The following is a 56,521-nucleotide window of genomic DNA, read 5'->3' on the forward strand; positions in this document are numbered from 1 at the left end:
TCAGCGCCGAGGTCCAGCGCTTCCTGGCCACCGTGCGCGCCGCCTGAGCGGCGCCAGAGGCCGCCACGAACGGACGGACCACGGACAGACGGACAGGGAAGGGCCCGGCGCGTTCCGGGCCCTTCGTCGTTTCGGGCTCAGCGGCTGCCGGTGCCGGACTTCGTGCCGGTGCTGCCCGAGGCGGTGCCGGATTCATGGGATCCCGCGCCCGAATGGCCGGTCGAGCCCGTGGTCGCGCCCTTCTCATGGCCGGGCGCGTAACCCGAGGCGCCGGGGGCACCGTACTGAGATCCGTTCTGCTGCATCTCCTGTCCGGGTGCGTTGTTGGCGGATCCCGGGCCACTGCCGGCGGCGAAGGCGACCGTGCTGAGGGCGAACGTGCTGGCGAGGGCGAGTGTGACGGCTTTCATGAAGAACTCCTTGCACCACTGCATTGGGGGCCGAACAACGTCGGCTCGGCGCGCGGCGTTCCCAAAAACTTCCGTGCGTCCCTGCATCGATCTTCCCTATGATGCCGGGATGAAAATCGGGCGTCGATCTTGCGGATGCGGCTTGAACAGCACGGCAATACCTGAGGCCGTGCCGTTCTTCGCGAGCCGGAGACGTTACGCCAGCGCCGCTTCCGCCTGCCGATAGGCCATCCCGTGGGCGACGTAGCCCTCGACCACCCGGGCCATCATGGTGCGTTTCTCCGCATCCAGGACCCCGAGGATGCGGGCCGGGCGTCCGCCCCAGAGATGGCCGCCCTCCAGGAGCTGGCCCGGATCGGTGGTGGCGCCGGCGGCCAGCAGCACGTCGTCGGCGATCACGGTGCCGGGGGCGACGACGCAGCCGATGCCGATGAGGCTGCGTGCACCGATGCGGCAGTCGGCGAGGCGGACATTGTGCCCGACCGTGGTGTCGCGCCCCAAGACGACGCCCTCGCCCCGGGTCCGGATGACGGTGTTGTCCTGAATGTTGGTGTTGGCCCCGACCACGATGGGACCGACCTCGGCGTGGAGGTCGCAGGAGAACAGCACCGTGGAGCCGGCCCCGAGGGCGATCCGGCCGCGCAGGCGCGCGGTGCGGGCGACGTAGACGCTGGGATCGGGGTCCGGCTCGTCGGCGGGCGGGAGCGCCGGCAGGTCGCCGGAGGCCTCGCGCAGGCGCTCCGCCTGCTCGGCGATCTGCGGCAGGCTGATCGCCCGCACCGCCTTGGCGGGGCTGCCCGCATAGGCGAAGCCGGCGGCGAGGTGCGCCCGCGGGAAGACGGTGGCCCCCGCCTCGATCAGGACACCGTTTTCCACGCTCGCCCCATCGAGTACGATGACGTCGTCCTCGATCACCACGTCCGAGCCGACGGTGCAGGCATGCACCACGGCGTTGCGGCCCACCGTCACCCGGTCGCCGATCAGGGTCGGATAGGTGTTGGTCGCAATGTGCACGGTGGAGCGGTGGCCGAGCCAGAAGCGCTCGCCGATGACGATCCGGTCCCCGTCGGCGCGGATCACGCTGTAGTCGCCGAGCCAGGCCTGGGCGCCGAGGGTGGCGTCGCCGATCACCGTGCTCGCGCGACCGCACCAGACCGGACGGGCCGAGAACACCGGCAGGGCGCCCTCATGGGGCAGGATCAGCTCTGGGGTCACGGCGAAAATGTCCTTCGCATCCCGGTGGCATCGCCGGGCGTTCGGGGGCATAGAGCGCCCGTGCCCGTGAGGTCAGGTTCGCCGGGCCTCGTCAAGGGTGTACCGCCCGAAGGCGGTCCGCCCAAGCCCCTCGCCCAAGCCCCTCACCCAAACCACCGGCCCAAGCCCCTTGCCCAAGTCCCGGTTCCGGACCTCTGCTGTCGAGCGCCTGTTTTCGCCTCCTGTCGTCAGTCGCCTTGTTCCCAACCGCCGTTCCGAGGTCAGCCCGGGGAAGCCCATGCCCGATGTCAGCATCCAGAGCGCACCCTTCGACGCGAGCGCCGAGATCGCCCGGCTCAGCCGCGATCTCGGCGGCAGCGTCGGCGCCATCGTCACCTTCACGGGCCTGTGCCGCGACGAGCGCGGCCGCCTCACCGGGCTCGAACTCGAGCATTACCCCGGCATGGCCGAGGCGGAGATCGGCCGGGTGGTCGAGACCGCGCGCGCGCGCTGGCCGCTCCAGGGCGTATGCGTCATCCACCGCCACGGACTCGTGGCCCCGGGGGAGGGCATCGTCCTCGTGGTCACCGCGTCCAGCCACCGGATCGCAGCCTTCGAGGCCGCGAGCTTCCTGATGGATTACCTCAAGACGCGGGCCCCGTTCTGGAAGCGCGAGCACCTCGCCGACGGCACCACGGGCGGGTGGGTCGAGGCGACGGAGGCCGACGACCGCGCCGCTGCGCGCTGGGACCAGGAAGCCGGCGCCCCGCGCTAGCCTTGCGCCGATGCCGACCGGTCGCGGCACCAGGCGGCGGAACCCAAGGTGAGCTGGCGACATCCTCCCGCAGGATGGGCCGGGCGCAGCGCGGACGGGCCTGCCCGGTGACCCGCCCGAAATCCGCGTGCCCGACCCGGCATGCCAGGAGCCCAAACCGTTCATGGCCATTCCCTTCCTCAGCGAGGAGCCCGCCGGTCCGCGCCCGCGCAGCTGGTCCCTGACCGTCTCCGGCATCGCCGTCGTGTCCTTCATCGCCGTCCTGGCACTCGCCTGGATGGCGGCCTCGACGCTGCTCCTCGTCTTCGCCGGCATTCTGCTCGGCGTCTTCCTCGACGGCCTGACGCGCCTTCTCGGCCAGGTGCTGCCCGCAGGCCGGGGCCTGCGCCTCAGCCTCGTCAGTCTCGTGCTCGCCGGCCTGACCCTCGCCCTGATCGCCTTCGGGGGGGCCACGATCGTGCAGCAGGGGCGGGACCTCGGCCAGACCGTGGCGTCCCAGGCCGGCACCGTGCGCGACCGGCTGAAGGATTACGGTATCGACGTGCCCGAGATCGTCCCGGGCAAGGGCGATGCAAACAAGAGCGGTGAAAACAAGGGCGGCGGGCCCAAGGACGGCGAGAACACGAGCGGAGAGAGCAAGGACGGCGCCCCCGGTGGGGACGCGAAATCCGGCGGCGGGGGCGATTCGAGTCCTCGGCGCGACGACGGTTCCCTGTCCTCGGGCCAGAAGCCCGGCGGCCTCACGGGTCTCGCTTCGGGGGCAATGAAGAGCCCCGGCTCGCTGCTGTCGGATGCCGGCAGCGTGCTCGGGCCGGCGGCCACCGTGGTGATCGGCCTGTTCAGCGCGCTCGGCAACGCCCTCGTCATCATCTTCCTGGGCCTCTCGGTGGCGGCAGATCCGGGCGCCTACCGGGACGGGCTCGTCCGCTTCGTGCCGCCGGCGCATCGCGATCGCGCCACCGCCCTCCTCGACGGCATGGGGGAGACCCTGCGCCACTGGCTCTTCGGCCAGCTCATCACCATGGCGGTGATCTTCGTCTGCACCTGGGCCGGCCTCGCCTTCCTGGGCATCGGCGGCGCCCTCATCCTGGGCCTCCAGGCCGGGCTGCTCGCCTTCATCCCGACCATCGGCCCGCTGATCGCCGGCGTCGTGATCCTGCTGGCCTCCCTGGCCTCGGGCACCACGGCGCTCCTGGGGGCCCTCGGCGTCTACCTCGCGGTGCAGACCCTGGAGAGCTATGGGCTGACGCCCTTCATCCAGAAGCAGGCCCTCGACATCCCTCCGGCCACGATCTTCGCCGGGCAGCTCGTGCTCGGCGTGATCTTCGGCCTCTGGGGCATCGCCCTGGCCCTGCCGCTGATGGCGGTGGCGAAGGTGCTGCTGGCGCAGCTCTATATCGAGGACACCCTGCACGAGGAGACGGAGGACTGAGACGCCCTTCCGGTCGTGGGGCGGGTTCGGAGCGTCCGGCGGCGGCTCGCGCCGCCGCCGGGCCTCACTCGTCCATCAGGGGATGCAGGTCGCGGACCATGCTCTTCAGGCGCTCGTCGAGGACGTGGGTGTAGATCTGCGTCGTCGAGATGTCGGCGTGGCCGAGGAGTTCCTGGACGATGCGCAGGTCCGCGCCGTTCTGCAGGAGGTGGCTCGCGAAGGCGTGGCGCAGCACGTGCGGACTGACCCGGTCCGCCCGCAGGCCGGCCGCCGCCGCCACCATCTTCAGATCGCGGGCGAACGACTGCCGGGTCAGGTGACCGCTCTCGCTGTCGGCGGGAAACAGCCAGGGGCCCTCGGCGCGCAGGTGGGCGAGGTGGTCGCGCATGGCGCTCCGGGCGATCTCCGTCAGCGGCACCAGCCGCTCGCGCCCGCCCTTGCCCTTGACCACGAGGTAGCGCTCCTTCGTGGAGGCCGCCGCCCGGGGCAGGGCGATGAGTTCCGAGACGCGCAGGCCCGTGGCGTAGAGAAGCTCGATCAGGCAGAGCAGGCGCGTGCCCCGCGCGCGCGCCGCGGTGCCGTCTCCGGTCGCGCCCTCACCGGTCGCACCTTGAGCGGTCGCACCCTGGGCTGTCGTCCCCGGGCCAGTCGCACCTTGGCGCGCCACGGCCAGCAGCCGGTCGACCTCCGCCACCGAAAGCACCTTGGGCAGGGCCCGGACTCGGCGCGGACCGCCGATCGGGGCGCTGGGGTCGTCCTCGGCCAGGCCCTCGGCGTAGAGGAAGCGGTGGAAGCCCCGGATGCAGGACAGACGCCGTGCCGCCGAAGCTGCCGAGAGGCCGCGCGTCTCGAGGTCGGCGAGGTAGGCCCGCAGGGGCGCCGCTTCGAGCGCGACGGGGTCGTGCCCGCCCCGTGCCAGGGCGGCGAGGTAGTCTGCGAGGTCGCGCCGGTAGGCCGCGAGGGTGTTGGCGGCCGCGCCCCGCTCGGCGGCGAGCATGTCGAGGTAGTCGCGGATCAGGAGGTCGCCCGCGGACATTTCGACCGCGGGCATCCCTGTGGCGGGGGTCTCGGGTCCGGGGATTTCGGCCGGAGGAATTTTGACCGCAGCGGTCTTGGCCGCCCGGTTCGGATGAGGGGTCGGTGCCCGCGTCACCGGTTCGGCGGCTGGAGCTTCGAGGCGGGGATGGTCACGCTCATCTCGCGCGGCGTCGGCACCACGAAGGTCGCCAGCGCGAACATCCCCGCGAAGGCGAGCCCGGCCAGGATGGCGAGGGTGGCGAGGAAACGGAACAGGGTCGGCACTCGGACGAACCTCGATCGTGCGGCGCTGGGGACGTGAGCGCGCCTCGGGGGCCAGATGGCTTCAGGAGCCGGATGTGGCTGACGACAAGCTTGGGGTTGCATCACGGGCCGACGCCGATGGCAATGACTTCGCGGCCACAGGCGGCGCGGCATTCCGGTGCGCGCGCCGTCCCGGGTGCTTCGCCCCCACCGGAAAACGCGCTAAGACCCGCCCAACGATGTGTAGATGAACGTGATGACCGAAGTCCCTCCTCAGGGCGGCGTCCCGCCCCCGGGTGAACCGCCGGACGCCGCCGCCGGCGGCGAGCCGATCGAACTGCGTCTCCGCCGGGCCCTCGGGCACCGGTCGATCGTGCTCGTCGGCCTCATGGGAGCTGGCAAGAGTACCGTCGGCCGGCGCCTGGCCACGCGCCTCGGCCTGATGTTCAAGGATGCCGACAACGAGATCGAGACGGCGGCCAAGCTCACGATCCCGGACATCTTCGCGATCTACGGCGAGCCGAGCTTCCGCGATGGCGAGGAGCGGGTCATCGCCCGCCTGATGCGCGAGGGCCCCCTGGTGCTGGCCACCGGCGGCGGCGCGTTCATGCGCGAGACGACCCGCGCCCGCATCGCCGAGGGCGGCGTCTCGATCTGGCTGAAGGCCGAGCTCGACGTGCTGATGCGCCGGGTCCGCAAGCGCGGCGGGCGCCCGCTCCTCCAGACCGAAGACCCCGAGGAGACCCTGCGCCAGCTCATGGCCCAGCGCCATCCGGTCTACGCCACCGCCGACGTGGAGGTGATCTCCCGCGACGTCGCCCACGACCGGGTCGTGCAGGACGTCATGGAAGCGCTCGACGCCTACCTGAACCGACCTTCGCAGACCGGGATCGCAGCCCAGTGACCGACCGCCTCACCGTGGCCGTTCCCCTCGATCAGGGGCGGGCCTACGACATCCAGATCGGCCGCGGCCTCCTCGACGAGGCCGGCCGGCACGTGGCTGCCCTCGGGGCGAAGGCGGCGGTGATCGTCTCCGACACCAACGTGGCCGCCCTCTACGGCGCGCGTCTGCAGGACGGCCTCGCGGCGGCAGGCCTGCGCTCGGGCCTCGTCACCGTAGCCCCTGGCGAGGCCTCGAAATCCTACGCCACCTACGCGGCGGTCTGCGACGGGCTCCTCGCCCACAAGGTCGAGCGCAACGACCTCGTGGTGGCCCTCGGCGGTGGCGTCGTCGGCGACCTGGCGGGCTTCGCGGCCGCCACCCTGCGCCGCGGCGTGCGCTTCGTGCAGGCGCCCACCAGCCTCCTCGCCCAGGTCGATTCCTCGGTCGGCGGCAAGACCGGGATCAACTCGCCCCACGGCAAGAACCTCATCGGCGCCTTCCACCAGCCCCGCTTGGTGCTCGCCGACACCGCCACCCTCGACACCCTGTCGGAGCGGGAGATGCGGGCGGGCTACGCGGAGGTGGCGAAGTACGGCCTCATCAACGATGCCGCCTTCTTCGACTGGTGCGAAGCGCACTGGGCCGGGATTTTCGCGGGCGGGCCGGAGCGCGACGAGGCCGTGGCGATCTGCTGCCGCTCCAAGGCCGGCGTGGTGGTGCGCGACGAGCGCGAGGACGGTGAGCGCGCCCTGCTCAACCTCGGCCATACCTTCGCGCATGCCCTGGAGCGCCTGACCGGCTACGAGTCCGCCCGCCTCGTCCACGGCGAGGCGGTGGCGATCGGCCTCGCACTGGCCTTCCGCTTCTCCGCCCGCCTCGGCCTGTGCCCGGGCCAGGACGCGGGCCGGGTCGCCAACCACCTGGCTCTGGCCGGCCTGCCGACCCGGCTCCAGGCGGTGCCCGGCGGCTGCGGCGACGCCGATGCCCTCGTGGCGGCGATGGCGCAGGACAAGAAGGTGCGCGACGGCGCGCTGACCTTCATCCTGGCCCGCGGCATCGGCCAGAGCTTCATCGCGCCCGGCATCGACGGCGCCGAGGTCCGCGCCTTTCTGAATGCCGAACTGAGTGCCGCTTGAGCGATCCCGGGACCGAGGGCCTGCATCGCCGCATCGCTGCGCTGGAGGCCGAGGTCGCCCGCCTGCGCGGCACGCCCGCGGGACAGCGCGAGGCGGAACTGCGCCTCATCACCGACGCGCTCCCGGTGCTCGTCGCCTATCTCGACCGCGGCTACATCGTCCGGTTCAACAATCGCGACTACGAGACCAGGTTCGGGCGCGGCGTCGAGACCCTGGTCGGTCGCCATGCCCGCGCGGTGCTCGGCGCCGAGATGTTCGCTCAGTCCCGTCCCGACATGGACCGGGCCCTGGCCGGCGAGACCATCGCGTTCGACGGCGTGCTTCCGGACGGGCAGGGCCGGCATCGGGCCTGCGCCATCCAGTACATCCCGCGGCGGAACGCGGCCGGCGCGGTGGAGGGCTTCTTCGTCCTCGCCATCGACGTCGAGGAGCGCCGCGCCGCCGAGGCCAGGCGGATCGCGGTGGCCGAACTCGGCGACCGGCTGCGCGACCTCGACGACACCGCCGCCATCGCGTACGCGGCCGCGGAAATCCTCGGCACCACCCTCGGGGTTAGCCGCGCCGGCTACGGCACCATCGATGCCAAGGCCGAGACCATCCTGATCGAGCGTGACTGGAACGCCCCCGGCATCCGGAGCCTCGCCGGAACCCTGCACTTTCGCGATTACGGCTCCTACATCGAGGATCTGAAGCGCGGCGAGACCGTGATCTGCAGCGATGCCGACGCCGATCCGCGCACCGCCTCCGGCGCCGAGGCCCTGAAGGCGATCAGCGCGCACTCCTTCGTCAACATGCCGCTGACCGAGCACGGCGGCTTCGTCGCGCTGCTCTATCTCAACCATGCCACCGCCCGGTCCTGGTCGCCCGAAGAGCTCGCCTTCATGCGCAACGTCGCCGAGCGCGTGCGCGCGGCCACCGAGCGCAGCCGCGCGACCTCCGCGCGACGGGTGAGCGACGCGCAGTTCCACGCCTTCGCGCAGGCGGTCCCGATCCACGTCTGGGCGGCCTCCGCCACCGGCGCCCTCGACTGGTCCAACGCCGCCTGTGCCAGCTATTGCGGCCCCGCCCGCGACGGCGTCCGCGGCGCGGCCTGGGCCGGCCTCGTCCACCCCGCGGACCGCGCGGCGGTGGAAGCCTGGGAATCCTGCCTCGAAGACGGTCGTCCCTACGCGGGCGAGTTCCGGATCCGCCGCGACGACGGAGCCTATCGCTGGTTCCTGGTGCGGGCCGAGCCGATCCGGGCGGCCGACGGCACCATCCTGCGCTGGGTCGGCACCAACACCGACATCGACGACCAGAAGGCCACGAGTGCCGAACTGGCACGCCTGAACACCAGCCTGGAGCGTCAGGTCGAGCGCCGCACCCGCGAGCGCGACCGCATCTGGGAGACCACCACCGACCTGATGGGAACGGCCGGGCTCGACGGCTACCTGAAGACCATCAATCCGGCCTGGGGCCGCACCCTCGGCTGGGACGACGACGCCCTGCTCGGCCAGCCCTTCGCGGCGCTGATCGATCCCGCCGACCATGCCGAGACGGCCGAGGTGGTCCGCCGTCTCGCGCGGGGCGAGACGGTGACCGGCTTCGTCGACCGCGTCTTCACCAAGGCGGGTGAGCGGCGCACGGTGATGTGGACGGCAGCGCCCGACGGCGAGACCTTCACCATCATCGGGCGGGACATCACGGACCAGCGTCGGACCGAGGAGGCCCTGCGCCAGGCGCAGAAGATGGAGGCGGTGGGCCAGCTCACCGGCGGGCTGGCCCACGACTTCAACAACCTGCTCACGGGGATCTCCGGCAGCCTCGAACTGCTCCAGGCCCGCATGGCGCAGGGACGGATCACGGACCTCGACCGCTACATCAACGCGGCGCAGGGCGCGGCCAAGCGCGCCGCCGCGCTGACGCACCGCCTCCTCGCCTTCTCGCGTCGACAGACCCTCGACCCCAGGCCCACCAGCGTGAACGCCCTCATCGCCGGCATGGAGGAGCTGGTGCGCCGCACGGTCGGGCCGGCGGTGACGATCGAGGTGATCGGCGCGGTCGGGCTCTGGACCGCCCTGGTCGATCCGAACCAGCTCGAGAACGCGCTCCTCAACCTCTGCATCAACGCCCGCGATGCCATGCCGGAGGGCGGTCGCATCACCATCGAGACGGCCAACAAGTGGCTCGACGTCCGCGCGGCCCGCGAGCGCGACCTGGAGCCGGGGCAGTTCCTCTCCCTGTGCGTCACCGATACCGGGACCGGCATGACGCCGGAGGTGATCGCCCGGGCCTTCGACCCGTTCTTCACCACGAAGCCCCTGGGCGAGGGCACGGGCCTCGGCCTCTCGATGATCTACGGCTTCGCCCGTCAGTCGGGGGGCCAGGTGCGGATCTATTCGGAGGTCGGCCAGGGCACGACGGTGTGCCTCTACCTGCCCCGCCACTACGGAGAGGCCGAGGCCCGCGACGGCGAGGCCGACCTCGCCCACGCGCCCCGGGCCGAGCAGGGCCAGACCGTGCTCATCGTCGACGACGAGCCCACGGTGCGGATGCTGGTGACCGAGGTGCTGGAGGACCTCGGCTACACCGCCATCGAGGCGGCGGACGGGGCGGCCGGTCTCAAGGTGCTCGAATCCGACGTGCGGCTCGATCTCCTGGTGACGGATGTCGGCCTGCCCGGCGGCATGAACGGCCGCCAGATGGCGGATGCGGGCCGGGTCGTGCGGCCCGGTCTGAAGGTGCTGTTCATCACCGGCTACGCCGAGAATGCCGTGCTCGGCAACGGATACCTTGAGCCCGGCATGCAGGTGCTGACCAAGCCCTTCGTGATGGAGGCGCTCGCCGGACGCATCAAGGAACTCATCGCCGGGACCGGAGGGGCGTGAATGGCCCGGCCCGCGACGTGGTAATCAACGGCTCGACCTGACGACATCCTCCGGCATCGGCACGCATGGAACCCCATACCGATCTCTGGCTGGCCGCGAGCATCGTGGCGATCTCGCTCCTGCTCTCGGCCTTCTTCGCGGGTGCCGAGACCGCCTTCACGGCGGCGTCCCGGGCCCGCATGCTGGCCCTGGAGAATGCCGGCGACGCGCGCGCGCGCCTCGTCAACGCCATCCTGGCGAGCCGCGAGCGCTTCATCGGCGCCATGCTCATCGGCTACAACATCGTGGCGATCGGCGCCTCGGCCTTCACCACCAGCGTGCTCACCACCCTCTTCGGCAAGAGTGGCGTCCTCTACGCCACCGGGGTGATGTCGGTCCTGGTCATCATCTTCGCCGAGGTGCTGCCCAAGACCCTCGCGATCAACAAGCCGGACAGCGCCGCCCTGGTCATGGCCCGGCCGGTGGCCTTCGCGGTGGCCCTGCTCGGGCCGGCGGCGCTCGCCATCGAGGCCCTGGTGCGTGGGATGCTCCGGCCCTTCGGCGTCCGGATCGGCGAGCGCCAGACCATTCTGTCGGCCACCGACGAGATCCGCGGCCAGGTCGCCCTCCTGCATCGCGAGGGCGGCGTGGCCAAGGCCGAGCGTGATATGCTCGGCGGTCTCCTCGACCTGTCCGACCTCACCGTCTCGGAAGTGATGGTTCACCGCACCAAGATGCGCACCATCGACGCCGACCTGCCCTCGGAGGAGATCGTGCGCGCGGTGCTAGCCTCGCCCTACACGCGCATGCCCCTCTGGCGCGGCACGACGGAGAACATCGTCGGCGTGCTCCACGCCAAGGATCTCCTGCGGGCGCTGGACGCCGCCGGCGGCGACGCCTCCGGACTCAGGGTCGAGGCCCTGGCGCTGGAGACCTGGTTCGTGCCGGACACCACCTCCCTGCGCGACCAGCTGAAGGCCTTCCTCACCAAGAAGACCCACTTCGCCCTGGTGGTCGACGAGTACGGCGAGGTGATGGGCCTCGTGACCTTGGAAGACATCCTCGAGGAGATCGTGGGCGACATCGCCGACGAGCACGATGTTACCGTGTCCGGGGTTCGGCCCCAGGGCGACGGCTCGGTGCATGCCGACGGGAGCGTGCCGATCCGCGACCTCAACCGGGCGATGGACTGGGACCTGCCGGACGACGAGGCCACCACCATCGCGGGGCTCGTCATCCACGAGGCCCGGGCGATTCCCGATACCGGGACCGCCTTCAACTTCCACGGCTTCCGCTTTCAGGTCCTGCGCAAGGCTCGCAACCGGATCACCGCCCTTCGGATCACCCCCCTTGGTCCCGGTCCGCGCAAGGCGGAGCCGTGACAACCCATCGTCCGTAGAGATTTCGACGGGCCGCGGGTGTCCAGATCTGCGTAACCCTGATCGTTTAGGATGGATTCGGACGCTGGAACGCTGTCCCGTAGAGGCGAGCGGCTTCCGACGATCGAACGCGTGAAAGGGGGGGCGGAACCGATCGATGCTGCTCGATGCCCCGACCCTCCTGCTCGTGACCGTGATCCTGACCTTCATGGTCGGAAGCCTGTTCCTGCTGTCCTGGAGCCAGGCCCGCCACGTCCACGCCCTGGCGATCTGGGGCGTCGCCCACATCACCGGTGCGATGGCCTCGGCCCTGCTGTCCCTGCGCGGGATCATCCCGGACTGGGTCTCGATCGGGGTCGCCAACGGCGTGATGATCGGCGCCTACGGCCTGATCTGGACCGGGACCCGGGCGTTCGAAGGGCGGCGCGCATGCCTCGCGCCGATCACGGTGTCGATCGCGCTCTGAGGAGCGAGCTGCCTGGTCCCGGCGTTCTTCGGCTCAGTTCCCGCCCGGGTGATGCTGGCCTCGAGCCTCGCCGGAGGCTTCTGCCTGCTGGCCGCTCGCGAGATCTGGCGAGCCCGCGCCGAACCCCTGGTGTCGCGCTATCCCGGGGTTGCCCTGTTGCTGCTCTACACCTCGGCCTACTGGATCCGCGTGCCTCTCGCGATCGTCGCGCCGCCGCAGGCCATCCCGAATCCGCTGCAGACGCCCTGGCTGACCATCCTGTGCCTTGCCGGCATGCTCTTCACCCTGGCGATCGCCTTCGTGTTCATGTCGCTGACGAAGGAGCGCGCCGAGCACCTGCAACGGCTCGCCGCCGACACCGACGCGCTGACCGGCATCCTCAGCCGGCGCGCCTTCGTGGCCCAAGCCGAGGCTGCTCTGGTGGAGGGTGGTGCCGTCACCCTGCTCCTGTTCGACCTCGACCATTTCAAGCTGATCAACGACCGGTACGGCCACGCGGTGGGCGATGGCGTCCTCGTCGGATTCTGCCACACCGTATCGGCGCTGCTGCCGGGTTCCGCGATCTTCGGTCGGATGGGCGGCGAGGAATTCGGCTGCCTCCTGCGCGGACTTGCCCCGGAGGAAGCCCTGGCCCAGGCCAAGTTCCTGCGCCGCGCCGTGGCTCGGATCGCCGTACCGGAACTGCCGCACCTCGCGATCGGCGTCAGCATCGGTCTGGCGGTGCCGGAGCAGGGCTCTGATGCCGCGGCGCCGGCACGCCGACTCGATGCCCTGCTCAGCCGCGCGAATGCCGCACTCTATCGGGCCAAGCGCAACGGGCGTGGACGGACCGAGCCCGCCTCGTACCCGCTGCGCCGGGTCGCCTGAGGCAGGTTACGGCGCCTTCTGAGCCGGGGCGGGCGCCACGGCCGGAGCGGCCGCCGTGCGCTCGATCTTGGCCCCCTCGCGCAATTTCAGGATCAGGTCCTGCTGCGCCTTCCGAGTCAGGTACTGGTCCACCTGCTCCTTCATCTCATCGAAGGTCGGAACCGGCTTGGTACGCTTCTCCTCGAGCTTGATCACGTGCCAGCCGAACTGGGTCTTGACCGGGTCGGAGACCTGCCCCGCATTCATCTTGAAAGCGGCCTCGGCAAAGGGAGCAACCATGCGCTCCTTGGTGAACCAGCCGAGGTCGCCGCCCTCGGTCTTCGAGCCGGGATCCTTCGACACCTCGGCCGCGACGCGAGCAAAATCCTCGCCGCCCTTGATCCGCGCGGCGATCTTCTTGGCCTCGTCCTCGCTCTCCACGAGGATGTGGCGGGCATGCACCTCCTCCTCGGGCTTCATCGCCTTGACGGTCTGGTCGTAGAGGGCCTTGGCGGCTTCCGGCGTCGCCGCCTTCTTGGCCTCGCGCTCCAGGTACTCGTCGAGGAGGAGCTTGTCCTTGAAGTAGGCGAGCTTGCGTTGGAAGTCCGGCGAATCACTGACCTTAGCGGCTTCCGCTGCCTGAGCCCCGACCTTGAGGTCGATCATGTAGTCGACGAGGAGCGACTTCTTCTGGGCGTCGTCGACACCGGGCAAGGAAAGGGCGGGATCCTCGGCCGCGATGGCGAGGTCTCCCGCGGTGATCGGGGCCCCGTTCACCTTCGCCACCACGGTCTCGGGAGCGACCGGTGCCGCAGCCGGCGCCGGAGCAGCCGGCGCCTGTGCCTGTGCCTGTGCCTGTGCCTGGGCCGAGGCCAGCGGCAGGCCGAGTGCCAGGGCAACAGCGCCCGTGCGCAGGAGGCTGGAGCGCGAAAGGGACTTGATCATCGTCATGGAGGCGTCCTTGGGAGCGCCGCCCACGTCCCGGCGCAGGTCCGGTCGGAGGTCGTCGCAGGGGCAGTCGAGAGAGGTGCGGCCGGGGGCCGCGGATTTTCCGCGTCATCAGGTGGCGCGTGCACTCCCCGATGGCAAGCACGGCCGCAGCATCGCGCGGTCGAATCCCGGCGCGCGTTCGTCGCGCACGTGAGGCGCCTTCCCGCTGTCCCTCTCCGTCGCTCCGATCGCTGCGTCGGGCGATCACGATGCGGGGAGATCCCCCGAGCGGCCGGGACGGGCGTGCCCGCATCCTCCGCATGAGGAGGGGGACTCGCGCAGGCGAGACTTGCGCAGACGAATCACGCCCCGGATCGAAACGCGGCTCCTCCGCGTTGGCCGGACCAAAGCCGGTTCAGCGCCCCTCCGGGCGTGCCACCGCTCGGCGTTCTCCGTTCGCCCCACGCTGACCTGGCCTCACCGATACCCCGGTGTGGACGCGGGCTGGCTCTTTCGGATGCGCCGGCCCGTGTTTACCTCTATAAGCCCGGCCAACATTCGCCTTCAGACTTTTCGATCGACCGTAGGTTCACGATGCTCGGTGCCCTCGCCAAGAAGATTTTCGGCTCGTCCAACGACCGGCGCGTGAAGGGCTATCGTCCCCGTGTGGCCGAGATCAATGCCCTGGAGCCGCAGGTCGCCGCGCTCTCGGACGACGATCTGCGGGCCCGGACCACGATGCTGAAGGCCGAGCTCGCCGCCGGCAAGACCCTCGACGACATCCTCGTGCCCGCCTTCGCCACCGTGCGCGAGGCTGCCAAGCGCGTGCTCGGCCAGCGACACTTCGACGTGCAGCTGATCGGCGGCATGGTGCTGCACGAGAGCGGCATCGCCGAGATGCGCACCGGCGAGGGCAAGACCCTGGTGGCGACCCTGCCGGTGTATCTCAACGCCCTCTCGGGTCTCGGCGTCCACGTCGTCACCGTGAACGACTACCTCGCCGCCCGCGACGCGGAGTGGATGGGGCGGGTCTATCGCTTCCTCGGTCTCACCGTCGGCACCATCGTGCACGGCCTGGACGACGAGCAGCGCAAGACAGCCTACGCCGCCGACATCACCTACGGCACCAACAACGAGTTCGGGTTCGACTACCTGCGCGACAACATGAAGTACGAGCTCAGCCAGCTCTCGCAGCGCGGGCACAACTTCGCGATCGTCGACGAGGTTGACTCGATCCTGATCGACGAGGCCCGGACCCCGCTCATCATCTCCGGGCCGGTCGACGACCGCTCCGAGCTCTACGTCTCGGTGGACGCTCTGATGCCCCATCTGGAACGCGAGCATTACGACCTCGACGAGAAGCAGCGCACGGTCTCGCTGACCGAGAGCGGCAACGAGTTCGTCGAGGACCTCCTGCGCGGCGCGGACCTGCTGAAGGAAGGCGACCTCTACGACGCGCACAACGTCTCCCTGGTTCACCACGTGAACCTGGCGCTGCGCGCCCACACCCTGTTCACCCTGGACAAGGACTACATCGTCAAGAACGACGAGGTGGTGATCATCGACGAGTTCACCGGCCGCATGATGCAGGGCCGGCGCTACTCGGAGGGCCTGCACCAGGCCCTGGAGGCCAAGGAGCGGGTGACGATCCAGCCCGAGAACCAGACCCTGGCCTCGATTACCTTCCAGAACTACTTCCGGCTCTATTCCAAGCTCGCCGGCATGACCGGCACCGCCTCCACCGAAGCGGACGAGTTCGCGGAGATCTACAAGCTCGAAGTCGTCGACATCCCGACCAACAAGGAGGTCGAGCGCGTCGACGAGGACGACGAGGTCTACCGGACGGTGGGCGAGAAGTACGACGGCATCATCGCCGAGATCGAGAAGGCGCATGCGCGCCACCAGCCGATCCTGGTCGGCACCGGCTCGATCGAGAAGTCGCAGCACCTGGCCGAGATGCTGGTCAAGGCGGGCTTCCGCCAGCTCGACTACTCGGATCCCAACGCCCTGACCGACGTCTACGCCGCCGCGCGCGAGGGCCGGGTGACGAAGCGCTTCGCCGTGCTGAACGCCCGCTTCCACGAGCAGGAGGCCTACATCGTCGCCGAGGCCGGCGTGCCTGGCGCCATCACCATCGCGACCAACATGGCCGGCCGCGGCACCGACATCAAGCTCGGCGGCAACGTCGAGATGCGCGTGGAGAAGGAGCTCGCGAACCTGCCCGAGGGGCCGGAGCGCGACGCGAAGATCGAGGCCATCAAAGCCGAGATCGCCGAGAACCGCGACAAGGTCCTGGCCTCGGGCGAGCCGGCTGACCCGGCCGCGGGCCGCAAGGTCGCCCTGCCGGGCGGTCTCTACATCATCGGTACCGAGCGCCACGAATCCCGCCGCATCGACAATCAGCTGCGTGGCCGCTCCGGTCGCCAGGGCGATCCGGGCCGCTCGAAGTTTTACCTGTCGCTCCAGGACGACCTGATGCGGATCTTCGGGTCCGACCGCATGGACGGCATGCTGACCCGTCTCGGCCTGGAGCAGGGCGAGGCGATCATCCATCCCTGGATCAACAAGGCGATCGAGAAGGCGCAGCAGAAGGTCGAGGCGCGCAACTTCGACATGCGCAAGAACGTGCTCAAGTACGACAACGTCATGAACGACCAGCGCAAGGTGGTGTTCGAGCAGCGCCGCGACTTCATGGGCCAGGAAAGCGTGCGCGAGACCGTGGACGAGATGCGCCACGGCGTCGTCGACGACCTCGTGGCGGTGCACGTGCCCGAGAACGCCTATGCCGAGCAGTGGGACATCGAGGGCCTGCGCGAGCGGGTCCAGACCGTGCTCAACCTCGACGTTCCGGTGGAGGATTGGGCGAAGGAGGAGGGCATCGCCGACGAGGAGATGCGCGACCGCCTGCGCCAGGCCGCCGACGAGGCCTATGTCCAACGCACGGAGAAGAACACGCCCGAGGTGATGACCTATGTCGAGAAGCAGGTGCTCCTGCAGACCCTCGACCACCTCTGGCGCGAGCACCTCGTCACCCTCGACCACCTGCGCCAGGTGGTGGGCTGGCGCGGTGTCGCTCAGCGCGATCCCCTCAACGAGTACAAGTCCGAAGCGTTCGAACTCTTCAACAGCTTGGTCGCCGCCCTGCGCGAGCAGGTGACGCAGCAGCTCTCGCGCATCGAGATCATGTACGAGGAGCCGCCCGCGGAGGGAGCCGACAACCTGTTCGCTCAGCCCGGCCTGCCGCCGATGTTCGCCCAGCACCTCGATCCGGTCACGGGCGAGAACGAGATGGCTGGCCTCGGGTCCGGCAGCGACGGCGGCGCGGGTCCCGCCTACGGCTATGCCGCGCGCGAGATGGCCACGGACACCGCCGTCCTGGAGCGCAACCCGGACGATTCCGCCACCTGGGGCCGCGTCGGGCGCAACGAGCCGTGCCCCTGCGGCTCGGGCAAGAAGTACAAGCACTGCCACGGGACGCTGACGGCCTGAGCGTGCCGGCGATCGCCTACGGCATCGAGCCGGATCTCGACGCGGCGGAGTTCCGCCGCGTCCTGATCGAGTCGGGACTCGCCGTGCGCCGCCCCATCGACGACCCGTCGCGCTTGGCCCGGATGCTGGCGCAGGCCGATCTCGTCGTCACCGCCCGGCGCGATGGCGACCTCGTTGGAATCGCCCGTACGCTCACGGATTTCGCGTTCTGCGCCTATCTCTCTGATCTCGCGGTGAGCCGCTCGGCGCAGGGGCTCAGGATCGGCCGGGGCCTCATCGCCGCCACCCGCGCGGCGGTCGGCCCGCAGGTCTCGCTCCTTCTGACGGCCGCCCCCGGGGCCGTCACCTTCTACGATCAGATTGGGATGCCGCGGGTGGCGGATGCCTTCCGCTACGACCGCGAGGCCTGAACCCGCCGCCTCGAAATCGCCGCCCCTGCCCAGAAACGAACCCATTTGGTGGTCAAGCCATATGGATACGCTTGAGGGAGTGGAGCGAGACGGCATGCAGGAAATCCGATCGGCGACGACGCTGCCTCTACTTGGTCTTCTCCTGGTGGCTCCCAGTCTCGGTGGTTGCAATACCTATGCGGGTGCACCCACAGTGACAGGTTCCACGCTTGCAGCCAAGCCGGTGTCTGTCACCGATGAGGAGCGCGACTGTCTCGGTCGGGCGATGTACTTTGAATCAAATCGCAGCGACGCCGAAGGCCTGCTCGCCGTCGGCACGGTGGTGATGAACCGGCTGGAGGCCGCCGCCTTCCCGAACGGCGGGATCTGCGCCGTGGTCGGTCAGCCCCGGCAATTCGCCCCCGGCGTTTTGACGAAGACGATGGACGAGAAGAGCCTGCAGAAGGTCGCCGAGGTGACCGATGCCGTCCTCGACGGCCAGCGCCACCCCAAGGTCGGGCGGGCGATGTACTTCCACACGGCCGGCCTGCGCTTCCCCTACAACAACATGCACTACGTGGCGGTGGCCGGGGGCAACGCCTTCTACGAGAAGCGCAAGCCCGGAGCCGTCGAGCAGGCCACGCCGCCCGTGCCCGCCACTGTGCTCGCCTTCGCATCCGCTGAGGCCCCTGCGGCGCCGACGATGCCCGTGGTCGCGGCTCCGGTGACTGCGGCCGCCGCCGCCATCCCCGCCCCGGTCGAGACCGCGCCTGCTCGCACGACGATTCCGGCCGCCTCGGCGCCGGAGCATCATGCGGCCCCGATCCGTACGGCGCGGGCCACCGCCGCCGAGAAGCCCGCGGCTGCCGCCAAGGCACCGAAGGCCGCCCGCAGCCGTGTCGCGCTGACGCCGGCCGCCCTGGCGCCGGAGCCCCTGATCCCACCGCCCGTCCTCAACTTGCCGAGGCCCTGAGCCGACACCAGGAACGCCGCGGCGAACCGCCGACCGGATCCTGACACGCTTCGCGTTCCGGCGGCCCGCCTGCCGTTTTCGGTCGCGGGGACCAGCGGGGCCGCCACCCTATCTGGAATCGGACCTTCTCCTCACCCGCGGATCACGATGAACGTCTTTCGGCCGGTCGCCCACCTCGCAACGGCGTGCATGCGCGCGATCGTCCGTGCTCTCACCCAGGGCTTCGATGCGCTGACTGGGCCGGTGGGACGCCTGAACGATCGCCTCGAGGCTCACTTCCTCGATCGGACATCCCTGCTCAGGGCCCACTACGCCCGTCCCGGGCATCGGTGCGCCGCGCCGCTGCCCGGCCTCGGCGGGCCCATCGATCTGGTGCTGCGTGGCGGGATCCCCGAGACTGCCGCGAGCCGACCCACGGGGGCGATGGCGCCGCGGCCGTCGGCCGAGGTCTGAGCCTGCGGCTGCCCTCTAGCCCCGTCTGATCCGCCTGCCGCGGTGCGTGCTTCGCCCGGAAGCCGGGAAGCTTGCCTGCCACGGCCTTTCGGACCGGCAGGCCGCCTAGACGCGGTCCTCTATACCGTCACCTGGGTCCCGACCTCCACCACGCGGCCGGTGGGGATCTGGAAGAAGTCCGTGGCGTCGTTGGCGTTCTTGGCTAGGGTGATGAAGATCCGATCCTGCCACAGGGGCATGCCCGAATGGGCGGCCGGGCGGATCGAGCGCCGCGACAGGAAGAACGACGTCGCCATGATGTCGAACTTGAAGCCCTGCTTGCGCAGCAATGTCAGGGTCCGGGGAATGTTCGGCGTTTCCATGTAGCCGAACTTCATCACGACCTTGTGGAAGTGGGGGCCGATCGGCTCAATGTGGATGCGGTCGGCTTCCGCGGCCCGAGGCGTGTCTACGGTCTCCACGGTAAGCACCACGTTCTTCTCGTGCAGCACCTTGTTGTGCTTGAGATTGTGCAGCAGGGCGGCGGGAGCGATGTAAGGGTCGCTCGTGAGGAACACAGCCGTGCCGCGGACGTGATGTGGCGGGCTCTTCTCCAGCATGCTGACGAGCTCGGTCAGGGGGACGTCGGTCTTGCGGGTCTTGTTGATCAGGATGCCGACACCGCGCACCCAGGTCCACATCATGACGATCAGGGCGCCTGCGAAGAGCAGGGGCACGTAGCCGCCCTCGAACACCTTCAGCATGTTCGACAGCAGGAACAGGAACTCGACCGCCGCGAAGGGCAGGATCGTGAGCCCGGCGGCCCAGGGCGACCACTTCCAGGTCTTCCACAGGACCAGGAATGCGAGGCTGGCGGTGATCAGCATCGTGCCCGTCACGGCGATGCCGTAGGCCGAGGCCAGGGCCGCCGAGGAGCGGAACAGCACAGCCAGGATCACGACCCCGACCAGCAGCAGGGCGTTGATCTGCGGCAGGTAGATCTGGCCCGAATGCGATTCGGAGGTGTGGCGAATCTCGAGGCGCGGCAGCAGACCGAGCTGGATCGCCTGGCGCGACAGGGAGAAGGCGCCGGTGATCACCGCTTGGCTCGCCGTGACCGTTGCGGCAGTGGCGAGCAGCACCATCGGCAGCAGGCCCCATTCGGGCACGAGCTGGAAGAACGGGTCGATGGTGTCGGGCTTCGACAGCACCAGCGCCGCCTGGCCGAAGTAGTTCAGCACGAGGCAGGGCCCAACGAGGCCGAGCCAGGCGATCTGGATCGGGCGGCGGCCGAAATGCCCGAGATCGGCGAACAGGGCCTCGGCGCCCGTCACCGCGAGGAACACCGCGCCGAGGGCTACCAGGGCGCCCGTGCCGTGCCCGAGGAGATAGTGGACGGCGTAGTACGGGTTGAGGGCCCAGAACACGTCGGTGTTGGCGATGATATGGGGCAGGGCGGCCAGCGCCATCGCGCCGAACCATACCGCCATGATCGGCCCAAAGAAGGCTGCGACCTTGCTCGTGCCCCGGACCTGGATGAGGAACAGCGGCACGATGATCGCGATGGTGATGGGCAGCACGTAGGCGTCGAAGGCGGGCGTGACGAGCTTCAGGCCCTCCACCGCCGAGAGCACCGAGATCGCCGGCGTGATGATGGCGTCGCCGTAGAACAGCGAGGCGCCGAGCAGGCCGAACATGAAGACCACGCGCGAGCCGCCCAGGGCGGTTCGGGCAAGCGCCATCAGCGAGAGGATGCCGCCCTCGCCGTTGTTGTCCATTCGCATCAGGATGACGACGTACTTGATGGTGACGATGAGGACGAGCGCCCACAGGATCAGCGAGGCGACGCCCAGGACCTCCTCGCGCAGCAGGATGCCGTCCGCGCGCGCGGAGACCAGGGCCTCGCGGAAGGCGTAGAGCGGGCTCGTCCCGATGTCGCCGTAGACGACGCCGATGGAGCCGAGGACCAGGGTCCAGAGGCTCGCCGGCGCATGCGCACGCGCGGTCTCGGCGGCCCCATCGGCCACGGGAGGCGGGCTGCCGGCTCCCTCGGATTTGGCAGCGGGCGCGCTCGAAGGGGCGGTCTGCGTCATTCGGCTCGATCGAGGCTCGTTGCGAGCCCAACGTCTCGCGGCGCGGTTTCAGACCGCGCGCGGGAACGCCGGGGCCGGTCCCGACGGTGTCGGGCGGCGGGGGACGGTTGCGTTCACGCTATCATGCGGCGCAGCACGCGAGAACGGTAACCTCATCGAAGGTCGCCGTTCCGTTGCGGCGGCTCACGCCGTCGTGAGCCGGTCGCTACTCGGCGGCCGTGCGGGCACCGGAGCCGAAGCGGCGCTCGATGTAGTCGGTGACCACGGTCTCGAAATCCTTGGCGAGGGTCGGCCCGCGCAGGGTCATGGCCTTCTTGCCATCGATGAAGACCGGCGCGGTCGGGGTCTCGCCGGTTCCCGGTAGCGAGATGCCGATGTCGGCATGCTTCGATTCGCCGGGGCCGTTCACGATACAGCCCATGACAGCCACGTTGAGGCCCTCGACGCCCGGATAGGACTTCTTCCATTCCGGCATCGAGGTGACGATCCAACTCTGGATGTCGCGGGCGAGCTCCTGGAACGTGGTCGAGGTGGTACGGCCGCAGCCCGGGCAGGCGGCGACGAGGGGCACGAAAGTGCGGAAGCCCATGGTCTGCAGGAGTTCCTGCGCGGCCTTCACCTCTACGGTGCGATCGCCGCCCGGCTCGGGGGTCAGGGAGTAGCGGATCGTGTCGCCGATGCCTTCCTGGAGCAGCACGCCGATGGCGGCGGAAGCGGCCACGAGGCCCTTCGAGCCCATGCCCGCCTCGGTGAGGCCGAGATGGATGGCGAAGTCCGAGCGCCGCGCCACCTCGCGGTAGACCGCGATGAGGTCCTGCACCGCCGAGACCTTGGCCGAGAGGATGATCTTGTCCTTGGACAAGCCGAGCTCGACGGCGCGCTCGGCCGAGGTGAGGGCCGATTGCACCATGGCCTCGCGCATCACCGCGCGGGCATCGATCGGACGAGGCGAGCGGGCGTTCTCGTCCATCAGGTGAGTGAGGAGGGCCTCGTCGAGGGAGCCCCAGTTCGCCCCGATGCGCACGGTCTTGTTGTAGCGGATCGCCTGCTCGATGATGGTCGAGAACTGCGTGTCCTTCTTCTCCTTGAAGCCGACGTTGCCCGGGTTGATCCGGTACTTGGCCAGGGCCTCGGCGCAGGCCGGATGGTCGGACAGGAGCTTGTGGCCGATGTAGTGGAAGTCCCCCACCAGCGGCACGTGCACGCCGATGCGGTCCAGGCGCTCGCGGATCTTCGGCACGGCGGCGGCCGCCTCGTCCCGGTCGACGGTGATGCGCACGAGCTCCGAGCCGGCGCGGGCGAGCTGGGCCACCTGGGCCACGGTGCCGTCGATGTCGGCGGTGTCGGTGTTGGTCATCGACTGGACGACGATCGGTGCGCCGCCTCCCACCGTGACCGCGCCCTCGCCGGATCCGATGGTGACGCCGACCGTGCGGTGCCGTGGGCTCGGGCCTGCGATCTCGGGGCCGGTGCCGCTGATCGGATTGACGGGGGTCGCGTCCATGATGTCCATCGTTGACTGTGCGCTCCGAGGAACGTCCGCCGGCGCGCGGGAGCCGCCGACCGGACGGGTCCGGACCGGGGGCGGCGTTCCGATGCCGCAAACTCTACGCCCTCGATCGTTTAGCTGAGATGACGGCGGGCGGGCGTCAAGTCTGCTGCGTCATCGGGCATTCCGACGGCACAGCAAACACGCTGATCGTATTCGGCTTCTCCCATGTCCCATCCGGGCGGCGATGTCGAGTTTCGGGACCGATCCGGGTGGCAGGGCTGCGTCGCGGACAGGGAACCGCTGCATCTTCCCGCCTGTTTGTGGCCTTGCGGCATCATATATTGCGCTGCAGCATAAATTTTGGGAGATCCGCATGCTTGATCCGCATCAGGAGCCGACGGTCGATTCGCTCATCGACGTTCCGGTCGAACGGGACCTGCGGATGCAGCCCGCCGCCAAGACCCGCGTGATGGCCGGTCCGCGTGCGGAGAAGACCGTGGCCCTCGCTCTTCAGGGCGGCGGCGCACACGGCGCCTTCACCTGGGGCGTGCTCGATGCGCTGATCGAGGACGGACGCCTCGGTTTCGAGGCGATCACCGGGGCAAGTGCCGGTGCGATGAACGCCGTCGTGATGGTCGACGGCTGGCTCGAGGACGGGCCCGAGGGCGCTCGCCGGGCCCTGGAGCGATTCTGGCGCGAGGTCAGCCTCGATGGCGATTTCTGGCCGGCCCAGCGCCGCGCCTTCAGCGGCCTGTTCGAGTTCTGGTCGAACAATCCGATCGCGGAGTTCTGGAGCCGGGCCCTGAAGACCAGCCCCTACACGTCGAACCCGCTGAACTACAATCCGCTCCGCAAGGTGCTGGCTGCCCAGGTGGATTTCGAACGCCTGCGCGCCGCCGAGACGGCGGCGGTCTTCGTCTCGGCCACCAATGTCTGGACGGGCAAGCTCGCGGTGTTCGAGCGCGAGGCGCTGAACGTCGATCACCTCATGGCCTCCGCCTGCCTGCCGACCGTGTTCCAGGCAGTGGAGATCGACGGCGTGCCCTACTGGGATGGCGGCTATCTCGGCAACCCGCCGCTCTATCCCCTCTATCGGGGGGCCGAGACCCGCGACATCGTCCTGGTGCAGATCAACCCGGTGGAGCGCCGCGAGACCCCGCGCACCCCGCAGGAGATCCAGGATCGGCTCAACGAAATTACCTTCAACGCCAACCTGATGCGTGAGCTGCGCGCGATCGACTTCGTCGACCACCTCATTGCCGAGGGCGTGCTCGGCCGAGGCGAGTACCAGTCGCAGTACGTGCACCGCATCGACGGCACGGGGGCCCTCGACGAGTATCAGGCCTCGTCGCGCCTCGATGCCCGCTGGCGGGTGTTCGAGCGTCTGCGGGATAAGGGTCGTGGCGCGGCGCAGGCTTGGATCGCCGAGAATTACGAACAGATCGGCCGAACCTGCACCCTCGATCTGGAGGCGACCTACCGCTGATGCGCTTGCGCACACCGCGGCTGGATTAAGAGCAGCGGTTCGTGCGTTGATGCTCTTATGACGACCGAACCGAACCGGCCCGGCCCCACCGCCATCGTCGACCTGCTCGTGCCCCTCCGGCGCTACGCGCGGGCCCTGACGCGCGATACGCTGCGGGCCGATGACCTCGTACACGATGCTCTGGTGCGGGCCCTGGAATCGGGTCAGGCGGCGCGGCCGAACACCAACCTGCGCACCTGGATGATGACGGTGCTGCACAACGTCTTCATCGACGAGCAGCGCCGGAAGCGGGTCGAGGCCCGCCACGCCGACACGCTCGTGCAGATGAGCGAGGAGATGGCGCCCCCGGCCCAGGAGGCCCAGGTACGCCTCGCGCAGATCCGGCGCGCTTTCCTCACGCTGCCGGAAGAGCAGCGCGCCGCCCTCCACCTCGTCACCCTGGAAGGCATGGCCTATGCGGATGCGGCGGCCGTCCTCGGCATTCCCATCGGCACGCTGATGTCGCGCCTCGGTCGGGGCCGCGCCGCCCTGCGCGCCTTCGAGGAAGGCGAGCGCCAGGGGAGCGGTGTGGCCGAGCGGCGCCAGCGCCTCGCGGCAGAGCGGCCACGCTTGCGCTTGGTCGCCCAGGGCGACGATGACGCCTCGCTTCGAACAGGCCGCGCCGTCGGCGACACCTGAGACGTTTTTGAAGACCAGGACGGAGCGCCATCCCCAGGCCGATCCATCCTCAGCGCGGCCGGGACTCCTTGTCCGGGGACGCGCCCCCTGTATCCGACCGGAGCCGACGCCATGGACCAGACCGCGATGATCGATCCGATCACAGAGAATGACCTCACCGCCTTCGTGGATGGGCAGCTCGACGGGATGCGCCGCCTCGACGTGGAGGCCCACTTGGCGCGCAACCCCGAGACCGCCGCGCAGATCATGGCCGAGCTGCATGACCGCGACGCGCTCCGGCAGGCCTTCGCCATCCATCCCGGCTCCGGACCCGAGCATAACCGGGCCGCCGCACGGCGCCTCGACCGGACCTTGGCCTGGCGCCGGTTCGGCGACCGCCTGCGCCGTGCCGCGGTGATCGCGCTCCTCGTCGGCACCGGCTGGCTGGCCCATTCCGACGGGCCCTTCCTCGGCGTGCCCGACACGTTCGCTTCCCCCGTCGATCCGGCCCTGGTGGCCGATGCCCGCCATGCCCGCGAGGCGGCGCAGGTTCGCGCCCGCATCGCGGCGCAACGGGGCGATCAGGCTCAGGCCTATGACCGCGCCGGCATCGTCGCCGCCACCGGCATCGCGCTGCCGGACCTTCCGGCGGACTGGACGGTGCGCGACGTGCAGATCGTGCCGGCCCGCAACGGCACGGGCATCGAGGTGATGATCGACGCCGGCACGCTCGGCGAGCTCTCCCTGTTCGCCACACGCAGCCTCGACGGTCACGTCGCTCCGAGCGAAGTGACGCGTCCCGGCGACGGCGAGACGGCCTACTGGACCGCCGGCCACTCGGCCTACGCCCTCAGCGGAGGCCGCGACCATGCCGGCCTCGAATCTGCGGCGCGCAGTCTCGCCGGCCGGTCCGCGACGAAGCTCTGAGCGATCGTCGCGCTGGTCCGGCGCCGGCATCGTCCGGCGCCTCGACCTCCTGGTCGATGCAGGACGGCCAAGCCTGATCGTTCCCTCGTCCAGCATTTTCCGAGGGTCTGAAGGAAACATCCAAGGCGATTTCGTCAGCGTTCAGACGAACCGTGCCATAGGCCTGTTGTATAGAAGCCCTATACTCCAGTGGCACCTGCTCTGTGCTGACCTCTGACGTCGAGACGCCGATGGCCCGCCTGTTCCAGACACTGATGTTCCTCGTTGCCCTACCGGCCGGGATCGCTCCGATCTCGGTTCTGGCGGAGGAGACTGCGCAGAAACCGACCTCGGCCCCCGCCGTCGGTGTCACGCCCCTGACACCCGGCAAGGCAGCCCGGGTCCCCTACCTGTCCGACGCGCAGGCGCCCGACACCGTGGCGATCCTCGGAGCCCCGCCACGGGGTCAGTCAGCAGCCGAGGCGGCGGACAAGGCCGCCTTCGTCGCCACCCGGTCTCTCAAGGGAACGCCGCGCTGGACCCTGGCTACTACCGATGTCGCCGATGGTGCCTCGGCGATCCTCGATGATTTCGCCTGCGTCATCGGCCAGCGCATCGAGCAATCTCGGGCGCCTGCCCTGATGACCCTTCTGGAGCGCGCGCGTCTCGACATTGCCCAGGCCACGCGCGGTCCAAAGCTGCATTACCGCCGCTTGCGTCCCTTCGTCGGCAACGATGCAGAGATCTGCGTCGTGCGGACCTCTGAGCTGGGCAATGCCTTCAGCTTCCCCTCGAGCCATGCGACCCAGGCCTGGACCTACGCAGCGATCATGGCAGCGCTGATGCCGGAAAAGACGACGCAGTTCTTCGTCCGTGCCCGCTCGTACGGCGAGAGCCGTGTCGTCTGCGGTTTGCATTGGGCCAGCGATATCGAGGCCGGGCGCATGGCTGCCAGCGCCGTCTTTGCCGCCTTGCAGGGCGATGCCGGCTTCCGAGCCGACCTCGACAAAGCGCGCATTGAACTCGGCAAGCTCAGGACGGCCGGTGGTCAGGCTCCCGACCAAGCCGTCTGCGCCCGTGAGGAGGCCGCAGCCCGCGAGCCGATCCTGTAGGCAGTCCCTTCGCCAGCCCGTTCAATCTCCTACCGGACGGGTCGGCCGCACGTTGTCCTGCGCTAACTCCGACCCTGCGCTGACTCCGACATCGAGGGAGGAGACTGGTCTCCTGGGAGAAGCTGTGATCCGCCTTTGAGGAATGGCCATTTCGGCGACCCGCGGAACGCCTGCGACAACGAAGAAGTCGCGGCCCGGCCGATCGCCCGATCGCCCGGTCGGACAGCGTCGAGAGTTTTCCCGTGAAACGTTAACGATGTTTCCTCAGGATTTCGTCACCGTTCCGGTCTGGGTACGCCTGCGGCGCCGGGCCAGCATGTTCAGCCCTTCGACGCCTGCCGAGAAAGCCATGGCGGTGTAGATGTAGCCCTTCGGCACGTGAGCACCGAAGCCCTCGGCGATCAGCGTCATGCCGATCATGATGAGGAAGCCGAGCGCCAGCATCACCACCGTTGGGTTTACGGCGATGAACCGCGACAGTGGATCGGCGGCCAGCAGCATCACGGTCACGGCGGTGACGACGGCGATCACCATGATGGGCACGTGCTCCGTCATGCCGACCGCCGTGATGATGCTGTCGATGGAGAAGACAAGATCGAGGACGAGGATCTGGCCGATAGCCGCGGCGAAGCCGAGCCGCACGGCGCTGCTCCCGGGCGTTTCCGGCTCCGGATCGACGGTGTGGTGGATCTCCTTCGTAGCCTTCCACAGCAGGAAGAGGCCACCGGCGATGAGAATGAGATCGCGCCAGGAGAAGCCCTTGCCGAACACCTCGAAGACCGGCTGCGTCAGGGCGACGATGTACGCGATGGTGGCGAGGAGGCCGAGGCGCAGGATCAGCGCGAGGCCGATGCCGATGCGTCGCGCCTTCTGCTGGTGCTCGGGCGGAAGCTTGTTGGTCAGGATCGAGATGAAGATGAGGTTGTCGATGCCGAGCACGACCTCCATCACCACCAGGGTGGCGAGGGCCGCCCAGGCGGTCGGGTCGCTGGCGAGTTGAAGCAGGCTGTCCACGGTGGCCTCGTCGAGTCAGTCAGGGCCGCTCCCCCGAACGGCGTCGCGCCGGGAGCGGGGATGAAGAGGGACGGGGCCGGTCCCGGCCCCGGATTCGGCTCGGTCAGGCCGTCAGGCCGGGGCTGCTCGCCGCAACTCCCGGCCGGTCGGCCGGCGCCGGGCTGAAGATCCGCACCGCCTTCGGCACCACCTTGAAATGGGCCGGCGTGTAGGTCGACAATTCGCCGTCGGTGTTCACGGGGCGCGGCTTCTTGGTCTTCACCACGATCTCGGTGGTGCTGAAGGCTCGCACGTCGGCCGCCTTGCCCTGGGTGCCTTTGCGCAGGGACGGCAGGAGCATCAGCAGCCGCCACCAATGGGCGACCTCCAGGCTGTAGAAGTCGAGCTTGCCGTCGTCGACGGTGGCCGTCTCCTCCACGGTCATGCCACCGCCGTAGTGACGCCCATTGCCCACCGACACCTGGATGGTGCGTACCGTTTCGGTCTGACCATCATGCTCGATGTAGACGGTGAAGGGCCGCATTCGCCGCAGCACGCGAACCGCTGCGATGCCGTAGCCGAGGGTGCCCCAGGTCTTCTTCGATTCTGCCGTGAGGTCACCGGCCAGATCCGCCGAGAAGCCGATGCTGGCGACGTTGAAGTAGTAGTGTCCGTTGACACAGCCGAGATCGGCCGGACGCGCCTCCGCGCTGGTGATGAGGCGAGCGGCCTCCACCGGGTCGACCGGGAGACCGAGGGAGCGGGCGAGGTCGTTCGCCGTGCCGAGGGGCAGGATGCCCAGGGGCAATCCTGTCTCGACCAGAGCAGGAGCGGCTGCGTTGAGGGTGCCGTCGCCGCCGCCGAGGATGACGAGATCGCAACCCTGCGCGTGGCGCTTGATGACGGCAGTGCAGTCGGCGTCACCTGGCGGCTCGAAGGGTTCGATCCCCCCGGCACGCAGGACGTCACGAACTTCGTCGAGGGAGAAGCTGCCGTTGCGGGCCTTCGGATTGACGAGGAGGAGCGCCTTGCGGGAATGCGCGCTCATCGGAAGCCTCCGATTCGGCGCGCATCAGGCTGGCGATGAGAGAACGGGAGACAACGAGGGACCATGAGGTTCGACACCCTCCGGTGCGTTCGCGCCGCGTCAGCGCAAAAGCATGGAAGGGTCCGACATCACGGTCAACGCCTCGACCGCCAGAGGGGCCCGGACCCGATGCACAAGGTGGGTTCAGGCTTGGCAATGACAAGAGCCGTTCGGCACAAGAGTCCGTGCTACGGCCCATGCGTCCGTGCCGTGGTGCGTCCCCGCAATCCTCACACTCGTCCACACTTCGGAATCCGCGCCGAACCGTTGCGCGCGTATTCAGGGAAACTTAGCGGGCACGCCCGACGTTTCACTCCGGTCGATCGGTCCCGCACGTGCTTTTCCGAAACCCCGGCCGCGACCCCGGTGATGATGCCATGCACCACGGTCCAAGCTCCAACGGAACCGGTCTTGTCCGACTTGGCTTCGCGTCGTCCGTCGCGTTGATGAGCGTTGCTCTGTCCCTGGGAACGGCGCAGGCTCAGACACGCCCGGGGTGGGTCGACCCGCCGGCTCGACAGACCCTGAAGCCCGGCACGGACAAGGTCGTCGGCGAGACGCCGTCGCTCGAGAAATCCGCTTCTGAGAAGCCGGTGGCCGAGAAGCCCATGGCGGAGACGCCCGCGACGGCCAAGGCGCAGGCGGACGGTCAGGCGGCTCAGGACGCGGCGCGTGCCGAGCGGACGCCGATGGCCTCGCACCGGCGTCGCGTGGCGGGATCCGGCGACGGCCGCCGTCCGGCGACCCGCGAGGGACGCGCTGCACCGGAGCGCCTGCATATCCGCCCACGCCTGGCCGACACCCCGATGGCCTCACCGGCGCCAGCGGACGCACGCTTTCCCGAATGGGCCGCCGCCGCAACGCGCCTGACCGACCGCTACCTCGACACGGTCTCGGCCTCCGGGGAGGCGATGGTGGCTGCCGCGCCGCGGTTCTATGCCGAGCGGGTACGTTTCCACGGTCGCATCCTGTCACTGGCGGCCCTCATCGCCGAGAAACGCCGCTTCGTCCGGCGCTGGCCCGAGCGGCGCTACGAAGCGCAGGGTGGAGCGACCCGAACGGCCTGCAATGCGGCCAGCACAACCTGCATCGTCCACACCACCTTCGACTTCCGCGCCGACAACCCGGCGCGCGGCGTGCGTTCGCAGGGCGTGTCCGAACTCACCCTCACCATCAGCTTCGCCGGAGAGCGCCCGCTGATCGTCGCCGAGTCGAGCCGCGTGCTGCGCCGCTATGGTGCAGGGCCGCAGAGCGCTATAGCGAATGCGCAGCGCGGTGCCTGAGGTCGGCCCGTCGCGATCGGTGCGTCATACCCGGAGTTGTGCGCGTCTTGGATGATCGAAATCCACCCTCGCCGGTACCGGGTGACGCGCGACGGGACGGGACGGCCTCGGAGCGTGAGGCCTTACGCCTGCGCATCGCTCAAGCGGTCGCGCAGGCGGGTACCTACCCGGTGGCCGAGCGCACGCTCGCGCTCCTGGCGGAGGCGGCCCTTGTGCCGAGCGCGGACTCGCTCGGCTACCGCGTCATCGACCGGACGGGCGCACCACGTCACGTCAGCGAGGCGGACGGGACCCTCGTCCCAATGGATCTGTCGGCCTTGCTCGCGGAACTCCGCGACCGGCACCCCGCCCTGTTCCGGCCGATCCCTGAACCGGACCCCGCGCCCGCGCCGGAACCCGTTGCAACGGAGGATTTCCGAACGGCAACGGCACGATTCGTCGAGTCGCAGTCGGTCCTGGCGTGGTCCCTGGTCGCGCGCTCGGCCACCCGCAGCCGTGCCCTCGCCACCGCCCTGTCCGGCCGCCTCGCGACATTCCGGCGCAACGGCGTCGCGTCTTCGTTGCCAGAGGCGCCCGCGCCGGGGTCCGCGGCCGCCCCTGCCGAGCCGAGCCGGGCCGGTCTCGTCGCGGGCCGCGTCCGAGAGGGAGCGCAACGCGTCGGCGGTTATGCCCGCGGCCGCCTCGCCGACAGCGCCTCGCGGCTCGGCGAAGTCGCCCGTGATCGCAATGTGATGCGCGATGCCCTATCCCGGCGCGCCCTCCCGATCGGGCTCGGAGCCGCTGCACTCGTGGCTCTCCTCGCCGTCTTCGGAGGGCGGACGCCGCAGGAGGCCGCTTCGCCGGACGCCGGGGGAGCGGCTCAATCCCCGTCGCAGGCCTCGTCCGCCGCGGCGCCGCCGAGCGCACCCGACATGAGTCCGGCCCCGCCGGAGGAAGCGCCTCCGAAACAGGCCGTGACCAACGAGATCAGCGGTCCGGTGGAAGTCATCGACACCGCGACCCTGCGTGTCGGCGGCAAGCTGATACGTCTCTTCGGTGTGGAGTGGGTGCGCGGCGGACAGGCCGACGAACTCACCCGCTACCTCGCCGGCCGTACCGTCGCCTGCCAGCCGGTGGCCGGCAGCGAGGCCCGCCTGTGTGCGGTGGATGGGCGCGATCTCTCCGAGGTGGTGCTGTTCAACGGCGGAGGCCGCGCCTCACCCGAGGCGACGCCCGACCTCGTGGCCGCCGAGGACCATGCCCGCGCCGAGCGCCTCGGGGTCTGGGCACGCTGATACCCTGAGCTCGGTCATTTCGCCGCCGCAGGAGGCACCGAACACCCTTGCGTCGCATCATCCGGCCGGTCTCAATGCCGGCGGGATCGCCGGGGGAACGAGGCATGGATTTCTCTGTGGGCGTGAGCGTCGCGGCGGTGGTGCTCGTGGCACTCGTCGTCGTGACCCTCGGGATCGGCATCAACATCGTGCCGCAGGGGCATGTCTACACCGTGGAGCGGTTCGGCAAGTATCACCGCAGCCTGGAATCCGGCCTGGGCCTCATCGCTCCCTATGTCGAGCGCATCGGCCGGCGGGTGAACGTGATGGAACAGGTCATCGACGTTCCGAGCCAGGAGGCCTTCACCCGCGACAATGCCGGTGTGCGGATCGATGCCGTTGTCTTCTACTAGGTCCTCGATCCGGCCAGGGCTTCCTACGAGGTCTCCGACCTTGAGGTCGCGATGATGACCCTGACCATGACCAACATCCGCACGGTGGTCGGCTCCATGGACCTCGACCAACTCCTGTCGCACCGCGACGAGATCAATGAGCGCCTGCTGCGGGTGATGGATGCCGCGGCCTCGCCCTGGGGCGTGAAGATGACGCGTATCGAGATCAAGGACATCGTGCCGCCCGCCGACCTCGCCGGCGCGATGGCGCGCCAGATGAAGGCCGAGCGCGAGAAGCGCGCCTCCGTGCTGGAGGCGGAGGGGCACCGGCAAGCCGAGATCCTGCGCGCGGAGGGGCGCAAGCAATCGGCGATCCTGGAGGCGGAAGGGCGCAAGGAGGCAGCCTTTCGCGACGCGGAGGCGCGCGAGCGCGGGGCGGAGGCCGAGGCGCGGGCGACCCAACTCGTCAGCGAAGCCATCGCCAAGGGCGACCTTGCGGCAGCGAATTTCCTCGTGGCGGAGAAGTATGTCGATGCGGTGAAGGCCATTGCCACCGCGCCGAACCAGCGCGTGGTGGTGGTACCGATCGAGGCGGCAGCTCTGGCGGGCACCCTGGGCGGCATCGCCGAGATCACCCGCAGCGTCTTCGGCGAGGGAGCTCCTGCCCGGAAGAGCGGGGGCCTGCCTCCGAATGTCGGCGGGTCGGGGCGATGATCGCATCGTTCGTCGACGCGATCGGCCCGGCCTGGACCTGGATCCTCGTCGGCCTCGTGCTGATGGGAACCGAACTCGTCGCCTCGGGGGTGTTCCTGCTCTGGCTCGGTCTCGCAGCCGTGGTCACGGGGCTTCAGATTCTCCTCGTCCCGATGCCCTGGCAGGGACAGCTGCTGCTGTTCGCCGTCCTATCGGTCACCTTCGCGGTGGTCGCGAGCCGCCGGGCCGAGTCCGGTCCGAACGCCCTGAATCAGGGCGCACGGGGTCTTGTCGGGCGGGACTATCCCCTGGTGGCACCGATCGTCGCCGGGGAGGGACGTATCCGCGTCAACCACACCCTCTGGCGCGTCACCGGCCCCGATGCGCCGCTGGGCACCCGGGTGCGGGTGACGGGGGTGGAGGGCACGCTGCTCACGGTCGTGTCGGTATAGGCACCGTCCGCCCCAGGGGGATCGCACCGCTGGCCTTCACGAATTGGCGCGCAATTGAGACAGGGAACCGCTTCTCCTAGAAGCAGCTCTGCTGTCTTGCCGGTGCTGCGCCGCAATCCTGTAATCGGAGCTTTCATGAGTAACTTGAAGTTTGGGACGAGCGGGTTGCGGGGGCTGGTCACCGACCTGGTGGGCTGGCCGAGCTACGCCTATGCGAGCGCCTTCTTCCGCTCCGTCGCCGAGACGACCAGCACCGATCGCACCGTCGTGATCGGGCGGGACCTGCGCGACAGCAGCCCCGGCATCGCGGCCACGGTGGCGGCCGCCGCGGCGGGCGCGGGCTTCACGGCCATCGACTGCGACGCGCTGCCGACCCCGGCCCTGGCTCTGGAAGCGCTTCGGCGCGGCGTCTGTGCCGTGATGGTCACCGGCAGTCACATTCCGGAGGACCGGAACGGCCTGAAATTCTATCGGCCCGACGGTGAAATCACCAAGGCCGATGAGGCTGCGATCCTGGCGGCCCTCGGCGACATCTTGACGGAAGGCACCATGGCGGCGGCCGATCCCGCTGTGCCGGAGTCCGGCGCGGTGGACCGCTACCGCCGGCGTTATTGCGAGGCCTTCGCGACCGACATCCTGGCTGGTCTCAGGATCGCGGTCTACCAGCAGAGTTCCGTGGCGCGCGACCTGCTCGTCGAACTGCTGACGGCGCTGGGTGCGGACGTCACCCCGATCGGGCGCGCGGACCGCTTCGTTCCGATCGACACGGAGGCCCATCGACCAGAAGATATCGCCTTCATCCGCGATGCCATGGCGTCCGGCGACTTCGACGCCCTGGTGACGACCGATGGCGACGCGGACCGGCCGCTGGTCGCGGATGCCGCCGGACGAATCCTGCGGGGGGATGTCCTCGGGCTGATCACAGCGCGATATCTCGGCGTCGACACCGTCGTCGTGCCCGTCACGGCCGGCTCGGCCATCGAGCACGCAGGCGGATTCCGGCGGGTGCTGCGCACCAGGGTCGGCTCGCCCTACGTCATCGCCGGTATGGCCCAAGCGGAGACGGAGGGCGCCGACGCCGTCGTCGGCTTCGAGGCGAATGGCGGCTTCCTGCTCGGTTCGGACGTGACCCTCGATGGCCGAACCCTGCCCGCGCTGCCGACACGTGATGCGATGCTGCCGATCCTGGCAACCCTGGCGGCGGCGCGCAAAGCCGGGATGTCGCTCGCGGACCTCGTCGTGTCCCTCTGCGTGGGCGAGACGGCGAGCGACCGCCTGCCCAACACGCCGGCCGAGAAGAGCGGTGCCTTCCTGCAGCAGCTCAGCGAAGCGGCGTATCGGCGGGAGTTCGTCCGGCCGATCGGTGAGCCGCGCGCCATCGACGCTCAGGATGGCGTCAGGATGGAGCTGGATGGTGGACGGACCATCCACTTCCGCGCGTCCGGCAATGCGCCTGAGCTGCGCTGCTACGCCGAGGCGGGAACGGCCGGAGAGGCTGAGGATCTGGTCCGCTGGGGATTGGCGGCCGCGGCGGCCGCGATGAAGATGGACGTGCCGGGCTCGGATCCAACGTCGCCCTGAGCGGCGCTCGGACCCTGAAGGTGAGGAGCCGCCGGTGCGACCCGGCGGCCTCGGTGCGCCGGGGCCGCAAGCCTCGGCCTCATCCGAACGCACCCACCTCGTGCTGGATCATGCCCGAGATCTCGCGCACCCGCTGGAAGCTGCGCCGGATCGGCTCGAACAGCGTCTTGTGCTCGGCCTCGTAGGTGCCGACGTCGCGCGGCCCTGCCGGCTCGCCGAAGTTCAGGCCGAGGGTCGGATCCGGGGTGATCGGGAAGATGTCCTCCAGCAGCGTGAGGCAGCCGTCGATATCGAGGCGCAGGAAGCGCTCGATCAGCGCCTCGCGGCTCACGCCCGATTGCGGGCGGAAACCCGGGATGTGCACGGCCAGGAACCAGATTCGGTGGATCAGCGCGAGGCGGATCGCGTGCAGCAGGGTCAGGCGGGCGGACATCCGGCCGAGGTCGGGAGCGGCGACCTGCAGGTTGAGCCAGTCGCAGGTGAAGCGGCCGAAGAGGTGGCGCAGGTCGGGGGCGAGCCGCAGCCGATCGAGGGCGTTGGCAATCACCACGAGTTCCTCGCGCCGGCCGTCGCGCTGGGTGCGCCGGGCCCGCTCCAGCCACACCGCCGGGTCGAGCGTGTCGATATACGCGCGCAACACGTCGAGGTCGGAGACGCTGGCTGCGTGCTGCACCAGGCGGAAGGCTCGGGAGAAGCGCACGGAATCCCGGCGCATGTCGCGGAACAGGTCTGGGGTCCGGCCCGCCGCACGGCCGACGCCGTGCAGGGAATTGGCCAGGAAGCCGAGCTGCTGCAGGATCGCGTTGTTGGGGATCGCCCGCATCTGGCGTGGGTGGGTGATCATGGTCGGGCCGCCGCCGTCGGTCTGGCGGGCGACGGGCCGGGAGCCCGTGCGGTCGAGGAGGCTCGGGCCGAAGGTCCCGAGCAGGGCGGCGTAGCCGGGATCGTCGACCAGCGCCTCCATGTCCTGGCGCACCACGGTGAAGAACTCGGCGGCGAAATCCGCTTCGGCGTAGATCGGGTCGTCGGTCTCGTCGGCCCCGCTGGCGGGATCGGAGAGGACATAGTCGGCGAAGCTGTCGTCGTCGGCGACATCGAAGGCGAAGACGTGCTCGGCGATGCGCTCCACCGTGGCCTCGGCCAGGGGCAGGGTCCCGAACATCAGGTAGCCGTCCGAGCCCTGGAAGCTCGATTCGAGGCGGACCCGGATCCCGGCATTCCGGTTGCGTCGACGCGAATCCTCCGGGGCGAGATAGGCCAAGCGGTCGCGCAGGGAGCTGGGATGCGCGCCCCGGCCGATGGATTCGCCGTGTGTGTCGAAGATCGCGAGCTCCACGCCCGTGAGATCGTTCTGCACCATCAGCTCGGTGATGCGCAGGCGCAGGCGCTCGATCCAGAAGCTCGCCGCGAGCTGACCGACATAGCGCCCGGAATCGGAGTACCCGAACTGCACGGTCAGGCGTCCGATGCGCTTGAGATATTGCCGCCAATGCGGGTTGCGGAGCGCATCGTCGAGGACCCGGATGCCCTGTTCGAGGGCGCTGGCCGTCTCGAACAGCGGCGTGATCTCGACCCTGTCGGCGATGCCGTAGTGGCGCGCCAGCCAGAGGGCGGCGAGCAGGGTGTAGCCGGTCTCGGTCTCGGCGATCAGGAAGCGGACCGGGTGGGTGCCGTCCACGTGCTTGAGAATCTGGGTGATCGTCATCATCAGCCGGGCGGCCGAGGCCCGCTCGGCGGCGAGCGCACCGAAATCCACGTCCACTGCCTGCACGTCGTTGAGCAACGCGTGGATGGTGGCGAGGTGCGAACGGCGCTGGGCGGCGTCCGTGGGCTCGCCCTCGAGATCGGTGACGCGCCGCACCGCGTTGTGGATCTGGCTGGCGTTCAGCCGGAAATGCGGCAGGGCGTTCGAGAGACCGTGGGTGGCGATGCCGGACCGCAGCAGGGCGATGCTGCGCTGGTCCGCCTCGGATTCGGTCGCCCCGAGGGCCCCCGCGAGCCCGGCCAGGATCGCGCTGGAATCGGTCTGAGCCCGTTCGCGCTCGATGATCAGGGCGAGGGCGAAGCGGTGCACCGCTTCCAGGGACGGCTTGGTTCCGAGTCGGGGCGCGACGGCGAGCTGGCGGTTCACGGCGGCGAGGGCACTCCCAGTGAGGTCGCGCACCACCTGGGTCGCGGGAACCTGAGGTAGGTGCCGCATGACCCGGTCGAGCTGCATCCGCTTCGATTCTAGGCGATAGCGCAGGGTGTCCCACCAGCCGATATCGGTGCGCCCGTCGGTGTCGCACCCGACCCAGCTCGCGATCGCGAAGGGTTTCGGGACGAGTTCCGTCCAGCGGTCGGGCCAGCGCGCCCGCGCCGCATCGAGGAGTGCGGCGTTGAAGCCGTCGACGGCGGTACGGCCGTGATTGGCCGCGATGCAGGCCTGTTCGAATTCGTCGTCGAGGCTGATGTTCGGGTCGGGTCGGGTCGAAAGGGCGGCCGCGCGCGCGAGCAGCGGCTCGCGGGCGGTGCCCTCGGCCTGACTCGCCGCCTGTGCGATCAGGGTGGCGACGGCGCGCGGCATCCCGAAGGTCGGATGGGCGGTGAAGACCACGGCGAAGCCCGTGCGGCCGACGAGATCCCGGAAGGTCTCGAAATCACCCTGGCGCGCGGGCACCGCCGCCACGAGACGGGCGGCCATCCGGCTGTCGGGCGCCGACACCGCATCCCGGTCCAGACCCACATAGGCGCGCAGGCGCTCGGCGCGGGACGCCAGGGACTGGGATCGCAGCCGCGGAAACAGCGCGTCGAGGTCGTCCTCGCCGATCTCGCCCCGGTCGAAGCGCCGGGTGATGGCGAGCGTCACCGCGAGCACGGGATTGCGGAACGGATCCTCCGCCGCCTGCTCGCGGGATTCCTCGATCAGCCGCAGGAGGTCGCGCTCCAGGCTCTCCGCCCCCTGCTGATCATGGCCGGGGTCGTGGGCGGCATCGGCCGGATTGAGGTCATGCATGCGCATCGATCGACCTTGTGGTTCGGGAGCGGGCTATGGCGTCATAAGCTATGCGGACGACGCCGATGCGTCGGACTTGCGCGGAATCCCCGGCCATCGACACGGAAAGAGGGCCATGCCCGGAGTTACATGGTCCATCTCTGCACCGGTCATGCCTCCACCGGTCATGCCTGAACAGGTCACGCCTGCCCGGCTCATGTCTGACCTCCCCGGCCCTGGGGATATCCCGCCGCGTTCGAGCCGTTACTTCTGACATCGTCCCTCGACGACGCAAGGACCGTTCCGACGCGGCGTGGCGGTTCGCGAAAGCGCCGGGGGAGGATGCAACGCGGCGCGTCCTGGGCTAACGCTGGACCCGGCATGGAAACACTCCTGATCCTGGGGGCCCTAGGCGTCCTCCTGTTCTCCGGCTTCCTCGTGGCCCTTCAGCTCAGGCGTGGGCGCCGGCCCGAACTGCGCATGGCGCGCGAGGAAGACCTCGTGGACGAGGCTGACGGCGAGGATCTGCTGATCCGCAGCCTCGAGCCGCTGCGCCCCAGTCCCATCGACCGCAGCGCGACCGTCCTGGACATCGAGCCGGAGCGGCCGCTCGCGATTTCGGATGAGGACCCGGCCCGTGGGTTGCCGTCGCCCGCCCGTCCAGACCCGCATCGAGAACGAGAGCTTCGCTGATGGTGTGCTCCCGCACGCGCCGGTGGCAGACCCTGCAGCCCATGGCATCCCTGTCCCTCCTGGCGCTGATCGTCGCCGGACCGGTTCAGGCTCAGGTGTCCGAGGTGGCTCCTGAGTCCGAGGAACCCGCTGGAGTGCCATCCCAGCGCCGGGCCGCCCCGAAGCCCAAGCCCAGATCTGAGCCCAAGCCCAAATCTGAGCCCAAGCCCAAGCCAAAACCTAAGGCCAGTCCCGAGCCCACACCTGCGGCGCAACCGGCGGCCGAGGCGCCCACGACCGTTCCCACCGCTCCGGAGCTTGCCCCCATCGCCGCTCCGATGCCGGCCGCTAACCTGCCCGGCCTGACCGTACAGTGCGAGGCTCGGGCGGCGGTCTACGAAGGACCGAAGGACTTCGTAGTCTGGGTGACCCGCACGGGGGCGGTCGTCGTCGAGAATCCGCTCCGCCCGCTCACGCCGGAGACGACCCGGGTCCTCGAGGTCGTCATCGCCGGCAAGGCCGCCACGGCGTACGGCTCCGACCTGTTCGCCCTGCGGCGCGGCGGCAGCCCGGCGGCCCTGGGGGCCCTGCTCGGCGCCCCGGTCCGCTGGGATCCCGCGCCGGCGCCCCTGCCCGACACGCTCAACATCGTCTCGGACGCCGGAAAGAGCCTGGCGCAACTCGGGTTTCGGGAGTGCGGGGAAGCCCCTGCCGTGAAGAGCGCGCCGGTGTCCGCCGGGACCGAGGCGGCCAAGCCGGGCAAGGCCGCGGCGAAGCCGAAGGCCCGCCCGAAGGTGGCCAAGGAGTCGGGAAGCGGATCATCGGGCGCCAAGGCGCCTCCCGGCCTCAGCCTGCCGCAAGGGGCCATCGAGTGACGCCATCTGCAGGAGTGCGCCCATGAGTGCCGGATCCCAGGGACCGACCGCCGCCGAAGTGATCGCCCACCTCGGCCTCGCACCGCACCCGGAAGGCGGCCATTACCGCGAGACCTTCCGGGACCCCCGCAGCATCGACGGGCGCTCGGTGGGCAGCGCGATCTACTACCTCCTCGATCTCGGGGAGGTCTCCGAGTGGCACCGGGTGGATGCGGCCGAGATCTGGCACTGGCACGCGGGCGCCCCTCTCGTCCTGACGATGAGCCCCAATGGTCACGATGCGAGTGCGGCCTATCTCGGCCCCGACCTCGCGCGGGGGCAGCAGCCGCAGATCGTTGTCCCGGCCGGGCATTGGCAGACGGCCACCAGTCTCGGCGCCTGGACGCTGGTGGGCTGCACGGTCTCACCGGCCTTCGAATTCGCCGGCTTCGAGATGGCGCCGCCGGACTGGCGCCCGATGCCCAGATCCTGATGGTCTGGTCCGTGAGGGTTCGGACGTGATGCGCGGGCGCTAGGACGCCCCGGCGCGGGACGCCCGCACCGCAACCCCGGCGCCGAGGACGATGAGAAGGCAGGCGAGCGCCAGGGCCGGACTCGGCTCGGCGTAGCCGGCCAGCACCAGGGTCAGGGTCGACAGGATCGGGGCCGCGTAGGCCGCGACCCCGAGAAGGCGCAGGTCGCCCCGCTTCACGCCGATGTCCCAGAGATAGAACGCGACGCCCACCGGCCCCAGGCCGAGCGCGACGACTGCCCCCCACTGCCCGGCGCCCGCCGGCCACAGCGTCGTCTCGAAGGCGCGGTGGCAGGCGAGGCTGAGGGCGGCGGTGGCGAGGCAGAAGCCCGCCACCGCATCGGTCGGCACCGCGCCGACCCGGGACGAGAGCACGGAATAGCCCGACCAGACGAAGGCGGCCGCCAGGGCCGCCAGGTAGCCGGGCAGGGCTCCGGCGGCGAAGTCGATCCGGCCGCGGCCGGCGAACAGCACCACGACGCCGGCGAGCCCGAGGGCAGCCCCGCCGAGATGGCCGGCGCGCAGGCCCGCCGCCCCGGGAAGCCGGGCCGACAGCAGCACGATGAGGAGTGGCCAGAGATAATTGAGCAGGCCCGCCTCCGCCGGAGGGGCGAGGCGCAGGGCTGCGAAGTACAGGGCGTGATATCCGAACAGGCCACCGACGCCGAGGAGCCAGACCGGCCAGGGCTGGCGCAGGGCCCGGATACCCGCGGGGCGTACGATCCAGCTGGCGCAGCCGACGAGCCCGCCGAGCGCGAAGGTCATCGCGGCGAGCTGGAACGGTGGTACCGCCCCCGACAGGGCCGTGAGCAGGGCGAGCAGCGACCAGAGCAGGATGGCGCCGAAGCCGAGCAGGGTCGCGGAGGGCATGGGAAACCGGAGGTCCGAGGCGGGAGGCGCCGCTGTCCCATGCCGGGGCCGCCCCGGGCAAGGCGAAGATGGTCCGGGACGCTGCCTTCATCGACGGGTCACGGGCAGGCTCTACCTCCGTGGAGTCGGCGATCGGCGCGGAGGCGGAGCTATGGGCACGGCATCTCTTGGATCGGGTTGGGCCCGGGGCGCGCAGGTCGTGGGGATGGCCCTCGTCCTCGCCGCAGGCCCGGCAGGCGCGGGGGAACCGGCTCAGCTTGGGCCGCGACCCTTCTACCTCGTGGACAGCATGAAGCCCGGCCCCCTGAAGGAGCGCCTGCAGGCCTGCGGGGCGGACAGGCCCTACACCGCCCGCCGCTTCTCGATCTCGCACCGGGGCGCGCCGCTGCAGTTTCCCGAGCACACGCGGGAGGGGGTGCTGGCGGCCGCCCGCATGGGCGCCGGCGTGATCGAGTGCGATGTCGCCTTCACGCGGGACCGGCAGCTGGTCTGCCGGCACGCGCAATGCGACCTGCACGCCACCACCGACATCCTCGCCCGCCCGGACCTGGCGGCCAAGTGCAGCCAAGACTTCCAGCCCGCCGATCCGGCCACCGGGCGCAAGGCCTCGGCCCGCTGCTGCACCAGCGACCTGACCCTGGCCGAGTTCATGAGCCTCAACGGCAAGATGGACGCGAGCGACCCCCAGGCCACGACCCGGGAAGCCTACGCGCATGCGACTCCGCGCTGGCGCACCGATCTCTACGCCACCACCGGCACGTTGATGACCCATGACGCGTACATCGCCTTGGTCAAAACTCTGGGACGCCGCTTCACCCCCGAGCTGAAAGCCCCCGAAGTGCCGATGCCCTTCCAGGGCTACAGCCAGGACCAGTATGCCCAGGCGATGATCGAGGCCTACAAGCGGGCGGGCATCCCGGCCTCCGAGGTCCGTCCGCAGAGCTTCCAGCTTCGGGACATCCTGTACTGGCTGAAGGCGGAGCCCGAATTCGGGCGGCAGGCCCTGTGGCTCGACAACCGCGACGAGACCGATCCGGGCTTCGATCCCGAGAAACCGGAGAGCTGGAAGCCCGGCATGGCGGAGCTGACTGCCCTGGGCCTGCGCACCCTGGCGCCGCCCCTCTGGATGCTGGTCCGGGTCGGGCCGAACGGGACGATCGTACCCTCGGCTTACGCGCGCGCGGCGCGGTCCGCCGGCCTCGACCTGATCACCTGGTCGCTCGAGCGCTCGGGGCCGCTGAAGGATGGCGGAGGGTACTACTACAAATCGATCCGTCCGCTGATCGACCGGGACGGGGACACCTTCGCGCTCCTCGACGTGCTGTACCGCGACGTCGGGGTGAAGGGGGTCTTCTCGGACTGGCCGGCGACGGCGACGTTCTATGCCAATTGCATGGACATCGAGTGAGGGGCGCGGCTCCCGCGAAGGGAGCCGCGCGAACGACTATCCGGCGATGTACTGGGCGCCGTTGATGGTCAGGGTCGAGCCGGTGATGAAGCCGGAATCGTCGGCGGCGAGGTACTCCACCGCGCGGGCGATCTCCTCGGCCTCGCCGAGGCGGCCCACCGGGATCGTCGAGATGATCTTGTTGCGCACGTCCTCCGGCACCGCCATGACCATGTCGGTGGCGATGTAGCCCGGCGCGATCACGTTGACGGTGATGCCCTTCGAGGCGCTTTCCTGGGCCAGGGCCTTGGCGAAGCCGATCACGCCGGCCTTGGCGGCCGAGTAGTTGGCCTGGCCGATCTGGCCCTTCTGCCCGTTGATCGAGGAAATCAGGATGATGCGACCGAAGCCCCGGTTGCGCATGCCCTCGATCACCGGGCGGGTCACCGTGAAGGCGGAGTCGAGGTTGGTCTTGATGACCGCCTGCCACTTCTCGAAGGTCATCTTGTGGAACAGGCCGTCACGGGTGATGCCGGCATTGTTGACCAGGATGTCGACCGGGCCGACCTCGGCCTCGACCGCCTTGATGCCGGCCTCGCAGGCCGCGTAGTCGCCGACGTCGAACTTGAAGACCGGGATGCCGGTCTCGTTCTTGAAGGCGTTGGCCGCCTCGTCGTTGCCGCCGTAATTGGCCGCGACCTTGTAGCCCTTGGCCTTCAGGCCCTTCGAGATGGCGGCGCCGATGCCGCGGGTACCGCCGGTGACGAGTGCGACGCGTTCCTGAGCCATGGTTTCCTCCGAAAGCTGGTTTCTTGTGATTATGTTTGGCCGGTCGCGCTTTAGCGGAGGGTCCACGTCGAGCGCGACCGATTTAAATTTGCGGCGCCGTCAAGAATTCATGCGGCGCCGGTCGGAGCGCGGGCTCAGACGCGCTCGACGCAGAGGGCGACGCCCATGCCGCCGCCGATGCAGAGGGTGGCGAGGCCGCGCTTGGCGTCCCGGCGCTTCAGCTCGTGCAGCAGGGTGACGAGGACGCGGGCACCGGAGGCTCCGATCGGGTGGCCGATGGCGATGGCGCCGCCATTGACGTTCACCTTGTCGGTGTCCCAGCCCATGTCCTTGTTCACGGCGAGCGCCTGGGCGGCGAAGGCCTCGTTGGCTTCGATCAGGTCGAGGTCGGAGGCCTTCCAGCCGGCCTTGTCCAGGGCCTTGCGCGAGGCCGGGATCGGGCCGGTGCCCATCACCTTCGGGTCGACGCCGGCCGTTGCCCAGGAGACGATCCGGGCCAGGGGCTTGATGCCCCGGCGCTCGGCCTCGGAGGCCGACATCAGCACGATGGCGGCCGCGCCGTCGTTGAGCCCCGAGGCGTTGGCGGCGGTCACGGTACCGTCCTTGGTGAAGGCCGGCTTGAGCTTCGCCATGGCCTCGACGGTCGCGCCGTCGCGGATGTACTCGTCGGTGTCGACCACGACGTCGCCCTTGCGGCCCGGCACGGTGACGGGGGCGATCTCCTCCTTGAAGCGCCCCTCCTTGCGGGCGGCTTCGGCCTTGTTCTGCGAGGCGGTGGCGAACTGGTCCTGCTGCTCGCGGGTCAGCTGGAAGGCCTGCGCCACGTTCTCGGCCGTCTGGCCCATGTGGTAGCCGTTGAAGGCGTCCCAGAGGCCGTCCTTGATCATGGTGTCGACGAGCTTGACGTCGCCCATCTTCTGGCCGCCGCGCAGGTACTGCGCGTGCGGGGAGAGCGACATCGATTCCTGGCCGCCGGCCACGATCACGGTGGCGTCGCCGTTGGCGATCTGCTGCATGCCGATGGCGACCGTGCGCAGGCCCGAGCCACAGACCTGATTGACACCCCAGGCGGTGGCCTTCTCGGGGATGCCGGCCTTGATGGCGGCCTGGCGGGCGGGGTTCTGACCGGCGCCGGCGGTGAGCACCTGGCCGAAGATCACCTCGTCCACGTCGTCGGCCGGGACGCCGGCGCGCTCGAGGGCGGCCTTGATCGCCACGGCGCCGAGATCGTGCGCGGGGACGGTGTTGAAGACGCCGCCGAACGAGCCCACCGCGGTGCGCGCCGCGCCGACGATGACGATTTCTTCTGCTGCCATGGTGACGTTCTCCTCATTCCGGCGGGCGCTCCCTTGACGCTCTGAATGCAATCGAGCGTGGGCGCCTTTGTGCCGTTCTCTCGGATGAAAGCCGTCGACCCTGCGAAGTCAAGGCATCCGAAGGTTGTTTGCAGCTCCGCCCGTGACAGGAAACGCTCCGTTGCGTGGTATTCCGCGGGATGGGCGATAAATTGCTGTTTTCGTCGGCACGGGAACGTCTTAAGGTGCACTTGTGCGGCGCGGGATCGAGCAGCGGTCCTCGGCGCCGCCGTAAGAAGATCGCGCGGCTACGAACGCGCCGGGAGAGGCCCCCAGAAATGGCGGATAACGGTAAGTCCACCCACACCGTCATCAAGAAATACGCTAACCGGCGCCTCTATCACACCGGGACGTCGACCTACGTCACCCTCGAGGACTTGGCGACGATGGTGCAGAACGGCGAGGACTTCCTCGTCTACGATGCACGCTCGGGCGACGACATCACCCGGTCGGTGCTGACGCAGATCATCTTCGAGCAGGAGAACAAGGCCGGCGAGGACAACCTGCTGCCGGTGGCCTTCCTGCGGCAGTTGATCCGCTTCTACGGCGACAGCATGCGCACCATGGTTCCGAGCTTCCTGGAATTCTCCATGGCGAATTTCGCCCGGGACCAGGAGGGTTTGCGCGAGAAGATGGCGCAGAGCTTCGCGCCCACCGCGTTCCAGAGCGCGATGGAGGAGCAGGTCCGGGCGAATATGAGCTTCTTCGGCGACGCAATGAAGATGTTCACCACCTTCGGCACCGGCCCGCTCTCCGGCATGGGCGCCCATCCCTCCTCGGCAGGCAAGTCCGCGGGCGTTCCCGCCCCGACCCAGCACGGCCCGGCTGGGAACGACCTCGACGACCTCAAGCGCCAGATGGCCGAGATGCAGTCCCGTCTCGAGGACCTTGCCAAGAAGTGAGCGCGGGCCGCAGGAGTCGCGGGTCGCAGGAATCGTCCGAGACCCTCAACCGGTAACCTTGCTGCGCGGCAGGCGCCGGATCAAAGGTTGACGAACCGTTAACGCGGGCCAATTCTGTTCCCACGGGCCATGCGGGCCCGGGGAGCGAGGGCCATGGCGCGTACCGAGACGGCGCGGGACGACCTGGCAGGCGCGCTGCCCGAATCGGACTCCCTCCCGCGTCGTGACCTCGTGGTGATCTCCGGCGGCGCGGCGCCCGGGTTTCGACCGATCCCGGCTCGTCCCCTGTCGGGCTTCTTGGCCCAGCTCATCGTCAGCGTCGAGCCGACCCTGAGGCCGTCCCGCCTCGAGCGCACACGCTCGGCCGCCGCGCGCTACGCCGAGGCGGCGCGCCGCGCCTGACAGACCCTGACGTCGCCCCCGGCGGTAATAAGGATCGGCCAACGAAAAAAGCCGGGCCCTTGCGGGGCCACGGCTCGGGAATCTCGGACCTGCGGTGCAGTCCGGGGCACCCGTACGGCGCCCCCGCGAGGCTCAAGCCTCGGTCGACTTCACCTTGAGGACTTGGCGGCCCCGGTACATGCCGGTCTTGAGATCGATGTGGTGGGGACGACGCAGCTCGCCCGAATCCTTGTCGGTGACGTAGGTCGGGGCCTTGAGGGCGTCGGCAGAGCGGCGCATGCCGCGACGCGAGGGAGAGGTCTTTCGCTTCGGAACGGCCATCGGAAGAGTCCTGTTACGGCAAAAAAGGCACCGTGGGCGCGACTTCCAGGGGAAGGCCGCCTCGGTACCGTGGTCAAACGGAGATTCGCTGGCGGCTCTATAACGCCACCCGCAGGTTCTGGCTAGAGTGTCCCGCGCAGGAGGCCGGAACAGACGGTGCCGCCAGGTGCGGCGCGGATCGGACCGCCACGCGGCGAAGGTCCCCGCGGAGGATTTCCTTCACCGCCGCGCTGGCCAGACCTCCGCTCTGAACCCGCAGAGGATTCGCCCGCGTGATACGCCGAAGATCCCGGCGAAGATTCCGGCACGGAAACGTGCGAGGACTTTAATCTGCGGTTCAAGTTGGAGCTTCTACTCAGGGGACAGGCTCGCTGCCGCATCGCGCGGAGGGCGATGCTTTCGGGAGACATCCATGTCCTCATCCCTGCTGCGTACCCTCGCCGTTCTGACCTGCCTCACCGCGGGGCCCGCCCTGGCCCAGGCGCCGAGCCCGGCCACCCCCATGCCCACGACGGCTCCCAAGACCGTGGCGCCCACCGCGCCTGCGGCGCCCAAGGTGCCGACGGTCGAGCCGACCGCGAAGACGACCCTGGTCGACATCAACAGCGCCACCGCTGCCGAGCTCGACGCGCTGCCGGGCATCGGCGCCGCCCGCTCCGCCGCGATCATCAAGGGGCGCCCCTATCGTGGCAAGGACGAGCTTCTGTCCAAGAAGATCATCCCCCAGAACGCCTATGACGGCATCAAGGACAAGGTCATCGCGAAGCAGAAATGAGGCTGGTCAAACAGACCCAGGGCCTGATGCGGCGCGCGGGGTGCTCCCGCGCGCCGCGCAGTCTGCCACCCTTGCGGGGGTCGGGGCCCGATGATAGGCGCCGGGGATCACACGAGAAACGCCGTTCGTGGCCCGTCGTCGATCCCAGCGCGGAAATTCCCCGTCCATGCCGCCGCATCCTGCCATTCGCTTGCATCGCGGCGACCTGCCTGCCGATTACGTCGCCGGCCCGGCCATTGCCATCGACACCGAGACCCTCGGGCTCAACCCGCATCGCGACCGGCTCTGCGTCGTACAGATCTCGCGCGGCGACGGCACGGCTGACGTGGTCCAGATCATCCCCGGCGGTCCGGCGCCCGAGACGCTGATGCGCGTGCTGGCCGATCCGGCCACCCTGAAGATCTTTCACTTCGCACGCTTCGATCTCGCGGTGCTGTTCCGGGGCCTCGGGGTCATGCCGGCGCCGGTCTACTGCACCAAAGTGGCCTCGAAGCTGGCTCGCACCTACACCGACCGGCATGGGCTGAAGGATGTGGTCCGCGAACTCGTGGGCGTCGACCTGTCCAAGCAGCAGCAATCCTCGGATTGGGGCGCCGATACCCTGAGCCAGGCCCAGGTCGATTACGCCGCCTCCGACGTCCTCTACCTGCACGCCGCGCGCGCGCGCCTCGACGCGATGCTGGAGCGGGAGGGCCGCACGGACCTTGCGCGGAACTGCTTCGACTTTCTGCCGACCCGCGCCCGGCTCGATCTCGCCGGCTGGCCGGACACGGACATCTTCGCGCATACCTGACGGCGGCCTCCGCCGCACAGGCGCCGTCGCGCCGACGTCCCTGCGCGCCCGTCTCCGTGCGCCGTCGCACATCCCCGCCCGCGCGCCTGCGCCATTCCGCCCTCGGGTGAACCGGAGGCTTGATGCTTTCTCAAGCTTCCCGTCATAACTTCGCCACTGCCCCCGGTCATCCGGCGGTCGACCCAGCCGTGGCGCGCTCCTCGCGCGTGCCGACGCCGCCGGGGCACGATGTTGGAAAGATCATGCACCTGGGCGCGGCGATCGAGACGGGGCAGACGAGCGACGGCCGCGTCGATGCGCGCCGGACCCGCGCCCATGCGCGGGCGCGCAACCACAGCAGCCACGTGCGCGCCCTGCGGCGGCTGATTCCCCTCGCCGCCGGAACCGCCGTCCTCGCGCTCGCGGTCGTCACCTTGTTCAATCCCTTGGGGGCCGGCCTGCCCGACGTGTCGGTCGGCCAACTCAGCCTGTCGGGCAGCAAGGTGAAGATGGAGAATCCTCGCCTGTCCGGCTTCCGGAAGGGCGACCGGGGCTACGAGGTCACCGCCACCGCCGCTTTCCAGGACGTTCGCAAGCCGAGCGTGATCGAATTGCAGGCGATGAAGGGCCAGCTCAACACCGACGACAAGGGCGGCCTCGTGCACCTCGAAGCCGCCTCCGGCGTGTTCGATTCCACGCGCGAATCCCTGAACCTCGACCGGGACATCCGGCTCTGGACGGACAAGGGCGAGGAGGTTCGCCTGAAGACGGCGGCCGTCGACTTCAAGGCCGGCAGCGTGCGGTCGAGCGAGACCGTCGCCGTCTCGATGCCCAGCGGCACCATCGTGGCCGACACCCTGGAGGTGATCGACAGTGGCCACGTCATCTCTTTCGTCGGCAACGTCCATACGGTCCTGCACGGTCGGGATCCGCAGGACAAGTCCGAAGCCCAGGCCGACAAGGCTCAGGTCGCCGGTCTGACCGACAAGCCGGCGCGTATCCGGACCACGGCGGCCGAGCCCGAGGACGGGGAGCGCCGCCCGTGACGCGGCCCACGGGGATGGACGTCGTTCCGCATCGACTCCGGACAGCCCTCGCGCTCGCGCTGGCGGCGGTGATCGCGGCCGGACCCGTCGCGGCACAGACGGCGCCTGCGGCCCCGCGCAAGGAGAAGTCCGCTTCGCCCCTGGGCAACCTCGGGGGCAGCGGCAAGGAACCGATCAAGATCGACGCCGACCGTCTCGACGTGTTCGACCGCGAGAACAAGGCGATCTTCGCCGGCAACGTCGTCGCCGTGCAGGGCGACAGCACGATCCGCTGCTCCAGCATGACGGTGCGCTACAAGCGCGGCAAGGACAAGAAGGAAGCGACGGCGCCGGGCGGCGAGCCGGCCAGCCAGGCCGAGCGGGCGGCCGGCCTGAACGAGAACGGCATCCAGCGCGTGGAATGCGCCGGCCCGGTCACCGTGGTGCAGAAGGACCAGATCGCCACCGGCGACAACGCCGTGTTCGATCAGGAGGCCAAGCGCATCGTGGTCACCGGCAACGTCATCCTGAGCCAGTGCCAGAACGTCACCCGCGGCTCCCGCCTCGTCTACGACATGAACACCGGCCGGGCCAACATGGACCCGGTGGCAGGCGGGCGCGTCTCCGCCCTCCTGGTGCCGCAGAAGGAGGACGGGGCCAAGGGCAAGGGCTGCACGCCGGCCCCCATCGCCGGACGCGCGACCAGGCCGCCGGCTGACAAGCCCGCGGCCGACAAGCCCACCGAAGCCTCCGCCGAGAAGCCTGCCGGCAAGACCCGGGCCCAGACGAATTGAGTGCCGCAGCGCCGGCGCCCGCCCTGGCGGAGCGCTCCTCCGACCGTGCCGGCGCGCCGCCGGCACCCTCCCTGCTCCGGCGGTTGTTCGGCGGTCGCGCCCGCCGTCGCGCGGCCGAGGCGGCTGCCATCGTCGAGGAGGGCGGCGGACCGGGTATCCTCTGCGTGCGTGGCCTGCGCAAGAGCTACGGCGCCCGCACCGTGGTGCACGAGGCCGGTCTCACCGTGCGCAACGGCGAGGCGGTCGGACTGCTCGGCCCCAACGGCGCCGGCAAGACCACCATCTTCTACATGATCACCGGCCTCGTCACGGCCGATCGCGGGACCATCACCCTGGACGGCCTGCCGATCACCCAATTGCCGATGTACCAGCGGGCCCGCCTCGGCATCGGCTACCTGCCGCAGGAGGCCTCGATCTTCCGCGGCCTGTCCGTGGAGGACAACATCCGCGCGGTGCTCGAGGTGGCCGAGCCCGATCGGAAGGAGCGCGCCCGCAAGCTCGAATCGCTGCTCGAGGAGTTCGATATCGCGCGCCTGCGCAAGTCGCCGTCGATCGCCCTCTCCGGTGGCGAGCGCCGCCGCTGCGAAATCGCCCGGGCGCTCGCGTCCTCACCGAGCTTCATGCTGCTCGACGAGCCCTTCGCGGGGATCGACCCCATCGCGGTCGGCGATATCCAGGACTTGGTGAAGCACCTGAAGCAGCGTGGGATCGGCGTGCTCATCACCGACCACAACGTGCGCGAGACCCTGGGGCTGATCGATCGGGCCTACATCGCCCATTCGGGCCGTATCCTCACCGAGGGAACGCCCGAGGAGATCGTGGCCAATCCGGAGGCCCGCCGCCTCTATCTCGGCGAGGATTTCCGCCTGTAGGCGCCGGTCCCGTCCGGATGCTACAGGGGCCGCCCTGCATCCGGATCGCAGCCCGCAGGTTTTTCAGCCGGCGTCCGACACGCCTCAAGCCGCACATCCTCGGTGCAGTGCGGGAATTTCCACTGATCTCACAAGCTATTGTTAGCGTCGGCGATGCGAGGCTCAGACTTCCGCGGGGGCGCGTATCCCCGTGCCGTTTTCATAGCCTGCCCAATTTGCGTGCAAATCTGATCCGCCACGCTTTGACGTGGGATCGGGTTGGCGCTAGACCTGGGAACAGACGACAGAAAGCAAGATTTGTGCCGAGGTTCGGCTCACGGCGACGTGTGCTGCCGACCTGAGGTGCGACTCACCCGGGGCGACAACGATGAGTCTGCTGCAACGGCTGGAGATGCGCCAGGGCCAAGCCCTGGTGATGACGCCTCAGCTTCTCCAGGCGATCAAGCTGCTCCAACTCTCCCAGCTCGACCTTGCCGCGTACGTCGATGCCGAACTCGAGCGCAATCCCTTGCTGGAGCGCGCGGACGGTGAGAGCGAGGGCGAACGCCCGCCGGCCGAGACACCCTCCGAATCCTCGGTCGATCGCGACGGGGACGGCGAGGGCGGCGACTATGACGGAAACGACGAGCCCTGGATCGCCACCACGCTGACGGCGAGCGGCGCCGACATGGAGAGCGCCCTCGACACCCGCCTCGACAACGTGTTCTCGGACGAGAACCCGACCCATGCCCGTGAGGCGGCGTCCGGCGACATGCTCTCCCTGACGCCGGCGCCCTACGGCAATACCGGCGGCAGCTTCGACGGCGAGGCCCCGGATTTCGAGGCGAGCCTCACCGCCGAAATCTCCCTGCGCGAGCATCTCGGCGCCCAGCTCGACCTTGCCACCCGCGATCCCATGGACCGGCTGATCGGCGGCTTCCTGATCGATGCCGTCGACGATGCCGGTTACCTGCGCGAATCCATCGATGCGGTGGCCGAGCGCCTTGGCGCGTCCCTCGACCGGGTCGCCCGGGTGCTGAAGCTCGTCCAGAGTTTCGAGCCCGCCGGCATCGCCGCGCGCGACCTCGCCGAGTGCCTCGCCCTGCAGCTGCGCGACCGCGACCGGTTCGATCCGGCCATGCAGGCCCTGGTGTCGCGCCTCGACCTCGTGGCGAAGCGCGACTTCGCGGCGCTCCGTCGGCTCTGCGGCGTCGACGACGAGGACCTCGTCGACATGCTGGCCGAGCTGCGCCGGCTCGATCCGAAGCCCGGTCGCGCCTTCGGAAGCCGGGCCGTCGAGGTGTTGATCCCCGACGTGTTCGTGCGTGCCGCGCCCGACGGCTCCTGGCTGGTGGAGCTCAACGCCGAGGCCCTGCCGCGGGTGCTGGTCAACCAGAGTTACTATGCCCGGGTCTCGCGCGGTGCGGCGGCCGAGGGCGACAAGGCCTTCCTGTCGGAATGCCTGCAGACCGCCAACTGGCTCACCCGCAGCCTGGAGCAGCGGGCCCGCACCATCCTCAAGGTCGCCTCCGAGATCGTGCGCCAGCAGGACGCGTTCTTCCTGCACGGCGTCGCGCACCTGCGCCCGCTCAACCTGAAGACGGTGGCCGAGGCGATCGGCATGCACGAATCCACCGTCTCGCGGGTCACCTCGAACAAGTCGATCGGCACCAGCCGCGGCACGCTGGAGATGAAATACTTCTTCACCGCCGCGATCCCGGGCGCCGCCGGCACCGCCGCGCATTCGTCCGAGGCCGTCCGCCACCGCATCAAGCAACTCGTCGACGGCGAGGCGCCGAGCGACGTGCTCTCCGACGACGCCCTGGTGCAGCGCCTGCGTGACGAGGGCATCGACATCGCCCGCCGCACCGTCGCCAAGTACCGGGAGTCCCTGCGCATTCCCTCCTCGATCGAGCGCCGCCGCGAGCATTTCGCTTACGCGGGGCGGTGAAGCGACCGCCGCGGCATCCCCTTCGGCGACGGGCGGATCGGATCGGCGAGGTCCGCCTTGCGCGGGCCCGACGGCTCGCGCACGGCCGGGGCCCGGACCGCGAATGACGGATCGGAGGCCGGCACAAGGCCCGGGCCCGACCTCGCGTTGACTTCTCCGAGAGAGGCTCCTTAACTCAGGTTGCGCCTCACCCAGGGCGTGTCCACAACGAAAATCGGAGGGATCATGGGGTCATTGCGCGTGACGGGCCACGGCCTGGACCTTGGCGAAGCCCTTCGGGGGCGGGTCGAGGAGCGAATGGCTGCCACCCTCTCGAAGTATCTCGACAGCCACATGAGCGGGACCTGCTCCGGCCACGTCACCCTGCGGCGGGACGGAACCGCCTACCGCACCGATTGCGTGCTCCACCTCGTTTCCGGCCTGACCCTGGAAGCCTCCGGCGCCGCCCACGACGCCCATGCGAGCTTCGAGCAGACGGCGGACCGCCTGGAAAAGCGCCTGCGGCGCTACAAGCACAAGCTGAAGGACCATGGCGCGGCCGGCCATGACGGCGCGACCGTGCAGGCGGCCTACGCGGTGTTCGCGGCTCCGAGCGAGGCCGAGGCCATCGACCTCGACGAGGATGGCGACGACGGGGAAGCGGCGCACCCGCCCGTGGTGGCGGAGAGCACCAAGACCCTGAAGCGCCACTCGGTCAGCGAGGCGGTCACCGCCCTCGACCTCACGGGCGCGCCGGTGATCGTGTTCGTTCACGCTGGCACCGGACGCATCAACGTCGTATACCGCCGCACGGACGGGGCCATCGGCTGGGTCGATCCGGCCGAGGCAGCCTCGTAGGCGCGGGTCGGGAACAGAGCCTGAACCCGTTCGATTGAGTCCAAGGGCCGCCCCGGGCGGCCCGACCTTTCATGGAGTGGCGGCCGGGTCTCGGCCGCCGCCGACGGGGCGACGGTCCTTCATGCCAGTGCTGGAATTCCTCTCTCCGGATTCCGTGGTGCCGTCCCTGCGCGTCCGCGCCAAGAAGTCGATGCTGCAGGAGCTCAGCGCTCACGCGGTCCGTCAGCTTCCGGCCCTGGACGAGCGCGAGGTGTTCGAGACCCTGCTGCAGCGCGAGCGCCTGGGCTCCACCGGCATCGGCGACGGCGTCGCCATCCCGCACGGCAAGCTGCCCGGCCTCGACCGGCTGTTCGGCCTCGTCGCCCGGCTGGAGAAGCCGGTGGATTTCGATGCCCTCGACGGCCAGCCCGTCGACATCGCCTTCCTGCTCCTGGCTCCCGAGGGGGCCGGCGCCGACCACCTGAAGGCTCTGGCCCAGGTCGCCCGCCTCCTGCGCGAGCCGGGTATCCTCGAGCGCATCCGCGCCGCCCGCGACGCCAGTGCCCTCTACGCGCTGCTCACCCACACCTCGGCCTCGCAGGCCGCTTGATCATGCGGATCCTGCCCTGCGGGCCAACTCTGGTTGCCCTCCTGCTCGTCGCCGCGCCGGCCCACGCGCAGCAGCGCGGCGTCACCGATACCGCCTGCGCCCGCGACGTCCTCGTGGCGAACTCGATGCAGCGCCAGGCGATCGACCAGCTCGAACAGGCCGGCAGCGAGGCGGCCGACCAGTGTCGCGTCTGGCGTCGGCACGTGGAGACCATGCGCCGGGTGGCGAGCGTCTATGGCCGCTGCCTCTCGGGGGTCGAGCGCACCGACCGCCTGAACCAAGTCCAGACGTCCGAGAAGGAATTCGCCGGGATGATCCGGAGCCAGTGCAAGGGGCTGTGAAGCCTCGGGCTCCGAGCGGGGTTCGGCCTATTCCTGCCCGCGCAACAGCAGCGGTTCGGCGACCATCTTGATCGGCTTGCCGCGTCCGATCAGGATGGCGGCCCGGGAGCGCTCCGGATCATGCTCGAAGCGGGTCCGGACCCAGGCCACGAGGAATTTCAGGTATTCCGAAGCCAGCAACTTGGCGGAGGCGGGGTGATGCCACCAACGGTCGGCATCGAAGCCCTCCGCGATCACCGGATGGGGCACGACGCGGTCCGCTCCCACAAGCGCGTGGTCGAGTTCCACCATGGTGCGGGGCATGTGGTAGTTCGAGGTCACCACGGTCACGGTGCTGAAACGGTGCTGGCGCATCCAGCGACGGGTCTCGATGGCGTTGCCGATGGTGTTGCGCGCCCGATAGTCGAGGTCGACGCAGCAATCGATCCAGTGCCGCTGCGTCGGGTTGAGACGGGCGATCTCGTCGCGGCTGGTGCGCTCGTTGACACCCGTGATCAGCAGGCGTCGGCCGTAGCCGTTGGCGAGAAGATCGATGGCGTCGCCGATGCGCTGCGCCCCGCCCGTGAGCGCCACGATGCCGTCGGCCCGGCCCTGCGGCACGCGCTCGTCCCGCTCCAGGCAGGCCACGAAGTTCAGGAAGCCGCAGAAGAGCGCGACGGCACCTGTGGCCGCGAGGCCGAGGGTGGCCTTGGCGGTCGGCCCGAGCCCGCTTCGCGCCGTGGATCCAGGGCCGGACGCATCCGGTTGCCGGCGCGCCGGGGCAGGCGCGCGGGATGCGGCGTCGGTCCAGGCCCATCCGAAAGCCTCGGAGGGCCTCATGGTGCCGCTGGCTGACATCCGCCTCGTCATTCCCCCAGAGAGTAGCCCCGATTGGGGCGTTCACGAGGCAAGTATCTCCGCCCCGAAAGGTTCATGAAGGGTTAACGGGATCGCCCGCTTCCGTGACAGGGCGCGCGCCGCTGTCGCGGCCCCCGTTCCTCAGGCCAGGAACCGTCGCACGGTGAGGCGCGAGACGATGCCGGTGACCACCGACGCGATCACGCCGATGAGGAGCACGGCGGCGTAGCCGCGCCAGCCGATGTGGAAGGTGCCGAACAGGGCCTCGATTTCCTCCCCGGCCGGGCCGGAGCGCCAGTTGCGCGACACCAGCCCGGCCAGCGCGAAGGCCGCGATGGCCGCGCCCGAGCCGATGATGCCGCCGCGCAGGCCGAGGCCGAAGAACCGGCGCTGGAAGGCCCGGGCGATGAAGTCGTCGTTGGCGCCGACGAAGTGCAGGACCTCCACCACCTCCCGGTTGCCCGCCATGGCGCCGCGGGTCGCGAAGACCACCGCGAGGCCCGTCGCCACCAGCACCAGAAGGACGATGCCGACCCCGACGCCCACGAAGGTGTTGGCCGCCGTGGAGAGCCGACGCAGCCAGAGGGCGTGGTCGTCGAGGCTCGCCACCCCGGGCAGCGCCTCGCTGAGGGAATTGCGCAGGGGCTTGAGGTCCGGGGCCGTCTCGGCGAGCTTCAGGGTCACGAGCCGCGGCACCGGCAGGTCCGAGAGGTCGAGGCCGCTGCCGAGCCAGGGCTCGAGCAGGCGCTCGGCCTCGGCCTTCGAGAACACCCGCACGGCGGCGATGCCGGGCGTGGCCTTGGCCAGGCCCTCGGCCCGGGCGACGTCGGCATCGATGTCGCGCCCGGGGCTCGGACGCACCTGGATCGTCACTTCCTGGGCCACCGTGTCCTGCCACTGAACGGCGCTGGAGGCCACGATCTCGGCCGCGCCCGCGCAGAGCGCGGCGAGGAAGGTCAGGATCGCGATGACGGCGGCCAGGGCCCGGCTGGCCGCCGAGTCGGTCGGGACCAGGGGGGCGTTGCGGCGCAGGGTCGGGGGCAGGGGGGCCGCGCGCGACTCCGGCGGCGCCGGAGGCTTCACCGGTGGCCGGTCGTCGGTGCGGGGCGGCGGACGGTGTGCCGGCGCGGCGGATGGCGTGTCGGTCTCGTCCATCATGCCTCGACCGTCAGGCGTCCCTCGCCGAGGACGAAGCGCCGGGCATCGACGAGGTCCATCAGGGCGAAGTCGTGGGTGGCGATGAGGACCGAGGTGCCCAGCCGGTTGAGTTCGATGAACAGGCGCAGCAGGCGGCGGCCGAGGCTGGGGTCGACATTGCCGGTGGGTTCGTCGGCCAGGAGCAGTTCCGGCCGGGCGATGAGCGCCCGGGCGATGGCGGCGCGCTGCTTCTCTCCGCCCGAGAGAAGGGGCGGCAGCACGTGCATGCGCTCGCCGAGGCCGACCCAGCGCAGGAGTTCGACGACCTCGGCCCGGTAACTCGTTTCCGACCGCCCCTGGACACGCAGGGGCAGCGCGACGTTCTCGTAGGTGGTGAGGTGGTCGAGCAGGCGGAAATCCTGGAAGACCACGCCCATGCGCCGCCGCAGGCCGGTCAGCGCTTCGCTGGAGATGTCACTGACTTCCTCGCCGAAGACCGACACGAGGCCGCGGGTGGGGCGCACCGACAGCAGAATCAGGCGCAGCAGGGTGGTCTTGCCCGCACCGGACGGTCCCGTGAGGAACTGGAACGAGCGCGGTGCGATCTGGAAGCTGACATCGCTCAGCACCTCCGGCCCGAGACCGTAGCGCATGCCGACGCTCTCGAACTGGACCACCGGCTCCTCGGCTCCGGAGAGGAGCGACTGCGTGTTCACCCGATCCGCCACGATCCCCCCAAGGTCCTGCCCAACCACGCCTGCCCGACCAAGACTGCTCTACCAGGACTGCCCTCGTGCGACGGCCCTCGTGCGACGGTCCCGCGCATCCCGGTTATAGGCCGCCCGCTTCACGGACGGTTAACCGTGTTGGCGGAGAACCGTTTGAGTCTTTTTGCCCCCGTCGGCAACCGTCCATCGAGATCCGAGGTCCACGGACGCCATGCTGATCGTCTGCCCGTCCTGTACCAGCGCGTACGAGATCGACGTGGACCGCGTCGGCGCGGACGGGCGCTCGGTGCGCTGCGCGGCCTGCCGCGAGACCTGGTTCATCTCCCCCGACGACGTCTCTGCCGCCCTCGAGGCCGAGATGACCGCGGCCATGATGGCCGCCTCCGAGCTCGGTCCCGACGCGGCGCAGAGCCGCGCCTCGGCCCAGGCCGATCTCGATGCCTGGGAGTCGGCCCTGGCCGCCGAACCCGAGCCCGATCCATCGC

53 protein-coding genes and 1 pseudogene (1 of these 54 cut by a window edge) are annotated in these 56,521 nt (G+C 69.7%); 37 read left to right on the forward strand and 17 right to left on the reverse strand.

What is annotated here, in order from left to right; genetic code table 11:
- Positions 1–137: 137 nt before the first annotated feature.
- Together CRT23_RS00005 and CRT23_RS00010 are read right to left on the reverse strand one after the other, a co-directional pair.
- Positions 138–410, reverse strand: coding sequence for a hypothetical protein (locus tag CRT23_RS00005; RefSeq protein WP_082512846.1), 273 nt, complete (start codon positions 408–410; stop codon positions 138–140).
- A gap of 195 nt (positions 411–605) precedes the next feature.
- A complete protein-coding gene (locus CRT23_RS00010) occupies positions 606–1,625 on the reverse strand; it encodes a gamma carbonic anhydrase family protein (RefSeq protein ID WP_103708510.1) in 1,020 nt (339 codons plus the stop codon).
- Between the two features lie 277 nt (positions 1,626–1,902).
- Between CRT23_RS00010 and CRT23_RS00015 the strand changes: the two genes are divergently transcribed.
- Together CRT23_RS00015 and CRT23_RS00020 are read left to right on the forward strand one after the other, a co-directional pair.
- Entirely contained in the window at positions 1,903–2,379 is a 477-nt protein-coding gene (locus tag CRT23_RS00015; RefSeq protein ID WP_103708140.1) for a molybdenum cofactor biosynthesis protein MoaE, read from the forward strand.
- Positions 2,380–2,542: 163 nt separating this feature from the next.
- Positions 2,543–3,811 carry an AI-2E family transporter gene (locus CRT23_RS00020; protein WP_103708141.1) on the forward strand — a complete coding sequence of 423 codons (1,269 nt, stop codon included), beginning with the start codon at positions 2,543–2,545 and terminating at the stop codon, positions 3,809–3,811.
- Positions 3,812–3,875: 64 nt separating this feature from the next.
- Here CRT23_RS00020 and CRT23_RS00025 read toward each other — a convergent pair whose 3' ends face one another.
- Positions 3,876–4,847, reverse strand: a complete 972-nt coding sequence (locus CRT23_RS00025) for a site-specific tyrosine recombinase XerD (RefSeq protein WP_181017212.1) — start codon at positions 4,845–4,847, stop codon at positions 3,876–3,878.
- Positions 4,848–4,960: 113 nt separating this feature from the next.
- Positions 4,961–5,113 (reverse strand): hypothetical protein, encoded by a 153-nt coding sequence (locus CRT23_RS00030; RefSeq protein WP_055946764.1) that lies wholly within the window; start codon positions 5,111–5,113, stop codon positions 4,961–4,963.
- A gap of 235 nt (positions 5,114–5,348) precedes the next feature.
- Between CRT23_RS00030 and CRT23_RS00035 the strand changes: the two genes are divergently transcribed.
- The 6 genes from CRT23_RS00035 to CRT23_RS00055 all read left to right on the forward strand — a co-directional run bounded on the left by CRT23_RS00035 (position 5,349) and on the right by CRT23_RS00055 (position 12,669).
- The gene (locus tag CRT23_RS00035) at positions 5,349–5,996 is read left to right on the forward strand and encodes a shikimate kinase (RefSeq protein WP_055948604.1); all 648 of its coding nucleotides are present in this window, start codon (positions 5,349–5,351) and stop codon (positions 5,994–5,996) included.
- Positions 5,993–7,111 (forward strand): 3-dehydroquinate synthase, encoded by a 1,119-nt coding sequence (gene aroB, locus CRT23_RS00040; protein WP_103708143.1) that lies wholly within the window; start codon positions 5,993–5,995, stop codon positions 7,109–7,111. Before CRT23_RS00035 ends, aroB begins: the two co-directional genes overlap by 4 nt.
- Positions 7,108–9,978 (forward strand): PAS domain S-box protein, encoded by a 2,871-nt coding sequence (locus CRT23_RS00045; RefSeq protein WP_103708144.1) that lies wholly within the window; start codon positions 7,108–7,110, stop codon positions 9,976–9,978. The genes aroB and CRT23_RS00045 overlap by 4 nt, the downstream gene beginning before the upstream one ends.
- Before the next feature lie 65 nt (positions 9,979–10,043).
- Positions 10,044–11,339, forward strand: a complete 1,296-nt coding sequence (locus tag CRT23_RS00050) for an HlyC/CorC family transporter (protein WP_103708145.1) — start codon at positions 10,044–10,046, stop codon at positions 11,337–11,339.
- A gap of 154 nt (positions 11,340–11,493) precedes the next feature.
- A complete protein-coding gene (locus CRT23_RS29015; RefSeq protein ID WP_245435868.1) occupies positions 11,494–11,802 on the forward strand; it encodes a hypothetical protein in 309 nt (102 codons plus the stop codon).
- Positions 11,803–11,853: 51 nt separating this feature from the next.
- The gene (locus CRT23_RS00055; protein WP_245435870.1) at positions 11,854–12,669 is read left to right on the forward strand and encodes a GGDEF domain-containing protein; all 816 of its coding nucleotides are present in this window, start codon (positions 11,854–11,856) and stop codon (positions 12,667–12,669) included.
- 6 nt (positions 12,670–12,675) lie between these two features.
- Here the strand turns inward: CRT23_RS00055 and CRT23_RS00060 are convergent, their stop codons facing one another.
- On the reverse strand, positions 12,676–13,599 hold the full coding sequence (locus CRT23_RS00060) for a peptidylprolyl isomerase (protein WP_245435872.1): 924 nt from the start codon (positions 13,597–13,599) through the stop codon (positions 12,676–12,678).
- Positions 13,600–14,172: 573 nt separating this feature from the next.
- Between CRT23_RS00060 and secA the strand changes: the two genes are divergently transcribed.
- From secA to CRT23_RS00080, 4 genes are all read left to right on the forward strand, one after another.
- A complete protein-coding gene (gene secA / locus CRT23_RS00065) occupies positions 14,173–17,067 on the forward strand; it encodes a preprotein translocase subunit SecA (protein WP_103708146.1) in 2,895 nt (964 codons plus the stop codon).
- Positions 17,064–17,477 (forward strand): GNAT family N-acetyltransferase, encoded by a 414-nt coding sequence (locus tag CRT23_RS00070; RefSeq protein WP_103708512.1) that lies wholly within the window; start codon positions 17,064–17,066, stop codon positions 17,475–17,477. The genes secA and CRT23_RS00070 overlap by 4 nt, the downstream gene beginning before the upstream one ends.
- Positions 17,478–17,742: 265 nt before the next feature.
- A complete protein-coding gene (locus CRT23_RS00075; protein WP_245435874.1) occupies positions 17,743–18,429 on the forward strand; it encodes a cell wall hydrolase in 687 nt (228 codons plus the stop codon).
- A 147-nt stretch (positions 18,430–18,576) separates the two neighbouring features.
- Entirely contained in the window at positions 18,577–18,882 is a 306-nt protein-coding gene (locus CRT23_RS00080; RefSeq protein ID WP_103708148.1) for a hypothetical protein, read from the forward strand.
- A gap of 119 nt (positions 18,883–19,001) precedes the next feature.
- On the opposite strand, the gene CRT23_RS00085 is transcribed toward CRT23_RS00080, so the two are convergent.
- Together CRT23_RS00085 and ispG are read right to left on the reverse strand one after the other, a co-directional pair.
- Complete coding sequence (locus CRT23_RS00085) at positions 19,002–20,954, reverse strand: potassium transporter Kup (RefSeq protein ID WP_055946784.1); 1,953 nt, start codon at positions 20,952–20,954, stop codon at positions 19,002–19,004.
- 205 nt (positions 20,955–21,159) lie between these two features.
- A complete protein-coding gene (ispG, locus tag CRT23_RS00090; protein ID WP_055946787.1) occupies positions 21,160–22,467 on the reverse strand; it encodes a flavodoxin-dependent (E)-4-hydroxy-3-methylbut-2-enyl-diphosphate synthase in 1,308 nt (435 codons plus the stop codon).
- A gap of 352 nt (positions 22,468–22,819) precedes the next feature.
- Here ispG and CRT23_RS00095 point away from each other — a divergent pair, with 352 nt between their 5' ends.
- The 4 genes from CRT23_RS00095 to CRT23_RS00110 all read left to right on the forward strand — a co-directional run bounded on the left by CRT23_RS00095 (position 22,820) and on the right by CRT23_RS00110 (position 26,607).
- Positions 22,820–23,932, forward strand: a complete 1,113-nt coding sequence (locus tag CRT23_RS00095) for a patatin-like phospholipase family protein (protein WP_103708149.1) — start codon at positions 22,820–22,822, stop codon at positions 23,930–23,932.
- 57 nt (positions 23,933–23,989) lie between these two features.
- On the forward strand, positions 23,990–24,610 hold the full coding sequence (locus CRT23_RS00100) for a sigma-70 family RNA polymerase sigma factor (protein ID WP_103708150.1): 621 nt from the start codon (positions 23,990–23,992) through the stop codon (positions 24,608–24,610).
- 111 nt (positions 24,611–24,721) lie between these two features.
- Complete coding sequence (locus CRT23_RS00105) at positions 24,722–25,516, forward strand: anti-sigma factor (protein WP_245435876.1); 795 nt, start codon at positions 24,722–24,724, stop codon at positions 25,514–25,516.
- A 230-nt stretch (positions 25,517–25,746) separates the two neighbouring features.
- Complete coding sequence (locus CRT23_RS00110; RefSeq protein ID WP_103708151.1) at positions 25,747–26,607, forward strand: phosphatase PAP2 family protein; 861 nt, start codon at positions 25,747–25,749, stop codon at positions 26,605–26,607.
- Positions 26,608–26,871: 264 nt separating this feature from the next.
- Here the strand turns inward: CRT23_RS00110 and CRT23_RS00115 are convergent, their stop codons facing one another.
- The gene (locus tag CRT23_RS00115; RefSeq protein ID WP_103708152.1) at positions 26,872–27,621 is read right to left on the reverse strand and encodes a TerC family protein; all 750 of its coding nucleotides are present in this window, start codon (positions 27,619–27,621) and stop codon (positions 26,872–26,874) included.
- 103 nt (positions 27,622–27,724) lie between these two features.
- Positions 27,725–28,648 carry a lipid kinase gene (locus CRT23_RS00120; protein WP_103708153.1) on the reverse strand — a complete coding sequence of 308 codons (924 nt, stop codon included), beginning with the start codon at positions 28,646–28,648 and terminating at the stop codon, positions 27,725–27,727.
- A 485-nt stretch (positions 28,649–29,133) separates the two neighbouring features.
- Here CRT23_RS00120 and CRT23_RS00125 point away from each other — a divergent pair, with 485 nt between their 5' ends.
- The 5 genes and pseudogenes from CRT23_RS00125 to CRT23_RS00145 all read left to right on the forward strand — a co-directional run bounded on the left by CRT23_RS00125 (position 29,134) and on the right by CRT23_RS00145 (position 34,341).
- Positions 29,134–29,970: a hypothetical protein gene (locus CRT23_RS00125; protein ID WP_103708154.1), complete on the forward strand. Its 837-nt coding sequence runs from the start codon at positions 29,134–29,136 to the stop codon at positions 29,968–29,970.
- 47 nt (positions 29,971–30,017) lie between these two features.
- On the forward strand, positions 30,018–31,244 hold the full coding sequence (locus CRT23_RS00130) for a hypothetical protein (RefSeq protein WP_103708155.1): 1,227 nt from the start codon (positions 30,018–30,020) through the stop codon (positions 31,242–31,244).
- A gap of 104 nt (positions 31,245–31,348) precedes the next feature.
- Positions 31,349–32,329: pseudogene (locus tag CRT23_RS00135) on the forward strand (SPFH domain-containing protein).
- Positions 32,326–32,760 carry an NfeD family protein gene (locus CRT23_RS00140; RefSeq protein WP_103708156.1) on the forward strand — a complete coding sequence of 145 codons (435 nt, stop codon included), beginning with the start codon at positions 32,326–32,328 and terminating at the stop codon, positions 32,758–32,760. Before CRT23_RS00135 ends, CRT23_RS00140 begins: the two are co-directional and overlap by 4 nt.
- A 135-nt stretch (positions 32,761–32,895) precedes the next feature.
- Positions 32,896–34,341, forward strand: a complete 1,446-nt coding sequence (locus tag CRT23_RS00145) for a phosphomannomutase (protein WP_103708157.1) — start codon at positions 32,896–32,898, stop codon at positions 34,339–34,341.
- A 79-nt stretch (positions 34,342–34,420) separates the two neighbouring features.
- Here the strand turns inward: CRT23_RS00145 and CRT23_RS00150 are convergent, their stop codons facing one another.
- A complete protein-coding gene (locus CRT23_RS00150) occupies positions 34,421–37,336 on the reverse strand; it encodes a phosphoenolpyruvate carboxylase (RefSeq protein ID WP_245435877.1) in 2,916 nt (971 codons plus the stop codon).
- A gap of 360 nt (positions 37,337–37,696) precedes the next feature.
- Here CRT23_RS00150 and CRT23_RS00155 point away from each other — a divergent pair, with 360 nt between their 5' ends.
- The 3 genes from CRT23_RS00155 to CRT23_RS00165 are packed head-to-tail and all read left to right on the forward strand — an operon-like array spanning position 37,697 to position 39,334.
- Positions 37,697–38,008: a hypothetical protein gene (locus CRT23_RS00155; RefSeq protein ID WP_103708159.1), complete on the forward strand. Its 312-nt coding sequence runs from the start codon at positions 37,697–37,699 to the stop codon at positions 38,006–38,008.
- A gap of 41 nt (positions 38,009–38,049) precedes the next feature.
- Complete coding sequence (locus tag CRT23_RS00160) at positions 38,050–38,862, forward strand: hypothetical protein (protein WP_146056301.1); 813 nt, start codon at positions 38,050–38,052, stop codon at positions 38,860–38,862.
- A gap of 22 nt (positions 38,863–38,884) precedes the next feature.
- Positions 38,885–39,334 (forward strand): cupin domain-containing protein, encoded by a 450-nt coding sequence (locus tag CRT23_RS00165; protein ID WP_103708161.1) that lies wholly within the window; start codon positions 38,885–38,887, stop codon positions 39,332–39,334.
- 39 nt (positions 39,335–39,373) lie between these two features.
- Here the strand turns inward: CRT23_RS00165 and CRT23_RS00170 are convergent, their stop codons facing one another.
- Entirely contained in the window at positions 39,374–40,243 is an 870-nt protein-coding gene (locus CRT23_RS00170; protein ID WP_103708162.1) for a DMT family transporter, read from the reverse strand.
- Between the two features lie 151 nt (positions 40,244–40,394).
- Here CRT23_RS00170 and CRT23_RS00175 point away from each other — a divergent pair, with 151 nt between their 5' ends.
- Positions 40,395–41,651 (forward strand): glycerophosphodiester phosphodiesterase family protein, encoded by a 1,257-nt coding sequence (locus CRT23_RS00175; protein WP_103708163.1) that lies wholly within the window; start codon positions 40,395–40,397, stop codon positions 41,649–41,651.
- A 36-nt stretch (positions 41,652–41,687) separates the two neighbouring features.
- Here CRT23_RS00175 and phbB read toward each other — a convergent pair whose 3' ends face one another.
- Entirely contained in the window at positions 41,688–42,419 is a 732-nt protein-coding gene (phbB, locus tag CRT23_RS00180; protein WP_055946829.1) for an acetoacetyl-CoA reductase, read from the reverse strand.
- 134 nt (positions 42,420–42,553) lie between these two features.
- The gene (locus tag CRT23_RS00185) at positions 42,554–43,735 is read right to left on the reverse strand and encodes an acetyl-CoA C-acetyltransferase (protein WP_055946832.1); all 1,182 of its coding nucleotides are present in this window, start codon (positions 43,733–43,735) and stop codon (positions 42,554–42,556) included.
- A 317-nt stretch (positions 43,736–44,052) separates the two neighbouring features.
- Here CRT23_RS00185 and phaR point away from each other — a divergent pair, with 317 nt between their 5' ends.
- Together phaR and CRT23_RS00195 are read left to right on the forward strand one after the other, a co-directional pair.
- Positions 44,053–44,676: a polyhydroxyalkanoate synthesis repressor PhaR gene (gene phaR / locus CRT23_RS00190; RefSeq protein ID WP_103708164.1), complete on the forward strand. Its 624-nt coding sequence runs from the start codon at positions 44,053–44,055 to the stop codon at positions 44,674–44,676.
- 153 nt (positions 44,677–44,829) lie between these two features.
- Positions 44,830–45,078, forward strand: coding sequence for a hypothetical protein (locus CRT23_RS00195; protein ID WP_055946838.1), 249 nt, complete (start codon positions 44,830–44,832; stop codon positions 45,076–45,078).
- A gap of 132 nt (positions 45,079–45,210) precedes the next feature.
- Here CRT23_RS00195 and rpmF read toward each other — a convergent pair whose 3' ends face one another.
- Complete coding sequence (rpmF, locus tag CRT23_RS00200; RefSeq protein WP_055946842.1) at positions 45,211–45,399, reverse strand: 50S ribosomal protein L32; 189 nt, start codon at positions 45,397–45,399, stop codon at positions 45,211–45,213.
- Positions 45,400–45,811: 412 nt separating this feature from the next.
- Between rpmF and CRT23_RS00205 the strand changes: the two genes are divergently transcribed.
- The 9 genes from CRT23_RS00205 to CRT23_RS00245 all read left to right on the forward strand — a co-directional run bounded on the left by CRT23_RS00205 (position 45,812) and on the right by CRT23_RS00245 (position 53,334).
- Entirely contained in the window at positions 45,812–46,174 is a 363-nt protein-coding gene (locus CRT23_RS00205) for a helix-hairpin-helix domain-containing protein (RefSeq protein WP_055946844.1), read from the forward strand.
- Positions 46,175–46,340: 166 nt separating this feature from the next.
- Positions 46,341–46,967 carry a ribonuclease D gene (locus CRT23_RS00210; protein WP_055946847.1) on the forward strand — a complete coding sequence of 209 codons (627 nt, stop codon included), beginning with the start codon at positions 46,341–46,343 and terminating at the stop codon, positions 46,965–46,967.
- Positions 46,968–47,209: 242 nt separating this feature from the next.
- Positions 47,210–47,992 (forward strand): lipopolysaccharide-assembly, LptC-related protein, encoded by a 783-nt coding sequence (locus tag CRT23_RS00215; RefSeq protein WP_103708165.1) that lies wholly within the window; start codon positions 47,210–47,212, stop codon positions 47,990–47,992.
- Between the two features lie 14 nt (positions 47,993–48,006).
- Complete coding sequence (locus tag CRT23_RS00220) at positions 48,007–48,765, forward strand: LptA/OstA family protein (protein ID WP_103708166.1); 759 nt, start codon at positions 48,007–48,009, stop codon at positions 48,763–48,765.
- Between the two features lie 83 nt (positions 48,766–48,848).
- Positions 48,849–49,637, forward strand: a complete 789-nt coding sequence (lptB, locus tag CRT23_RS00225; protein WP_245435921.1) for an LPS export ABC transporter ATP-binding protein — start codon at positions 48,849–48,851, stop codon at positions 49,635–49,637.
- Between the two features lie 367 nt (positions 49,638–50,004).
- A complete protein-coding gene (rpoN, locus tag CRT23_RS00230) occupies positions 50,005–51,567 on the forward strand; it encodes an RNA polymerase factor sigma-54 (protein WP_103708167.1) in 1,563 nt (520 codons plus the stop codon).
- Between the two features lie 225 nt (positions 51,568–51,792).
- Positions 51,793–52,404: a ribosome-associated translation inhibitor RaiA gene (gene raiA / locus CRT23_RS00235; protein ID WP_055946853.1), complete on the forward strand. Its 612-nt coding sequence runs from the start codon at positions 51,793–51,795 to the stop codon at positions 52,402–52,404.
- Positions 52,405–52,525: 121 nt separating this feature from the next.
- Positions 52,526–52,993, forward strand: coding sequence for a PTS IIA-like nitrogen regulatory protein PtsN (gene ptsN, locus CRT23_RS00240; protein ID WP_055946855.1), 468 nt, complete (start codon positions 52,526–52,528; stop codon positions 52,991–52,993).
- 2 nt (positions 52,994–52,995) lie between these two features.
- Positions 52,996–53,334 (forward strand): hypothetical protein, encoded by a 339-nt coding sequence (locus CRT23_RS00245; RefSeq protein ID WP_055946857.1) that lies wholly within the window; start codon positions 52,996–52,998, stop codon positions 53,332–53,334.
- Positions 53,335–53,361: 27 nt separating this feature from the next.
- Here CRT23_RS00245 and CRT23_RS00250 read toward each other — a convergent pair whose 3' ends face one another.
- The 3 genes from CRT23_RS00250 to ftsE form a co-directional block, all read right to left on the reverse strand.
- The gene (locus tag CRT23_RS00250; RefSeq protein ID WP_245435878.1) at positions 53,362–54,171 is read right to left on the reverse strand and encodes a YdcF family protein; all 810 of its coding nucleotides are present in this window, start codon (positions 54,169–54,171) and stop codon (positions 53,362–53,364) included.
- Between the two features lie 141 nt (positions 54,172–54,312).
- Positions 54,313–55,329, reverse strand: a complete 1,017-nt coding sequence (locus CRT23_RS00255; RefSeq protein ID WP_245435879.1) for an ABC transporter permease — start codon at positions 55,327–55,329, stop codon at positions 54,313–54,315.
- Positions 55,326–56,024, reverse strand: a complete 699-nt coding sequence (ftsE, locus tag CRT23_RS00260) for a cell division ATP-binding protein FtsE (RefSeq protein WP_103708168.1) — start codon at positions 56,022–56,024, stop codon at positions 55,326–55,328. The genes CRT23_RS00255 and ftsE overlap by 4 nt, the downstream gene beginning before the upstream one ends.
- Before the next feature lie 223 nt (positions 56,025–56,247).
- On the opposite strand from ftsE, the gene CRT23_RS00265 reads away from it, so the two are divergent.
- Positions 56,248–56,521, forward strand: partial view of a zinc-ribbon domain-containing protein gene (locus CRT23_RS00265; protein ID WP_103708169.1) — the start only. 533 nt of this gene lie beyond the right edge of the window; only the first 274 of its 807 coding nucleotides appear in the window; its start codon is at positions 56,248–56,250; the stop codon falls past the right edge of the window.

Source organism: Methylobacterium sp. V23 (assembly GCF_002917135.1).
Lineage (GTDB): Bacteria > Pseudomonadota > Alphaproteobacteria > Rhizobiales > Beijerinckiaceae > Methylobacterium.

Coding starts and splice junctions, on each gene's coding strand:
- CRT23_RS00005 (WP_082512846.1), bottom strand. CDS start 410: ATGAAAGCCGTCACACTCGCCCTCGCCAGCACGTTCGCCCTCAGCACG.
- CRT23_RS00015 (WP_103708140.1), top strand. CDS start 1,903: ATGCCCGATGTCAGCATCCAGAGCGCACCCTTCGACGCGAGCGCCGAG.
- CRT23_RS00020 (WP_103708141.1), top strand. CDS start 2,543: ATGGCCATTCCCTTCCTCAGCGAGGAGCCCGCCGGTCCGCGCCCGCGC.
- CRT23_RS00025 (WP_181017212.1), bottom strand. CDS start 4,847: ATGTCCGCGGGCGACCTCCTGATCCGCGACTACCTCGACATGCTCGCC.
- CRT23_RS00035 (WP_055948604.1), top strand. CDS start 5,349: ATGACCGAAGTCCCTCCTCAGGGCGGCGTCCCGCCCCCGGGTGAACCG.
- CRT23_RS00050 (WP_103708145.1), top strand. CDS start 10,044: ATGGAACCCCATACCGATCTCTGGCTGGCCGCGAGCATCGTGGCGATC.
- CRT23_RS29015 (WP_245435868.1), top strand. CDS start 11,494: ATGCTGCTCGATGCCCCGACCCTCCTGCTCGTGACCGTGATCCTGACC.
- CRT23_RS00055 (WP_245435870.1), top strand. CDS start 11,854: ATGCTGGCCTCGAGCCTCGCCGGAGGCTTCTGCCTGCTGGCCGCTCGC.
- CRT23_RS00060 (WP_245435872.1), bottom strand. CDS start 13,599: ATGACGATGATCAAGTCCCTTTCGCGCTCCAGCCTCCTGCGCACGGGC.
- secA (WP_103708146.1), top strand. CDS start 14,173: ATGCTCGGTGCCCTCGCCAAGAAGATTTTCGGCTCGTCCAACGACCGG.
- CRT23_RS00075 (WP_245435874.1), top strand. CDS start 17,743: ATGTACTTTGAATCAAATCGCAGCGACGCCGAAGGCCTGCTCGCCGTC.
- CRT23_RS00080 (WP_103708148.1), top strand. CDS start 18,577: ATGAACGTCTTTCGGCCGGTCGCCCACCTCGCAACGGCGTGCATGCGC.
- CRT23_RS00085 (WP_055946784.1), bottom strand. CDS start 20,954: ATGACGCAGACCGCCCCTTCGAGCGCGCCCGCTGCCAAATCCGAGGGA.
- ispG (WP_055946787.1), bottom strand. CDS start 22,467: ATGGACATCATGGACGCGACCCCCGTCAATCCGATCAGCGGCACCGGC.
- CRT23_RS00095 (WP_103708149.1), top strand. CDS start 22,820: ATGCTTGATCCGCATCAGGAGCCGACGGTCGATTCGCTCATCGACGTT.
- CRT23_RS00100 (WP_103708150.1), top strand. CDS start 23,990: ATGACGACCGAACCGAACCGGCCCGGCCCCACCGCCATCGTCGACCTG.
- CRT23_RS00105 (WP_245435876.1), top strand. CDS start 24,722: ATGGACCAGACCGCGATGATCGATCCGATCACAGAGAATGACCTCACC.
- CRT23_RS00110 (WP_103708151.1), top strand. CDS start 25,747: ATGGCCCGCCTGTTCCAGACACTGATGTTCCTCGTTGCCCTACCGGCC.
- CRT23_RS00120 (WP_103708153.1), bottom strand. CDS start 28,648: ATGAGCGCGCATTCCCGCAAGGCGCTCCTCCTCGTCAATCCGAAGGCC.
- CRT23_RS00125 (WP_103708154.1), top strand. CDS start 29,134: ATGAGCGTTGCTCTGTCCCTGGGAACGGCGCAGGCTCAGACACGCCCG.
- CRT23_RS00140 (WP_103708156.1), top strand. CDS start 32,326: ATGATCGCATCGTTCGTCGACGCGATCGGCCCGGCCTGGACCTGGATC.
- CRT23_RS00145 (WP_103708157.1), top strand. CDS start 32,896: ATGAGTAACTTGAAGTTTGGGACGAGCGGGTTGCGGGGGCTGGTCACC.
- CRT23_RS00150 (WP_245435877.1), bottom strand. CDS start 37,336: ATGCATGACCTCAATCCGGCCGATGCCGCCCACGACCCCGGCCATGAT.
- CRT23_RS00155 (WP_103708159.1), top strand. CDS start 37,697: ATGGAAACACTCCTGATCCTGGGGGCCCTAGGCGTCCTCCTGTTCTCC.
- CRT23_RS00160 (WP_146056301.1), top strand. CDS start 38,050: ATGGCATCCCTGTCCCTCCTGGCGCTGATCGTCGCCGGACCGGTTCAG.
- CRT23_RS00165 (WP_103708161.1), top strand. CDS start 38,885: ATGAGTGCCGGATCCCAGGGACCGACCGCCGCCGAAGTGATCGCCCAC.
- CRT23_RS00170 (WP_103708162.1), bottom strand. CDS start 40,243: ATGCCCTCCGCGACCCTGCTCGGCTTCGGCGCCATCCTGCTCTGGTCG.
- CRT23_RS00175 (WP_103708163.1), top strand. CDS start 40,395: ATGGGCACGGCATCTCTTGGATCGGGTTGGGCCCGGGGCGCGCAGGTC.
- phbB (WP_055946829.1), bottom strand. CDS start 42,419: ATGGCTCAGGAACGCGTCGCACTCGTCACCGGCGGTACCCGCGGCATC.
- CRT23_RS00185 (WP_055946832.1), bottom strand. CDS start 43,735: ATGGCAGCAGAAGAAATCGTCATCGTCGGCGCGGCGCGCACCGCGGTG.
- phaR (WP_103708164.1), top strand. CDS start 44,053: ATGGCGGATAACGGTAAGTCCACCCACACCGTCATCAAGAAATACGCT.
- CRT23_RS00195 (WP_055946838.1), top strand. CDS start 44,830: ATGGCGCGTACCGAGACGGCGCGGGACGACCTGGCAGGCGCGCTGCCC.
- rpmF (WP_055946842.1), bottom strand. CDS start 45,399: ATGGCCGTTCCGAAGCGAAAGACCTCTCCCTCGCGTCGCGGCATGCGC.
- CRT23_RS00205 (WP_055946844.1), top strand. CDS start 45,812: ATGTCCTCATCCCTGCTGCGTACCCTCGCCGTTCTGACCTGCCTCACC.
- CRT23_RS00210 (WP_055946847.1), top strand. CDS start 46,341: ATGCCGCCGCATCCTGCCATTCGCTTGCATCGCGGCGACCTGCCTGCC.
- CRT23_RS00215 (WP_103708165.1), top strand. CDS start 47,210: ATGCACCTGGGCGCGGCGATCGAGACGGGGCAGACGAGCGACGGCCGC.
- CRT23_RS00220 (WP_103708166.1), top strand. CDS start 48,007: ATGGACGTCGTTCCGCATCGACTCCGGACAGCCCTCGCGCTCGCGCTG.
- rpoN (WP_103708167.1), top strand. CDS start 50,005: ATGAGTCTGCTGCAACGGCTGGAGATGCGCCAGGGCCAAGCCCTGGTG.
- raiA (WP_055946853.1), top strand. CDS start 51,793: ATGGGGTCATTGCGCGTGACGGGCCACGGCCTGGACCTTGGCGAAGCC.
- ptsN (WP_055946855.1), top strand. CDS start 52,526: ATGCCAGTGCTGGAATTCCTCTCTCCGGATTCCGTGGTGCCGTCCCTG.
- CRT23_RS00245 (WP_055946857.1), top strand. CDS start 52,996: ATGCGGATCCTGCCCTGCGGGCCAACTCTGGTTGCCCTCCTGCTCGTC.
- CRT23_RS00250 (WP_245435878.1), bottom strand. CDS start 54,171: ATGTCAGCCAGCGGCACCATGAGGCCCTCCGAGGCTTTCGGATGGGCC.
- CRT23_RS00255 (WP_245435879.1), bottom strand. CDS start 55,329: ATGATGGACGAGACCGACACGCCATCCGCCGCGCCGGCACACCGTCCG.